The sequence below is a fragment of the Bacillus sp. AFS098217 genome (genome assembly GCF_002551815.1).
Taxonomy (GTDB): Bacteria; Bacillota; Bacilli; order Bacillales; family Bacillaceae_G; genus Bacillus_A.
The window spans coordinates 1-42,060 of sequence record NZ_NVPR01000028.1 but is presented as its reverse complement, the minus strand read 5'-3'; the positions used below and the strand labels follow the sequence as shown (position 1 = coordinate 42,060).

General features: G+C 36.0%; 46 protein-coding genes. 41 read left to right on the top strand and 5 right to left on the bottom strand.

Annotation, left to right across the window (positions count from 1 at the left end):
• Positions 1 to 207: 207 nt before the first annotated feature.
• Positions 208 to 810 (bottom strand): HD domain-containing protein, encoded by a 603-nt coding sequence (locus COO03_RS06980; RefSeq protein ID WP_097896284.1) that lies wholly within the window; start codon positions 808 to 810, stop codon positions 208 to 210.
• Positions 811 to 991: 181 nt separating this feature from the next.
• On the opposite strand from COO03_RS06980, the gene COO03_RS06975 reads away from it, so the two are divergent.
• The 7 genes from COO03_RS06975 to COO03_RS06945 all read left to right on the top strand — a co-directional run bounded on the left by COO03_RS06975 (position 992) and on the right by COO03_RS06945 (position 9,002).
• Complete coding sequence (locus COO03_RS06975) at positions 992 to 1,825, top strand: MotA/TolQ/ExbB proton channel family protein (protein WP_097896282.1); 834 nt, start codon at positions 992 to 994, stop codon at positions 1,823 to 1,825.
• Positions 1,826 to 1,844: 19 nt separating this feature from the next.
• Positions 1,845 to 2,522: an OmpA family protein gene (locus COO03_RS06970; RefSeq protein WP_097896280.1), complete on the top strand. Its 678-nt coding sequence runs from the start codon at positions 1,845 to 1,847 to the stop codon at positions 2,520 to 2,522.
• A 149-nt stretch (positions 2,523 to 2,671) separates the two neighbouring features.
• Entirely contained in the window at positions 2,672 to 3,040 is a 369-nt protein-coding gene (locus COO03_RS06965; protein WP_097896277.1) for a response regulator, read from the top strand.
• Positions 3,041 to 3,174: 134 nt separating this feature from the next.
• Positions 3,175 to 5,151: a chemotaxis protein CheA gene (locus tag COO03_RS06960; protein ID WP_097896275.1), complete on the top strand. Its 1,977-nt coding sequence runs from the start codon at positions 3,175 to 3,177 to the stop codon at positions 5,149 to 5,151.
• A 175-nt stretch (positions 5,152 to 5,326) separates the two neighbouring features.
• Positions 5,327 to 6,973: a flagellar motor switch protein gene (locus COO03_RS06955; RefSeq protein ID WP_097896273.1), complete on the top strand. Its 1,647-nt coding sequence runs from the start codon at positions 5,327 to 5,329 to the stop codon at positions 6,971 to 6,973.
• A gap of 29 nt (positions 6,974 to 7,002) precedes the next feature.
• The gene (locus COO03_RS06950; RefSeq protein WP_097896271.1) at positions 7,003 to 8,244 is read left to right on the top strand and encodes a transglycosylase; all 1,242 of its coding nucleotides are present in this window, start codon (positions 7,003 to 7,005) and stop codon (positions 8,242 to 8,244) included.
• Between the two features lie 44 nt (positions 8,245 to 8,288).
• Positions 8,289 to 9,002, top strand: a complete 714-nt coding sequence (locus COO03_RS06945) for a hypothetical protein (protein WP_097896270.1) — start codon at positions 8,289 to 8,291, stop codon at positions 9,000 to 9,002.
• Positions 9,003 to 9,063: 61 nt separating this feature from the next.
• Here the strand turns inward: COO03_RS06945 and COO03_RS06940 are convergent, their stop codons facing one another.
• Both COO03_RS06940 and COO03_RS06935 read right to left on the bottom strand, forming a co-directional pair.
• On the bottom strand, positions 9,064 to 9,846 hold the full coding sequence (locus tag COO03_RS06940) for a CheR family methyltransferase (protein ID WP_097896268.1): 783 nt from the start codon (positions 9,844 to 9,846) through the stop codon (positions 9,064 to 9,066).
• Positions 9,847 to 9,886: 40 nt separating this feature from the next.
• Positions 9,887 to 10,384, bottom strand: a complete 498-nt coding sequence (locus COO03_RS06935; protein WP_097896266.1) for a flagellar motor switch protein FliG — start codon at positions 10,382 to 10,384, stop codon at positions 9,887 to 9,889.
• Between the two features lie 143 nt (positions 10,385 to 10,527).
• Between COO03_RS06935 and COO03_RS06930 the strand changes: the two genes are divergently transcribed.
• The 22 genes from COO03_RS06930 to COO03_RS06825 all read left to right on the top strand — a co-directional run bounded on the left by COO03_RS06930 (position 10,528) and on the right by COO03_RS06825 (position 29,440).
• Positions 10,528 to 10,992, top strand: coding sequence for a YaaR family protein (locus COO03_RS06930; protein ID WP_097896264.1), 465 nt, complete (start codon positions 10,528 to 10,530; stop codon positions 10,990 to 10,992).
• 16 nt (positions 10,993 to 11,008) lie between these two features.
• A complete protein-coding gene (locus COO03_RS06925; protein ID WP_097896263.1) occupies positions 11,009 to 11,461 on the top strand; it encodes a flagellar export chaperone FlgN in 453 nt (150 codons plus the stop codon).
• A 17-nt stretch (positions 11,462 to 11,478) separates the two neighbouring features.
• Positions 11,479 to 12,777, top strand: coding sequence for a flagellar hook-associated protein FlgK (flgK, locus tag COO03_RS06920; protein ID WP_097896260.1), 1,299 nt, complete (start codon positions 11,479 to 11,481; stop codon positions 12,775 to 12,777).
• Positions 12,778 to 12,829: 52 nt separating this feature from the next.
• Positions 12,830 to 13,693 (top strand): flagellar hook-associated protein 3, encoded by an 864-nt coding sequence (locus COO03_RS06915; protein ID WP_097896258.1) that lies wholly within the window; start codon positions 12,830 to 12,832, stop codon positions 13,691 to 13,693.
• Positions 13,694 to 13,715: 22 nt separating this feature from the next.
• Entirely contained in the window at positions 13,716 to 15,059 is a 1,344-nt protein-coding gene (locus COO03_RS06910; RefSeq protein ID WP_097896256.1) for a flagellar hook-associated protein 2, read from the top strand.
• A gap of 22 nt (positions 15,060 to 15,081) precedes the next feature.
• Positions 15,082 to 15,450, top strand: coding sequence for a flagellar export chaperone FliS (locus COO03_RS06905; protein WP_097896253.1), 369 nt, complete (start codon positions 15,082 to 15,084; stop codon positions 15,448 to 15,450).
• Positions 15,440 to 15,712, top strand: a complete 273-nt coding sequence (locus COO03_RS06900; RefSeq protein ID WP_097896251.1) for a flagellar biosynthesis protein FlgG — start codon at positions 15,440 to 15,442, stop codon at positions 15,710 to 15,712. Before COO03_RS06905 ends, COO03_RS06900 begins: the two co-directional genes overlap by 11 nt.
• A 600-nt stretch (positions 15,713 to 16,312) precedes the next feature.
• Positions 16,313 to 16,720 carry a flagellar basal body rod protein FlgB gene (flgB, locus tag COO03_RS06895; RefSeq protein ID WP_097896249.1) on the top strand — a complete coding sequence of 136 codons (408 nt, stop codon included), beginning with the start codon at positions 16,313 to 16,315 and terminating at the stop codon, positions 16,718 to 16,720.
• Between the two features lie 19 nt (positions 16,721 to 16,739).
• Positions 16,740 to 17,153, top strand: coding sequence for a flagellar basal body rod protein FlgC (flgC, locus tag COO03_RS06890; protein WP_097896247.1), 414 nt, complete (start codon positions 16,740 to 16,742; stop codon positions 17,151 to 17,153).
• A gap of 17 nt (positions 17,154 to 17,170) precedes the next feature.
• Positions 17,171 to 17,470 carry a flagellar hook-basal body complex protein FliE gene (gene fliE, locus COO03_RS06885; RefSeq protein WP_097896245.1) on the top strand — a complete coding sequence of 100 codons (300 nt, stop codon included), beginning with the start codon at positions 17,171 to 17,173 and terminating at the stop codon, positions 17,468 to 17,470.
• 22 nt (positions 17,471 to 17,492) lie between these two features.
• Entirely contained in the window at positions 17,493 to 19,052 is a 1,560-nt protein-coding gene (fliF, locus tag COO03_RS06880) for a flagellar basal-body MS-ring/collar protein FliF (protein ID WP_097896243.1), read from the top strand.
• A gap of 13 nt (positions 19,053 to 19,065) precedes the next feature.
• Positions 19,066 to 20,070 carry a flagellar motor switch protein FliG gene (locus COO03_RS06875; RefSeq protein ID WP_097896241.1) on the top strand — a complete coding sequence of 335 codons (1,005 nt, stop codon included), beginning with the start codon at positions 19,066 to 19,068 and terminating at the stop codon, positions 20,068 to 20,070.
• Positions 20,057 to 20,749, top strand: a complete 693-nt coding sequence (locus COO03_RS06870; protein ID WP_097896239.1) for a FliH/SctL family protein — start codon at positions 20,057 to 20,059, stop codon at positions 20,747 to 20,749. The genes COO03_RS06875 and COO03_RS06870 overlap by 14 nt, the downstream gene beginning before the upstream one ends.
• Positions 20,746 to 22,050 (top strand): flagellar protein export ATPase FliI, encoded by a 1,305-nt coding sequence (fliI, locus tag COO03_RS06865; protein ID WP_097896237.1) that lies wholly within the window; start codon positions 20,746 to 20,748, stop codon positions 22,048 to 22,050. Before COO03_RS06870 ends, fliI begins: the two co-directional genes overlap by 4 nt.
• A 114-nt stretch (positions 22,051 to 22,164) precedes the next feature.
• The gene (locus tag COO03_RS06860) at positions 22,165 to 22,575 is read left to right on the top strand and encodes a cytoplasmic protein (RefSeq protein WP_097896235.1); all 411 of its coding nucleotides are present in this window, start codon (positions 22,165 to 22,167) and stop codon (positions 22,573 to 22,575) included.
• Positions 22,568 to 23,752 carry a flagellar hook-length control protein FliK gene (gene fliK / locus COO03_RS06855; protein WP_097896233.1) on the top strand — a complete coding sequence of 395 codons (1,185 nt, stop codon included), beginning with the start codon at positions 22,568 to 22,570 and terminating at the stop codon, positions 23,750 to 23,752. The genes COO03_RS06860 and fliK overlap by 8 nt, the downstream gene beginning before the upstream one ends.
• Positions 23,753 to 24,274: a flagellar hook capping FlgD N-terminal domain-containing protein gene (locus tag COO03_RS06850; protein ID WP_097896231.1), complete on the top strand. Its 522-nt coding sequence runs from the start codon at positions 23,753 to 23,755 to the stop codon at positions 24,272 to 24,274.
• 38 nt (positions 24,275 to 24,312) lie between these two features.
• Positions 24,313 to 25,536 carry a flagellar hook protein FlgE gene (flgE, locus tag COO03_RS06845; protein WP_097896229.1) on the top strand — a complete coding sequence of 408 codons (1,224 nt, stop codon included), beginning with the start codon at positions 24,313 to 24,315 and terminating at the stop codon, positions 25,534 to 25,536.
• A 221-nt stretch (positions 25,537 to 25,757) separates the two neighbouring features.
• A complete protein-coding gene (locus COO03_RS06840) occupies positions 25,758 to 26,093 on the top strand; it encodes a DUF3964 family protein (protein WP_097896227.1) in 336 nt (111 codons plus the stop codon).
• A 38-nt stretch (positions 26,094 to 26,131) separates the two neighbouring features.
• Positions 26,132 to 26,617 (top strand): LysR family transcriptional regulator, encoded by a 486-nt coding sequence (locus tag COO03_RS06835; RefSeq protein WP_097896226.1) that lies wholly within the window; start codon positions 26,132 to 26,134, stop codon positions 26,615 to 26,617.
• 273 nt (positions 26,618 to 26,890) lie between these two features.
• Positions 26,891 to 27,799 (top strand): chemotaxis protein, encoded by a 909-nt coding sequence (locus COO03_RS06830; RefSeq protein WP_097896224.1) that lies wholly within the window; start codon positions 26,891 to 26,893, stop codon positions 27,797 to 27,799.
• Positions 27,800 to 28,492: 693 nt separating this feature from the next.
• Positions 28,493 to 29,440 (top strand): DNA-binding domain-containing protein, encoded by a 948-nt coding sequence (locus COO03_RS06825; protein ID WP_097896223.1) that lies wholly within the window; start codon positions 28,493 to 28,495, stop codon positions 29,438 to 29,440.
• Between the two features lie 98 nt (positions 29,441 to 29,538).
• Here COO03_RS06825 and COO03_RS06820 read toward each other — a convergent pair whose 3' ends face one another.
• Positions 29,539 to 30,348 (bottom strand): flagellin N-terminal helical domain-containing protein, encoded by an 810-nt coding sequence (locus COO03_RS06820; protein WP_097896221.1) that lies wholly within the window; start codon positions 30,346 to 30,348, stop codon positions 29,539 to 29,541.
• Between the two features lie 328 nt (positions 30,349 to 30,676).
• Complete coding sequence (locus COO03_RS06815; protein WP_097896219.1) at positions 30,677 to 31,762, bottom strand: flagellin N-terminal helical domain-containing protein; 1,086 nt, start codon at positions 31,760 to 31,762, stop codon at positions 30,677 to 30,679.
• Between the two features lie 357 nt (positions 31,763 to 32,119).
• Here COO03_RS06815 and COO03_RS06810 point away from each other — a divergent pair, with 357 nt between their 5' ends.
• The 12 genes from COO03_RS06810 (at position 32,120) to COO03_RS06755 (ending at position 41,950) form a co-directional block, all read left to right on the top strand.
• Positions 32,120 to 32,827 (top strand): lytic transglycosylase domain-containing protein, encoded by a 708-nt coding sequence (locus tag COO03_RS06810; RefSeq protein ID WP_097896217.1) that lies wholly within the window; start codon positions 32,120 to 32,122, stop codon positions 32,825 to 32,827.
• 64 nt (positions 32,828 to 32,891) lie between these two features.
• Positions 32,892 to 33,116 carry a flagellar motor switch protein FliN gene (locus tag COO03_RS06805; RefSeq protein ID WP_097896215.1) on the top strand — a complete coding sequence of 75 codons (225 nt, stop codon included), beginning with the start codon at positions 32,892 to 32,894 and terminating at the stop codon, positions 33,114 to 33,116.
• Between the two features lie 14 nt (positions 33,117 to 33,130).
• Entirely contained in the window at positions 33,131 to 34,117 is a 987-nt protein-coding gene (fliM, locus tag COO03_RS06800) for a flagellar motor switch protein FliM (protein ID WP_097896213.1), read from the top strand.
• A gap of 10 nt (positions 34,118 to 34,127) precedes the next feature.
• Entirely contained in the window at positions 34,128 to 34,487 is a 360-nt protein-coding gene (locus tag COO03_RS06795; protein ID WP_097896211.1) for a flagellar motor switch protein FliN, read from the top strand.
• Between the two features lie 12 nt (positions 34,488 to 34,499).
• Positions 34,500 to 34,814 carry a flagellar motor switch protein FliN gene (locus COO03_RS06790; RefSeq protein WP_097896209.1) on the top strand — a complete coding sequence of 105 codons (315 nt, stop codon included), beginning with the start codon at positions 34,500 to 34,502 and terminating at the stop codon, positions 34,812 to 34,814.
• On the top strand, positions 34,811 to 35,569 hold the full coding sequence (locus COO03_RS06785; protein ID WP_097896208.1) for a flagellar type III secretion system pore protein FliP: 759 nt from the start codon (positions 34,811 to 34,813) through the stop codon (positions 35,567 to 35,569). The genes COO03_RS06790 and COO03_RS06785 overlap by 4 nt, the downstream gene beginning before the upstream one ends.
• Before the next feature lie 38 nt (positions 35,570 to 35,607).
• Entirely contained in the window at positions 35,608 to 35,883 is a 276-nt protein-coding gene (locus tag COO03_RS06780; protein ID WP_097896206.1) for a flagellar biosynthetic protein FliQ, read from the top strand.
• Between the two features lie 15 nt (positions 35,884 to 35,898).
• Positions 35,899 to 36,660: a flagellar biosynthetic protein FliR gene (locus COO03_RS06775; protein WP_097896205.1), complete on the top strand. Its 762-nt coding sequence runs from the start codon at positions 35,899 to 35,901 to the stop codon at positions 36,658 to 36,660.
• Positions 36,661 to 36,670: 10 nt separating this feature from the next.
• On the top strand, positions 36,671 to 37,717 hold the full coding sequence (gene flhB, locus COO03_RS06770; protein WP_097896204.1) for a flagellar type III secretion system protein FlhB: 1,047 nt from the start codon (positions 36,671 to 36,673) through the stop codon (positions 37,715 to 37,717).
• 23 nt (positions 37,718 to 37,740) lie between these two features.
• The gene (gene flhA, locus COO03_RS06765; RefSeq protein ID WP_097896202.1) at positions 37,741 to 39,807 is read left to right on the top strand and encodes a flagellar biosynthesis protein FlhA; all 2,067 of its coding nucleotides are present in this window, start codon (positions 37,741 to 37,743) and stop codon (positions 39,805 to 39,807) included.
• A 15-nt stretch (positions 39,808 to 39,822) separates the two neighbouring features.
• A complete protein-coding gene (locus COO03_RS06760) occupies positions 39,823 to 41,133 on the top strand; it encodes an ATP-binding cassette domain-containing protein (RefSeq protein WP_097896200.1) in 1,311 nt (436 codons plus the stop codon).
• Positions 41,134 to 41,176: 43 nt separating this feature from the next.
• A complete protein-coding gene (locus tag COO03_RS06755; RefSeq protein WP_097896198.1) occupies positions 41,177 to 41,950 on the top strand; it encodes a flagellar hook-basal body complex protein in 774 nt (257 codons plus the stop codon).
• The last annotated feature ends 110 nt before the right edge of the window (positions 41,951 to 42,060 follow it).

Below are 42,060 nucleotides of genomic sequence, written 5' to 3'. Positions count from 1 at the left end.
TTTGGCATCTAACTCCCTGCTATGCAGAAGTAAAAGTAACCTACACTCGTTTGCTCGTTCTGTTTTTACTTTGTATGTGGCAGAAAAAGGCCCTGACCGCTTCTATGCATGGCTAGATGCTCTCTCCCACTTAAAAAAGATGGGTTTTATGTCGGTTTGTTAATTGATGTATATATAAAGTTATCGTAGTTTCTCCTAGAGAAGTTGTTATTGTTTACAAGCCTCGACATCAATGCCTGCAGCAATTAATTTCTTTTCACCTTCTTGTTCAATGATTTTTTGTAATTTTGATAAGAAGGAATCAAAGTCTGTATGCTTAGCAACTTGAAATGTCATTTTATGTTCAATTGGAAGCCAAGTATCGATATCTGCTTCGTTATGCTGAATCTTTACCTCTAGCTTATCGAGAGCATTTGCAACTTTGGCTTCATATGTTTCTTTCGCTTCAAATTCCATCCATAAATCGTACAATTCTTCACCAAGAGGACCTTCTAGTGTCTGTTTAATGTGTAAAATTGCTTGTTGTTCATTTTCTTGTTTTTTTAATTGTAATTCATGACTATTCATTGTATCAAAAGCAGGGATATCCCCAGCTTCAGCTTCCACAAGATCATGAATAATAACCATTTTAAGTAGCTTTTCCATGTTTACTTCTTTATCTAAATAAGGCTGAACCAAGACAGCCATTAGTGACATACGCCATGTATGTTCGGCAACGCTTTCTTGACGACCGTTAGAAAGCCAGCTATGTCTCATTTCATATTTCAGTTTTTCTGCTAGTGCAATGACTTGCAAAATATTATGTTCCATATGGATCCTCCTCATATTGCTATATTGTAATTTTAATATAAAAACGAAATGTGTCAATATGTGTCAATTTCATGAGAATATTGCGATAAACGGATAAGGGAAGTATAATGATAAGGGAATGCGAAAACGTATTATTAAAATAAAAAAATATTTCCAAAAAACAAAAAGGAAGGGCAGGAATATGGGAGACGAAAATCAATTGTTAGCTAGACCAAATAAGAAAAAAAGAAAGTTTGATATTTCTAGCCCGTTTGGCATTGTAGTAGGATTCGTCATTGTAATTGCAGCAATCATGCTTGGCGGCGGTGGAATAAAAGGTTTTAAAAATTTCTTGGATATTTCATCTATTTTAATTGTTATAGGAGGAACAGCAGCTACAGTTGTTGTTGCTTATAGATTTGGTGAAATAAAAAAATACACGAAGAGTATTTTTTCTGTATTGAATAGACAAGAAGAAGACTTAGAACAACTAACGGAATTATTTGTAGATTTCTCCAGAAAATCAAAAAAACATGGCCTATTATCGTTAGAGGCGGATGGAGAACAGGTAGATAATCCTTTTATTCAAAAAGGAATTCGCTTAATGCTAAGTGGGTACGATGAAGAGGAATTAAAAGAAATACTAACGAGGGATATTGAAACAGAAGTATATGAGTTGAAAAAAGGTGCGACATTACTAGATAAAATTGGTGATTTTGCACCAGCTTGGGGAATGATCGGGACATTAATTGGTCTAATCATTATGCTTCAAAATTTACAGGATACTTCACAAATTGGTACTGGTATGGCAGTAGCGATGTTAACGACGCTGTATGGATCGGTGATTGCTAATATGATTGCGATTCCGCTTGCTGAAAAAGTATATCGCGGTATTGAAGATATGTATACAGAGAAGAAGTTTATTATAGAGGCGATTTCAGAGCTGTATAGTGGACAAATTCCTTCTAAATTAAAATTAAAGCTGGATACGTATGTATATGAAACGAAAATAAAAAAAGAAAAACGAGCAGCCTAGTTTTTTAGGGGGGGGTATGATGATAAAACGACCGCAAAAAGGATCACCGCGCTGGATGACGACCTTTACCGATTTAACGATGTTATTGCTTACTTTTTTTGTATTATTAGTTGCTACGTCAAAACAAGATACAGCGAAATTTTCAAAGATGCTTGAGAAGTTTAGTGATGCAGGGCAAGTGGATGCACAAGTAATGGAAAATACAATACCTGATATTTCTCATGAAAAAAATAGTGAAAAGGTAGCTTCCAAAAAAAGAATGGATGAATTATATAAAAAGTTAAAAAATTATGTAACAGATAATGGAATTGAAGAGGTAAAAGTTTACCGTGAAGATACAGGTGTTAGTATTGTTATTGTAGATAATTTAATATTTGATACAGGAGATGCGAACATTAAACCTGAAGCGAAAGATATTATAAGTGGATTAGCAGGATTTTTTCAATCTGTTCCAAATCCAATCGTCGTAGAAGGTCACACGGATAGTAGACCAATTCATAATGAGAAATTCCCATCAAACTGGGAATTATCTTCAGCCCGTGCTGCAAATATGATTCACCATCTTGTTGAGGTGTATCATATAGATGATAAAAGGCTAGCAGCAGTAGGATATGCGGATACAAAGCCAGTAGCACCAAACGATTCACCAGAGAATTGGGCAAAGAATCGTCGTGTTGTTATATATGTAAAAGAATAATATATTTCTATTTTATTAATAAAATAATAAAAATGTAGAAATTCTTAAAAAAAAATGTTAAATTTTCTCGTGTTATTTTGTATAATGGGTGAGAATGACAAGATTAAATATTAAGATATGGTTATACATAGAAGGAGAGAATTAAAAGAATGGCACATAAAATTTTAGTTGTAGATGATGCGATGTTTATGAGAACAATGATTAAAAACTTATTGAAAAACAGCACTGAATTTGAAATTATCGGTGAAGCAGAAAATGGATTAGAAGCAATTCAAAAATTTAAAGAGCTTCAGCCTGATATTGTAACACTAGATATTACAATGCCAGAAATGGATGGATTAGAAGCATTAAAGGAAATTATAAAAATTGATGCGAATGCAAGAGTGGTTATTTGCTCTGCGATGGGACAACAAAGCATGGTACTGGATGCAATTAAGCTTGGTGCGAAAGACTTTATTGTTAAGCCTTTCCAAGCTGATCGTGTTATTGAAGCATTAACAAAAGTAGTAACGAGCTAATTCATATAAAGGGGTGCCACAAAGAATCGAACAATGATATGTATAGAAGTGTGGTACCTCTTTTTCTATTGTTTTTAAAACATTAAATTGTTATACATAAATGAAATGTTTGTGGAGACAGGTAGGGGATTAAAATGCAAACAGATCTATTGAATATATTTTTTGAAGAGGCAGAAGAGCATTTACAATCATTAAATGAAAATGTGCTGAATTTAGAACAGAACCCTGAAGACATGGATGTCGTAGGAGAAATCTTCCGTTCAGCACATACATTTAAAGGTATGTCTGCAAGTATGGAATTTAGTGAAATGGCGGATTTAACGCATAAGATGGAAAATGTTCTTGATGAAATTCGTCATGGTAATATGGCAGTAAATGCCGATATTATAGATGTTGTTTTTGAGTGTATTGACAATTTGGAGAAAATGGTTGCAGATGTGCAGCAAGGCGGTATGGGAAATATAGATGTTACTGCTACAAAACAAAAACTAGAAGCATTATTAAATGGTGATGCAGTAAGTGCTGTGGAAAACCAAGCTCAAGTTGAGTTGGAGAACGATGAAACAGCTTCTTGCGAAATTCATGTTACTGTGGAACAACAAGCAATCTTAAAAGCAGTGCGAGCAATTATGTGTATTGAAGCATTGCAAAAATTGGGAAGTATAGAAAAAACGGTCCCAAGTATGGAAGAAATTGAGGCGGATACCTTTGGATTTGAATTTACAATTTATATGAATACAGATCAAAGTGAGGAAGAGCTAAAACAAGCTGCACTTCATGTTTCTGAAATTGAAAAAGTAGAAGTAAAGCAAATCCAAAAAGAAAAAACAGCCGTACAAAAGAAGAAAGAAGCTGTTCAGCCTGTAATTAAGCAGAACGTAACGCCTGCTCAATCGACTTCTAAAGAGGCGCCTTCAAAAGGGAGCGCAAAAGGTAAAAATGCAAAAGTAGAAAACCGCTCTATTCGTGTGCAATTAGAAAAAATCGAGCGATTGATGAACATGTTTGAAGAAAGTGTAATTGAACGTGGTCGCATCGATGAATTAGCAGAGACGATTCAAAATAAAGAATTAATTGAGCATTTAAATCGATTAGGTGATATTTCTAAGGATATTCAAAATGTACTATTAAATATGCGCATGGTGCCGATTGAAACGGTCTTTAATCGCTTCCCACGTATGGTACGCATGCTTGCAAAAGATTTAGGGAAAAAAATTGATTTACAAATTACAGGTGAAGATACCGAAGTTGATAAAATCGTTATCGATGAAATTGGAGATCCGCTTGTTCATTTAATTCGTAACGCAATCGATCATGGTATTGAAACAGTTGAAAAGCGTCGTGATGCTGGGAAAAATGAAACAGGTACGATGAAATTAGAAGCGTTTCATAGCGGTAATCATGTTGTAATTCAAATTACGGATGATGGAAACGGCATTCATAAAGGGAAAGTATTAGAAAAAGCCATCAAAAATGGTGTTGTAACCGAAGCGGATGCTAATAAATTAACGGATCGTGAAGTGTTTGAACTTATTTTACAACCTGGTTTTAGTACGGCTGAAGTTGTTTCAGATCTTTCTGGACGCGGTGTTGGATTAGATGTTGTAAAGCATACGATTCATAGTTTAGGCGGACATTTAATTGTTGATTCAGAAGAAGGAAAAGGTAGTACGTTCCGTATTGAGCTTCCTTTAACACTTTCTATTATTCAATCTATGCTTGTGCAAACGAATGAAACGCGTTATGCTTTCCCGCTTGGCAATATTGTAGAGGCGATTCGAATTAAGAAAGAGGACATACAAGCATTAAATGGGAAAGACGTTCTTAATTATCGTGATCAAATTATTGAAGTGAAACATTTAAGTGTTGTTTTTGGTGAGAAAACAGCAGCTGAGGTGTTTGAATCATATGAAGGTCAAATGGTTCCGGTTTTAATCGTTCGTAATACGCATCGAAGCTATGGACTTATTGTAAATACAATTATTGGTCAAAGAGAAATTGTCTTAAAGTCGTTAGGTGACTTTTTTGCAGAGAATGCAAATCATTTCTCTGGTGCGACAATTCTTGGTGACGGACGGGTAGTCCTCATTTTAAACCCAGAAGGTTTATAATATGAATGAAACTCCCCAGTAGATAGAATTGGGGAGTTTTTAGTTACTAGAATAATAAAGTGTATATTTGTTCATCTATGTTTACAATTTTTATAATAAGTTTGTTAAAATATAACGAGTGTAATAGATAGTCTATATGATTTTAAGAAAAAACAGAAATGAGGGGGCGGGGAAAATGCCTGAACAACATACAAAAGGAGACACGGGCACAATTGTGCTAGAAAAAGAAAATCAGCCACTTACGTCTCAAGAGTGTGACATTCTTGGAGAGATTGCAAATATATCATTTGGTTCAGCTTCAACTGTATTATCAACCATTTTAAATAGGCAAGTAAGTATTACTGCTCCTCATGTAGAGATGGTAGATTTATATGATGCGAGAGAAATTGAAATCCCACATGTCGTATTAAATATTTATTTTACAAAAGGACTAGATATGGAGAATCTTCTTGTCCTTAAGCAAGATGTTGCCTTGGCCATCGCGGATTTAATGATGATGGGAACAGGTGAGGTTGAAGAAGGAAAAGAACCTGGAGAATTAGAACTAAGTGCGGTACAAGAAGCGATGAATCAGATGATGGGATTTGCGGCAACATCTATGTCAGAGTTCTTCCGAGATACGGTTGATATGTCTCCGCCAACGATTAAGGTCGTAAAGCTAGCGGAAGAGATGGAGAAAATCTCTGGTATTGATGGAAACGGTACGATTATTAAAGTGTCATTTGACTTAAAAATAGATGATCTCGTAAACTCTAAACTTGTACAAATCGTGTCAGTTGAAAATGCGAAACAAATGATAAATAAATTGTTGCAGTTATCTGGCGGTGCAGCACCAGCAGAAGTACAAGACGTAGAAGAGACGCAGGAGCTAGAAAAAACGGAAGAACAGCCTGTAAAAGAGTACTTAACACAAGAGGAAAAGGATGTACTTGGAGAAATTGCTAATATTTCTATAGGTTCGGCTTCAACGGTATTGTCGACAGTGTTAAATCAACCAGTAAGTATTAGTACACCGAATGTGGAAACGATTAATGTTCGTCATTATGATGATGTGCCGATGCCGTTTGTTATTTTAAACGTTGACTTTGTTGAAGGTTTGAAAAATGAAAATGTGTTCGTATTTACGAAAGATGTTGCTTTAACGATGGTAGACCTTATGATGATGGGGACGGGAGAAATTGATCCAGAGCAAGAACTTACAGAGCTAGAGTTAAGCGGTATTAAAGAAATTATGAACCAAATGATGGGGCATGCGGCAACTGCAATGTCAGAAATGTTTATGGAGAAAATGGACATTACTCCGCCGGCGGTGAAATTTGTTACATTAAAAGAAGAAATGGAATATTTAGGAGAAGGAACAGATTGCGACGAATTTGTTCAAATTACATTTAATATTGACATTGGGGATCTTGTTCACTCAAAAATGTATCAAATTTTGCCGATTCCAGAGGCGAAGGAAATGGCAAGACGTCTTCTTTATCCAGTTGTCGAAGAAGCAGCTGAAGAGGAAGAAGTTGTAGTAGAGGAAGAAATTCAAGTTCCAGTAGTGCAGCCGATTGCGTTTCAAGAAATCAAAGCGAATAATCCATCGTATATGGATACATCCATTCTGCAAAATGTGGAAGTCGATGTAAAATTTGTATTTGGAAGCACGGTCAAAACGATTCAAGATATACTCAGCTTACATGAAAATGACGCAGTTGTGTTGGATGAAGATATTGATGAACCGATTCGAATTTATGTAAATGATGTATTAGTCGCTTACGGTGAACTTGTAAATGTTGATGGCTTTTTCGGTGTGAAAGTTACAAAATCGTTATAAGACATCAAAATAGGAGTTTGAACAAATAGATGAAAAGTATGAGACGTTTTCTCATTGGCTGGATGGTATTACATCTACTTATATTGTTCCCTATGCAAAGTAAAGCGGAAGAAGATGTAGTGCAAAATAATGATATAGGTAAAATGGATCAACAAGATGAGCGAGATATAGACCAAAAAGAAGAGAAAGACCAAAAAATAGAAACAGAAACTGAACAGCAGCATGAGCAAAAGATCGAAACGGAGCTAGGTGTAGTTACGGTTAGTAAACAACAGGCTATACCTGGAGAAAAGGTTCGAATTGCAGTAGAGCCGAAAGAACAAAATATTCAAAGTATAAAAGGCTCATTGCAATTGCAAAAAAATGATAGCCAGTACGATCAAAAAAGACTGCTATCTTTTGCGTACGAAGATGAAACGAAGCAATGGGTTACATACTATACGGTTGGACCATACGACTTAGAAGGTGATTGGCATCTTCAGCTCATGCAAAGTCGTAAAGAAGATGGAAAAGAAGAGTTAGAAGAGCGAGAAGAAAAGGTTCCACTTGTTCATATTAAAAATGAAACACCGACTTTGGATAAAGAACCACCGAAGCTTGAGCAAATAATCATTGATGGAGCGAAAGATGGAGTGGTAGAGCGAAAGATTGGTGATTCGTTCAATATTCGTGTGAAAGCATCAGATGCAGAATCAGCGGTGAAAGAAGTACGCGTTGTATTAAAAGGGAAAGAGAACAGCAGCGAGATTACTTTTTCACTAGATTACAATAAGCGAGAAATGGATTGGCGCAAAATGTGTGAAGTAACAGAGGCGTTGCAAGCGGGTACATATCGCCTTAGTATTGAGATCGTTGATGCTGCGGGGAATCAATTCGTCCAAGAAAGTGAATATGTGATATCGGTGAGAGGACAACAGGCAAAAGAAAATGAACAGCAAGAAGGATTGATTCAAGCAAATAAACAAGAAGAGCAGCATATAAAGCAAGAGCAAGTGACGGGGAAAGAAGAAAAGATGGCTCAGGTCGTCGATGTACCTAAGAAGCAAGAGGAACCAACTCATCCTCAACAAGAAGCGACGAAAGTACATAAGAAGACAACGGATGAAAAGGACGATAAAGCCGCTTCAAAAAAACAAGAGCAAGTTGAGAGTCAAAAAGAGAAAAAGCAGCCGAAAAATGAACAAGGTATTGAGGCCTCAGATGTATTTGCCGTTATATCTGGATTGTTCGTATTATTCTTTGTCTTAAAAAATAATAAAGAGTGGGGCTAAAAAGAACGATATTATACTGTGGTATTTGAAAAGGGAGGCGTAAAATGGACATCAAACGCATTGCGATTGAAAATAAGACGTTAGAGCCATTAAAACAGCCTGCTGCTAGTTTTGAACAAGAAGTGCAGGAAGAACAAAAGCAAAGTAATGTTACGTTTACGACTCAATCTCAAATCATTACAAAAAATAATGAAATCGGAATTTTACTTGCTAGCCTTGCTGACGGGAAAGCGCTAAAAGAAGTTCTCACAAAGGAAATGGACACAGTATTGCAGTTGTTTTCGAAGCTTCATACCCTTACAAAAGAAGGGCGACAATCAGAACCCATCTATGAACAAATTGTGAGAAGTATAGAGGGTCTTATTAAACAAGCACATGTGAAAGGGATTCCTTTACTAGATGGAACATATGACTTCGCTGAAGTACCGATGTCGTTTGGGAGAAAAGTGTTGATCCCATTACTGGATGTAAGAGGGCTTGTTTCTAGAGCGGAACAGGATTCTTCACAAGGAAATATAAACATGCTTGTTGGCGTGATTACAACCTATATTACAAAGCTGTCGAGTGAAGTTATTTTGATGAATGGCGCGTATATCGTTCCGAAAGACCGCGATGCAAGTGTATGGCGAGCGCTAGCTGAAATGAATATAACGCAGTTATCTCATCAATTGAAAGAAGTCGTGCAGGAGCATAAGTGGTCTATGACCATGTGCTTTTTACTCATATGGATCATTTGTATCGTTCTGATTCGATGGTAATAGCAATGCTATAAGAAAAGGGTCGCCGTTCTATACAAGAAGGCGACCCTTTTCTTATAGGTTATATTTTCTCATAAAAGAATGTATCGAAGCGCTGAAGATTATAGCGTTCAGGAGTTAAGATTTGCTCGGTGCTGCCGACAAATAATACGCCGCCTTTTCGTAAAGAACGGCTGAATTTTTCATAAAGCTTACTTCTTGCTTCTTCTGTAAAATAAATCATGACGTTACGACAAAGAATTAAATCGTAATTTGTATCAAAGGATTGTGTTAACAAATCATGCTGTTTAAATGTTACTTGCTGTTTAATACTTCGGTTTAGTGTATATGTATCGTTTTCTTTTGTAAAATGACGCGTTTTAATGGTGTCAGGTAATTCTTTTAGTGATCGTTCCGCATATTGTCCTTGCTTTGCTTTTTCTAAAATATGAAAATCAAGATCTGTTGCCTGAATTTCAAAGCGAAACGCTGGTAATCGATCTGATAAGATTAATGAAAGGGTATATGGTTCCTCTCCAGCTGCGCATGCAGCACTCCATGCTTTTAGTTTACCATTATTTTGTTCTAATAGTTTTGGGAGAACTTTTGTTTCTAACGTTTGCCAGCGTTCTTTATTACGGAAAAATTCCGATACATTGATCGTAATGTAATCAATAAAGCTTGTAAATAATTCCTGGTTATTTCGTAAAGTATTCAGGAAGTTGGCGTAATTTTCAAAACCTTTTCGGGAAATGAAAGAATCAATTCTTCTACGCATCCTATCTTGTTTATATGAAGAAATATCCATATTAAATTGCTGTTTAAAACTCGCTATAAAATAATCATAGTTCGGTTCAGTTGTCATAGTTATATAGGCACAATATTTTGTATTGTGCCTCCCCCTTTTACATCGTGCGAATTTTTTGTTCAAAGCTTTTTTGCATTTGTTCTACATGTGAGCCCGGTAAATCATAAATAACGGCATCAATGCCAGCGTCTTTGGCGATATCGACAGGAATAACAGAAGTATGCTTATCGCCGTTATAAAAACAGAGAACTAAATTGCTGTTTTCGACAATTTGTTTGACAAAAAACATATATTCTGATCGATAAATTGAATCGTATGGGTGATCGAAAGCGATATACTGAGCCCCATGCGCTTGTAAATAATCGATAGCCTCTTGAAACTCGTCTGTTAGCAAATGCAATGGTTGTAATGTATACAGGCATAAATTTTGTGCAAGTCTTTCATTTTCAACAAAGAAACGAAGGACTTCATTTTCAATAGATTTGTAACATAATATGTAAATTTTATGTTTGTTAGCATAGTCTGATAAAAAATTTTTGATTTCTTCTCGATCTAATGCTGTTAATTGATTTGAACCACAAAGAAAGATATTCATAGATTTGTGCCACCTCATGATAAATTGTAACATATCTTCTGCAAAAAATAACTGCAAAATATCGTGATACAGAGTATAATTATAAATAACTGGATTTTACGATTAAGTGAAGAAAGAAATAAAAAAATAAATAGGTGATATGTATGCTACGTTCTATCTCGCATAATCCAATTTTATCGCATATACCGCCTGCTACGCAAACACCGAAAGAAGCGAATTCAAGAAGTGGTCTTGTTTTTTCGGATAATTTGCATGCAGAGGATAAGAATGATAAATTGCTAGAACAAATGGAGACATTTGTTGATAATATTGGAGAAATTAAAGAAAAAATTGAATTAGAGTTAACGCTGGACAATGTGATGGAATACAAAAATACAGTAAAATCATTTTTGAATTTCTATGTTGATCATGTACTGCAGTACAAAGATGTAATGTCGCGTCATCCGAGGTATGGATACTCGCAAAAAATGACAATTGTGAAACAAGCTGAAATGGGTTTAAATGATTTAGAAGATGTTATGAATTTAATTAATACAAAAACAGGTCATTTAGAAATGTTAAATCAAATCGGCGAAATTCACGGTTTAATAGTTAACCTAGTATTGTAAAAAGGAGGGAAGTTATATGTACATACAATTATATGAGAAACTTGTTCTCATCCAAAAGGCATATGAAAATATTAGTGTGCTTGGAGAACAAATGTATGAGAATTTACAACAAAAAAATGTGAGTGAAGTACAAAAGTTACAAGTAGAGCAAATGCAGTATATAGACGGTGTCAAACAGCTGACAACTGCTTTTCAAGAAATGATTGAGCAGTTTTGTAAGGAAAATGGCATCGAACCATATCGTATGCAATCATTATTTTCGTATTTTTCGGAAGAAGAAATTGAAAAAATAAAAGAATTACAAAAAACATTAACAACGCTAGAAGAAAATGTAAAAATGATACTTTCGAAAAATCAATATTACTTAAACGTACTATTAAAAATTACAGAAGGTATTGTGGATTCTGTTTCTGAATACAATCTGGAAAGGAATCATAATTCGCAAATCTTTATAAATGAGTTATTGTAAAGGAGAAGTGAAAAATCATGAGGTTATCTGACTATAATAGACCGCTATCTGGTTTGTTAGCAGCACAACTAGGTTTGAAAACAACGCAACAAAACCTTTCTAACATTCATACACCAGGATATGTGCGCCAAATGGTGAATTACGGATCGATTGGATCAAGTAGAGGTGATACACCAGAGCAAAGAATTGGCAACGGTGTTCAAACATTGAGCATAGACCGTGTTACGGATGAAGTGAAAACAAAGCAATATAATGAGCAATTCTCTCAGCTTTCTTATTATTCTTATATGAATTCTACTTTAGGACGAGTAGAGTCAATGGTAGGAACAACTGGGCCCAACTCGTTATCGAGTTTAATGGATGGTTTCTTTAATTCATTTCGTGAAGTAGCCAAAAATCCAGAACAACCGAATTACTATGATACGTTAATTGCTGGAACAAATAAATTTACGAATCAAGTAAATCGCCTCGCAAAAAACTTAGATACGGCAGAAACACAAACAGCAGAAGATATTGAAGGTCATGTAAATGAGTTTAACCGCCTTGCTACTAATTTAGCAGAAGCGAATAAAAAGATTGGACAGGCAGGCTCGCCCGTACCGAATCAGCTCTTAGATGAGCGGGATCGTATTATCACGGACATGTCTCAATATGCCAACATAGAAGTTTCTTACGAATCAATGAATCCTAATATTGCGAGTGTTAGAATAAGTGGCTCGTTAACAGTGAGTGGACAAGATACATACCCACTTCAGCTGAAAAAGGATCAGGAACCATATAAAGTCCAAATCTCTGGAAAAGATATTTCGTTAAACGGCGGTTCCATTTCTGCTGCAATTGATACGAAAGCAAAGATTGCTGACTATAAGAAAGACTTCCAGGAATTAATGATTGCTGTTAAGGACCAAGTGAACACTGTTATGAAGAAAGACTTCTTTATCGGAGATCATGCACGAAATATTCAATTAAATCCTGACTTCATAAAAGACGTTTCAAAAATGAAAATTTCTGCCGATACTGCAAACCAACTTGCAAGAGTTACAGATCAACCATATAAGAACGGACTTTCTTATAAGCAAACATTAGATAAATTCCTTGTTGGGATAGCATCTGATAAAAACGCCGCTAGCGCATTTAAAGACATTCATGGAGACTTATTACAAGGTATTGAACAAGAAAAAATGAGTATAGAAGGCGTCAATATGGAAGAAGAAATGGTCAATTTAATGGCATTCCAAAAGTATTTTGTAGCGAATTCAAAGGCAATTACGACGATTAATGAAGTATTTGATAGCCTATTTTCAATTATTCGATAAAGTGAAGTTAGTTAATTCATAAAGAATTAAAATATATAAAGAGGGTGATTTTATGAGAGTATCCACATTTCAAAATGCAAACTGGGCTAAAAACCAAATGATGGGCTTAAATGTTCAACAGCAATATCATCGTAATCAAGTAACTTCGGGTAAGAAAAATCTTCTCATGAGTGAGGATCCGCTTGCAGCAAGTAAATCGTTTGCAATAGCGCACTCATTAGAGGATATTACACAAATGCAAAAAGATATAACAGATTCGAAAAATATATTAACGCAAACAGAAACTGCATTACAAGGCATTTCTACATCCTTAAAAAGAGCGAACCAATTAACACTTCAAGCGTTAAATGAGACGAATGGTCCAAACGAACTGCGAGCAATTGGAGCAGAAGTTGATCAAATCTTAAAACAAGTCGTGTACTTAGCAAATACAAAAGAACAAGGGCGTTACATTTTTGGCGGAGATAGTGTTGCGCAGTCTCCATTTCAAGAAAATGGAACGTACCAAGGCGGGCAAAATGATGTAATTTGGCAATTAAACGACGGTTATGAATTTAAGGCATTCCGCAACGGAAAAGAGGTATTATCTCCGGCCATTGAAACATTGATGAAGATGAGAGATGCGTTGCAGAACGGTGATCAACAAGCGTTACGACCATTATCAGATGAAAATAAACAAAATCTAGATAAGGTGCTGGATCGTATAACAGAAGTTGGTTCAACAATGAACACAATGGATACATTTAAAACAATCTTAAGTGAACAGAATTTAGCACTGCAAGAAAACCGCAAAGAAATTGAAGATGTCGATTTAGCGGTAGCTATTTCTGATTTAGCTTATATAAATGCCACGTATGAAGCAACATTAAAGGCTGTTAGTACGATGAGCAAAACGAGTATTTTAGATTATATGTAAATAGAATAAGGAGTGGAAAAAAATGACAGGAACATCAATTTCTAATATTGGGGATAGACAACAGATTTGGAATCTTGGTAATACTCTTATTGATACGAAAAATTTTGTGGATTTAGAGCTATCAGCGTTAGAGATGAGAAAAACACCTTATAATAACGAGAAGAATAAACTTTCACAAGATAAATTATTATATACAAGTTTAAAATCAGAATTTAGTTCATTTACACAAACATTTAAAAACTTAGCTGCTTTTAAAGGAAATGAGAAGAAGGTAACGACGTCACAAGACGGTTATATCAATGTAAAAGCAGATGGTGGTGCAATTGCGGGGACGTTTAACATGACAATTACGCAATTGGCTCAGCGTCATCAAATTGCTTCGAATCCAATTAATCTAGAGGATAAATTAAATGTAAATGATACGCTCAAAATTGGTAAGGATAAGGAACTAAAAGTAACAGCTGATATGACTTATAAAGATTTAATTAATCGGATTAATGATGGAAACTATGGTGTATCTGCGTATACGCTTGGCGGAAAAATCTTTATGTCTTCCACAAAAGAAGGGGAAGAAAACAAAATTGATTTACATGATGGGACATCAGATTTATTTAAAAGGATGTTTTACAAAGATGAGAATGGTACAAGCGTCTTAAACACAATCAATGAAGCAAGGGATGCAAAATATACCATTAATGGTATTGGAGGAACGAGCGCTAGTAACACAGTCGAGGCACTTCCAGGTATGAAAATTGAGTTACTGAAAGTGACAGCTGCAGAAACGAATCCAGTAGAGCTAAAATTTACAGTAGATGATTCAAACGTAACAGATGCAGCTAACCTCATCAAAAAAATGGTAGCGGATTATAATAAAGCTGTTTCAACAGTAGATGTCTTTGCTGGGAAAGGCGGAGCTTTTCAAGGGCAATCGATTATGCAAAGTATTCGTCAAGTGATGAATAATGTTGCAACATTTTCGCAAGATGGAAACTATTTATTTACGTACGGTATTCAAATGAAATCAGATGGAACAATGGAAGTAAATGATGAGAAATTAACGAAAGCGTTGAAAGAAAATCCAGACGCAGCGAAACAATTCTTTTTTAGTTCTAAAGGTTTAGGAAAAATGATGGAAGAGCCGCTTGATAAAATTTTCGGTGATAAAGGTATAATTGGAAACCAAGTGGGAAATATTGACAAACGCGTAAGTGATCTGGATAGAAAAATCAATGATATTGATATGCAAAATCAACAAAAACAAGCTGACATTGTTAAGAAATATCAACAGTTAGAGACTACATTAGCAGCACTTGATAGCCAGTTAAAAACAATTAAAGCAATGACAAAACAAAAAAGTGATGATTAATGAAGGTTGAGGAAGTGAAAGTATGCAAGCATGGCAACGTTATATGCAAAATGATATTATGACGAGTAATCCGATAAAAAATACAATCTTTATTTATGAAAGATGTATCGTTGAGTTTCGTAAATTAGAAGAATTACTGACTACTTTTCAGTTGCAAGAAGGAGATGCGCTTCTTGAAAAGCTAGATCGTATTTTTGAAGAGCTAAAACTACAATTAAATCCAGAAATTACGAAAGATTTATATGATAGCTTGTTTGGCTTATACGATTGGATTAGTGTGCAAATTCAATCGATGAAACTAACACGCCAAGCAACAGCTATTGATGCAATTGAAAAAGTATTACAAGATTTAATAGATGGTTACCGCGGAGTGTTGGAAAATGAACAATGATATCTATCAAGCATTTGTCAGCTGTTTTAATGAAATAGGTGAGCTTGCGGCATCTGAGAAAGAATTTGCGGAAAAGAGTGAAATGTTGAATCGCTGGATGATGACATTAGATGATGAAGAGCGGGCAAAAGTTGCAGAAAAAATCAGTCCATTCATTATAAAAGCTGCGCGGCATATTCGAGATAAACAAAAGATATTAGAAGAAATGATTATATCGAACGATGGGCGTATGAAAGCAAATTCATTTTACGGTAAATATTAATCTATTATAATAACTCGTTGGGTGGTTATTGTAAGTATATGAAGAAGTGATTTTGTATAAGCTGAAAGCAGGGATTTACCTATTCAACTTGTAAGGGAATCTCCTGCTTTCAAACTATATATACATCAATTGAAAAAACGACAGAAAACCCCTCTTTTTAGATGGGAGAGAGCATCTGGCCATGCATAGAAGCGGTCAGAGCCTTTTTCTGCCACATGCGAAGTAAAAACAGAAAGAGCANNTTCTGCGTAGCAGGGATTTAGATGTCGAAAGATTAAAATGGATGTATATAAAATTACTAAGTAAAACAGTTCGTTGATAGAGGTGTCACTTTATGGATATAGGCAGAAGCGAAGCGGTTTTGTTCGTAGAATTGAATCGTTGTTCCTTCTTCTTATATTGTTTTTTGTATTCTTTTTTATATTTTTTTATTTTTTCTAAAGACAATATTGGAAAAATGACATAAAATATTGTAGGATACATAATAGTTATTATTTTAATAAATAGATACATATATGAAAATGGATCATGAAGTGAAACTTCCATCAGCGGATCATTGTGCTCATAAAAGAGAATGATGGAAAAGAAAGGGTGTGGAATATGCCAGATTTGATTAGTGACGTAGGTCACTATATGAACTATTTAGTAACAAAACGAAATACAGTTTCTAGTAATATTGCAAATGCAAATACACCAGGATATAAAGCACAGGATGTTACATTTGCTGAACAGATGCATATGAGCAATAAATTGTACAAAAAAAACAAAGCTGATTTGCAGACAAATCCTGATTTATATCAAACAAGTAATATGCATTTGCCGACAGCAAATGCGAAAAATACATACGCAAAGATTCAGACGAAATCGATGCAAACAAATAAAGATGGAAACAGTGTCGATGCAACAACAGAAATGATAGATTTACTGAAAACAAATCAGTTATATGGTATTTCAATCAATTCAATTAATACGCAGTATGCAATCGATCAAGCGGCACGAGGACGTTAAGGAAAAAGGAGTGACAACTATGTTTCAGGCAATTAATGCAAGTGGATCAGGATTAACAGCTGCGCGAAAGTGGATGGAAGTTACTTCTGATAATATTGTTAACGTTAATACAACAGGAGCGCCAGATGGAGAGCCATATCGTCGCCGCAGCGTTGTATTAGAGGAAAATAATAATTTTGCAAGTATGTTGAACCAAACTCCGAATAATGGAGTTAAAATCAGAAGTATTGAATCAGATCCAAAGGAAAATCTTGTTTACGATCCGTCACATCCACATGCGAATGCAGAAGGATATGTTCGCTATCCAAATGTTGATATGACAGCTGAAATGACGAATGTAATGGTCGCACAAAAAATGTATGAGGCGAATACAAGTGTACTAAATGCAAATAAAAAAATGCTCGATAAAGATTTAGAAATCGGCCGAGGATAATAGGGAAGAGGGAAAGTATGAAAATCGAATCAGTGATGAATACACAACCATTTGGGACAATCCAACCAATTGGCGCGCCGAAAACTTCACAAACATCTACGGTTGAAGGTAAGAAGTTTATTGATTTATTGGAAGATATGAATCAAACGCAAAACAATGCTCAAACAGCAGTATATGATTTGCTTACAAAAGGTGTGGGAGAGACACATGATGTCCTCATTCAACAAAAGAAAGCTGAATCACAAATGAAAACAGCGGCTGTTGTACGTGATAATCTGGTCGAAAACTATAAACAGCTACTTAATATGCAAATTTAGGAAAATGGACGGGTGTGTTTAAATGGAAAAGATAAAGAATGTTTTCCGATCGTTAAAAACGTGGCATAAGATGGTCATTGGCGCTGCGCTTTTAGCGATTGCAACAGGAGTACTTTTATATTTCACCTTGCCAGATAAATACGTTGTTGTATATCAAAATTTAAATGATGCAGATAAACAAGAGATTACAGCAGAATTATCAAAGCTAGGTGTCGATTATCAGCTAGCAAGCGATGGAGCGATTCGGGTTCAAAAGAAAGATGCTCAGTGGATTCGAAAAGAAATGAATGGAATGGGTTTACCATTTAACTCTAAAAGCGGAGAAGAGATTTTATTAGAAAGCTCACTTGGATCAAGTGAACAAGACAAGAAGATGAAACAGCTTGTCGGTACGAAGAAACAATTGGAGCAAGATATTATTAGAAACTTTGCGACAGTGGAAAGCGCAAACGTTCAAATTACCTTGCCAGAAAAAGAAACGATTTTCGATGAAGAAAAAGCAAAAGGAACGGCTGCGATTACAGTTGGTGTAAAACGCGGGCAAACGTTGACAGAGGATCAAGTTGCAGGAATTCAGCAGATGATTAGTGCAGCAGTTCCAGGTGTGAAACCAGAAGAAGTCAGCGTTATCGATAGTAAAAAAGGCATCGTGTCAAAAGGAGCAGAAGCATCTCATAATGCAGGCTCATCTTCATATGAGAAAGAAGTAGAGATGCAGCAGCAAATTGAAAGTAAGCTGAAACAAGATATTGATGCAACATTATCAACGATGTTTAAACAAAATGAGTTTAAGGTCAATACGAAGGTAAATGTAAATTATGATGAAGTAACACGCCAGTCAGAAAAATATGGTGATAAAGGTGTGCTTCGTAGTAAACAAGATCAGCAGGAGCGTTCCACAGCGCAAGAAGGTGCGGATGCGAAGCAGGCTGCTGGTATTACCGCAAATGGCCAAGTGCCAAACTACGGTACAAGCAATAATCAAAATGGAAAAGTCGTGTATGACAACAACAGCGGTAACAAAATCGAAAACTACGAAATTGATAAAACGGTTGAAACGATTAAAAAGCATCCAGAATTAACAAAGACAAACGTTGTTGTTTGGGTGGATAATGATACGTTAGTAAAACGAAAAATTGATATGACAACTTTTAAAGAAGCCATTGGAACAGCAGCTGGTTTACAAGTAGATCCAAATGGACAATTTACAAACGGTCAAGTAAATGTTGTTACGGTTCAATTTGATCAACCGAAAGCAGAAAAAACAAAAGAACCAGAACCAAGTGGTTTCAACTGGTGGTTAATTGGTGGAATAACTGGAGGGCTTCTCGCACTAGGTGGTTTATTATGGTACTTCTTAGCGAAACGTAAGAAAGAGGATGAAGAAGAACTAGAAGAATATGAGCCATTTGCGGAAGAAGAAGTGGCTGCTACTGAGGAAGTCATTATGGAAATTCCAGAGGAAGAGCCAGAACCAGCAGAACCAGCGGAACCAACGCTAGATGAACAAGTGCAGGAAGCTACAAAAGAGCATGTAGAAGGTACTGCGAAAGTTATTAAAAAATGGTTAAACGGACAGTGAGGGAGGAAAAACGATGTTAGATGAAATCTCCTCCAAAGAAAAAGCTGCCATTATCATTCGTACATTAGACGAAGGAGTGGCAGCGAAAGTCATTGAATATATGACAGCTGAGGAAAAAGAAGTATTGCTTCGCGAGATTGCTAAGTTTCGTGCGTATAAACCTGAAACATTAGAAAATGTAATGGGACAATTTTTATATGAATTAAATGTGAAAGAGCTCAACTTAGTTACACCAGATAAAGAATATATTCGCCGTATATTTAAAAATATGCCGGAAGATGAACTGGAAAAACTATTAGAAGATCTTTGGTATAACAAAGATAATCCGTTTGAGTTCCTGAATTCACTTACTGACTTAGAACCGCTTCTGACTGTATTAAATGATGAATCACCACAAACAATTGCCATTATTGCATCTTACATTAAGCCGCAGCTTGCTTCTCAATTAATTGAGAAATTACCAGATCATAAGCGTGTGGAAACAGTAATGGGGATTGCCAAACTAGAGCAAGTAGATAGCGATCTAATTGGTCAAATCGGTGAGCTATTAAAATCGAAATTAAATATGATGGCATTTAGTGCGATTAATAAAACAGATGGTCTGAAAACGATTGTTAATATTTTAAACAACGTTTCACGTGGTGTGGAAAAAACAGTCTTTCAAAAACTTGATGAAGTGGATTATGAACTATCCGAAAAAATTAAAGAAAATATGTTTGTCTTTGAAGACTTACTTGGCCTTGATTCTCTTGCGCTTCGCCGTGTATTAGAAGAAATTACAGATAACGGCGTTCTTGCGAAAGCATTGAAAATTGCGAAAGAAGAAATTAAAGAGAAATTATTTACATGTATGTCTGCAAACCGTAAAGATATGATCCTTGAAGAATTAGATGGCTTAGGACCGATTAAGATGACGGAGGCTGAAAAAGCACAGCAAACGATTACAGGTACGGTGAAAAAGCTAGAGAAAGAAGGAAGAATTGTCATTCAAAGAGGTGAAGATGATGTCCTTATTTAAAAACAGAATTCCCAAGAATTCTGTTTCTTTTTCTGAAGAAACGTATGAATTACAATTTCCGAAGCCTCCAGTTCACGTAGAACAGGAAGAAATCGAAGTAGAAATCGAAGTCGATTATGCAGAATTAATTGCGCAGCAAGAAGCGCTGCACGCTGAAATGTGCCAGTTAAGAAAAGACCAGCAAATGTTACAGGCGGAACGAAAACAACTCCTAGAGGAAAAAGAACAGTTCAAAATGCATGTTCATGAGCAAATTGAACAGCTGGAAGCAGCGCGTCTGCAGTTTCAGCAGAAGCAAAAAGAAACTGCATATGAGTGGGCAGAGTTACTATGGGATCAATCGCTTCAGCTTGCCGAAAAAGTTGTTAATCAAGCAATTGATACACATGGGTTAGATATTCTTCCTATTTTAAAAGGAATTGTTGAAACGCTCCCGACTTCATTTGAAAAGTTAATTATTACGGTGCATCCAGAAACATTTGAACGGATTGAAGCGGAAAAGGAAAATACGAAAGAATATTGGCTCCTGCAACTTGTAGAATGGAAATATGATTTTTCCATGGAATTTGGCGAGTTTGTCATTGAAGAAGAAAAAGAGTTTTTCGAATTTAAGTTTGCACCTATATTTGAGAAGCTTCGTCAAAGATGGGAAGAACAAAAGGTATTCGAGGAGGTATGAGCGGTATGTTGATGAATGAACATAACAAATGGAATGCATTTATCAATGCGCCGTTTTATACGAAAACAGGAAAAGTTCATAGTGTACAGGAACAGTTCTTTACTTCGAAAGGGCCGAAAGCAAAGATTGGTGATGTTTGTCTTGTTGGTGAACATCGTGTGTTATGTGAAGTCATTGCAATTGAAAAAGAAAACAATATGCTGCTTCCATTTGAACAGACTGAAAAAGTATGCTATGGCGATTCTGTAACGTTAATTGCTGAAGATGTTGCCGTACCTCGTGGGAATCATTTACTAGGAAAAGTGTTAAGTGCGAATGGGGAGATTTTAAACGAATCAAGTGAGAGTGTACCGCTTCAAAAAGTAAAATTAGACGCGCCTCCTATTCATGCATTTGAAAGGGAAGAGATTACCGAAGTATTTGAAACGGGTATTAAATCCATTGATTCCATGCTAACCATTGGCATCGGGCAAAAGATTGGTATTTTTGCTGGTTCGGGTGTTGGGAAATCAACACTGCTTGGCATGATTGCGAAAAATGCGAAGGCGGATATTAATGTCATTAGTTTAGTAGGGGAACGCGGTCGTGAAGTAAAAGACTTTATTCGAAAAGAACTGGGCGAAGAAGGTATGAAAAAAAGCGTTGTTGTGGTAGCAACTTCCGATGAAAGTCATCTTATGCAGCTGCGTGCTGCAAAGCTAGCAACGTCAATCGCTGAATATTTCCGCGATCAAGGAAATAATGTACTGCTTATGATGGACTCTGTTACCCGTTTTGCGGATGCAAGACGAAGTGTTGATATTGCGGTGAAGGAATTACCGATTGGCGGGAAAACACTTCTTATGGAAAGTTATATGAAGAAATTACTCGAACGCTCCGGTAAGACGCAAAAAGGATCGATAACAGGTATTTATACTGTACTTGTTGATGGTGACGATTTAAATGGTCCTGTACCAGACTTAGCCCGCGGTATTTTAGATGGACATATTGTATTAAAGAGGGACCTTGCAACACTCAATCATTATCCAGCCATTTCAGTGCTAGATTCTGTGAGCCGGATTATGGAAGAAATCGTATCAGAAGAGCATTGGCAACTGGCAAATGAAATAAGAAAGACGTTATCAATCTATAAAGAAAATGAATTGTATTTCAAATTAGGAACGATTCAAGAAAATGAAGAAAATGCTTACATCTTTGCATGCAAAAATAAAATAGATAGTATAAATACATTCTTAAAACAAGGTCGAACCGATAGTTATCATTTTAGTGATATCGTTCAAGCGATGCATCATATTGTATAGAGACCTCGCTTTTTGAGGTCTTATTTTTGTTTTTTAATATTTCACAGATTTTTTTGTGAAAAAACTATATAATAGGATAAGAGAACGTTATAATAGAAGGGGGTTATAAAACAGGTGAATAAGCAGCAGTATGATACGATAAAATGGCAAATCAATCAAGAAAAAGAACATGTTTTAAAAGAAGTGTACGAATTAACAGCTGAAAAAAGAAAAATAGAACAAAAAAAAGAATATGATTTACATGTTTTTCAATCGCGCAGTAAAATTGTTCAGGCTGGGGAACAGATTATGGTTGGCATGCTTTCTTCTCATACATTTTCACCTGAAAGAATAGAAGAATGGAATCGAAAAATACAAAAAATAACGGGGTTTATTCAAAAAAATGAAAATCTTTTAGAACAAATCAAAGAAAAAGAACGTGTGATTGATGAAATGTATCAAGCAGATTGTAAAAAGTTTGCGAAAGTACAAGAAAAACGAGAAGAGAAGATGCTTCTTGATTTGAAAATGTGTATGAATGGATGAGGTGAATACGGTGATAGAACCTATATTTCCGGTGCAACCGAGTTTACCTCCGCAAAAAGGTAAAGGGCTAGAATTACAGTCGAAAGATGTGAAATCTTCATTTCTAAAAAAAATGAATGAACAAGACAAGAAACAGCCAAAAACGGAGGGAACGGGACAAAAGGAAGCACCACAGGAAGAACAGCAAGAATATCTTCTCGCAAGAAAATCTTTAAAACAAGAAGAAACATCTGGAAATGAGAAGAAAGAAGAAAAGAAAACGACAGAAGAATTGCTATTAGCAGTGTCAGAACAAATGATGGCAATTGAGCATTTACGTGCGCAACCAGAATTGCTATATCAATACATACAAAAAATACAAGAATTGTATAAAACATATGGAAATATAAAAATAAATGAATTACCTGCAGGAGAGATCCAGCAACTGCAAGCCTTTTTTAAAGAGTTTAATATTGAAAATGCTATATGTTCAGAAGATACAATTCAAATGATTTTAGAAAAAGTAACTTCTTCAGAAAAGCTGGCTGAGCTCTCTAAATCTATTCAAATAGAATCATGTGATTTAACGAAAAAAGGTGCTTCAGATCCATTATTAAACAAGGAAGTAGTTGCTAATGCAGAAAATAAAATGAAGACACTGGCCGGGGAACAACTGCAAAAAGAAACTTTTGTTGGTCTAGAAGAAAAGTCGGAAAAACAAGTAGATTCTGAAGGAGAACAAGGTATAAATCCAATTTTTGTTGGAAATGACCAGGTCTTGAAAAAAGACGGTGAACAGCTCCAAGCACAAAAAGTTTCCCTTCCGGACTTAGGAAATAAAATGGAAGCGAAAGTGGAGGCTTTACAAAAACTGATTGTAAAGCAAGAACGAGTGTTATTTCAATTAAATCCTGAAAAGCTTGGAACGTTAACCGTATATATGAAAAAACAAGGTGATTCCATTCAAGTTCATGTTGAAATGGAAAAACACGATGCGAAAAAAAGAGTTGAAATGATTTTTGATGAATTAAAATTTAAATTAAAAGAAAAAGAGATTCATATTGAATTAAGTTATACGAATAAAGATCAGCAACGTCAACAACAAGAGCGAGAACAAGCGCAAAAACAACAGCGAGTGATGGTTAAAAAAGAAAAAGCGTCAGAACAAGATTTTGCTGGGTTATTGGAGGAAGACTAAATGCCGGGTGTTGAAATGAATGCAACAAATACAAATCATATGCAAGCGTCCCAAACACAAGCGCAAAATAAAACAGCAGCTACAAAAGCGGGTGATCAAAAAACACCTGGTGTTATGGGGAAAGATGATTTCTTGAAACTCTTTTTAACGAGCTTACAATATCAAGATCCATTTAATGCGATGGATATGGACCAAATGATGAATCAAATGTCGCAAATGTCACTTATGGAGCAAGTACAAAACATGACTAAAGCTGTCGATGCTTTAAAAGAGACAGTGAATACAACAGCATTAGATGGCGGTATGAAGTTCCTAGGCAAGCATATAACAGGGGCTTCAACTGATGGGGCGAAGATTTCTGGTAAGGTAGATGCAGTACGATTGGCTTCTAACAATGAAGTACAACTTGTTGTAGGAGATAAAATTGTATTAATGAAATTTGTAACGAGTGTATCAGATCAAGCGATAGAATCAGCAGAGAAACCAGAACAAAAACCAGCAGTAAATACAGAGGTAAAATAATAATCTAAAAATAAAAGATCATAAGGAGTGTAAATAAAATGATTAAATCATTATATACAAGTATTTCAGGTATGAATGCGATGCAAAGTGCATTAAGTGTTACTTCTAATAATATTGCCAATGCACAAACGGTTGGATATAAAAAACAAAAAGCGATGTTTGACGATTTATTATATAACAATACAGTAGGTTCTAGAGGAGACGGCACGTATGCTGGAACGAATCCAAAAAGTATTGGTAATGGTGTGAAATTAAGTGGAACGAATACAGATTATAGCACTGGTACAATAAACCCAACAGGTGTCAAAGGAAATGTAGCAATAGACGGAAATGGTTTCTTTGTAGTGGGCGACTCTCAAGGAGGAAATACCCAATATACACGAAAAGGAACGTTTAATAAATCTGATGATAATTATATTGTCAATACAGAAGGTCAGTATGTATTAGGATATGGTGTGGATCCAAAGACAGGTAAGGTTGATTATTTAAGCGGGGTAAAACCAATTTCAGTTCCATTAGACTCAGCAATTGCAGGGGTTCAAACGGATGCGGCGAAAATTTCTGGGAATATTCCAAGAGATGTGCCGAAAATAGCAAAAGAGTTTGATGCGTATGACAGTGCAGGAAAGAAAGTAAAGGTACGCATAGAAATTAGTCAAACAACACAACCAAATGAGTATAAATATGATGTATTAGTCCAACAAAGGGATGGGCAGTTTACTAATGTAGCTCCAAATAACACTCTTACATTTGATAATACAGGGAAGCTTCAAAACGGTGGACCAGTAAACATTCCATTTAATGTTAACGGAAGTACAGGTACAATCAAGTTAGACGTAAGTGGCTTAAGTAATATGCCTACAGAAGACACCCTTACATCGAAAGCTACAACTGGTCGTGAAGCTGCAGTGGCGAAGGACTATGAAATATCTGATGGTGGTGATGTATTGGTAAGATATTCGGATGGTAGCTCGAGAGTTGCTGGACAGCTAGCAGTTGCTACGTTTCCAAATGACAACGGGCTAATGAAAGTAGGGAATGGAAATTACGAACCAACTGCGGCGGCAGGTGTTGTAAGGATCGGTGCTGCCAATCAAGGTGGCGCAGGTAAAATAAAAGGGAATTCACAAGAAAGTTCTAACGTTGACTTAGCTGTTGAATTCGTTGATTTAATGTTGTATCAACGTGGATTCCAAGGAAATACAAAAGTAATTAAAGTATCGGATGATATATTAAACGAAGTTGTAAACTTAATTCGATAGTATATAGATGAATGTAGCATCTTTCATAGGTGCTACATGTTTATCCCGTTATTTGCGGGCAGTATACTCCCACCTCAAAATTCGGCGAAGGCAAAGAAGATAGGTGGGAGATAAACTGCCCGTAAAAGCCCGATTGGTGAGGGCTAATAATGAGTGGGGGATGAAGAAAACCCCCACTCATTAAAGTTTCACTTTATTTGATATATAGAAAGGGTCTCGGTATGACAAGACAAGAACGGATTTTACAGTTGCCTTTTTTTCAGGATAAGCCTGAATTAGCAAGACAAATTATTAAAATAGAACAAGAAGAACACCGATATTTGCCAGATCAATTTGAGATAAAGAAAGTTCCTCCGTATACATTTGGGGAAAGGCAAGTTGTTATTGGTAGAATCCATGAATTTTATTTTGTCGGCATTTATAGTGGGGATAATTGGAAGTATCAAGCGTTTGCTGATGTAATGAAATGCCGAGAGTTTTTTATTAATTTGTCAAGTATTACAGAGAAACAGCTAGCATTTTGGTTTAACAATATTGAATTACTAGCTGCTTCTTAAAATGATAAAAAATGAAACGGAAGGGAGCAAAACATAATATGGTACAAAATAAATATCGAGTTACATTCATTTCCCCCAGTGAGATAGAACAACGTACCATTATGTCAGCAAATAGCTTACCTGATTTAATTCGAAAAGTAGAGAATATTATTGTTGATCCGAATGGGTACTTTGTAAATGACAAAAAGAATAACTGTTATTTTAAAGTGATAAAGGAAAATATAACTTTCATTCAATATGAGCTATTATTCTCAGATAAAGAAATTCATGTTGAAAAATTAAAGCATGTCGCACCTGCTATATTGCAGCAGCTGTTCCAAAAAGTAAATGATTCGGAACTGTATGCACTTTCTCTTCTTGATGTAGATGTAGCAACGAAAGAATATGTGCTAGCACATATGGATTCTAGCCTGCGAATCAAGGTGGAAACAGAGCTTGCAAAAAAATGGGAAGCAATGCCAGCAGAGATTGCTGAGGCACAAGAAGTATTATTAGAGGCACTCGCTTCGTTTATACAAGAATAGTTTTTTTATATAAATAAGTCATCTATATAAGTACAAATTGAAAAATCGACATAAAACCTTTCTTTTTAGATGGGAGAGAGTATCCGGACATGCATAGAAGCGGTCAGGGCCTTTTTCTGCCACATGCGAAGTGAAAACAGAAAGAGCAAGCGAGTATAGGTTACTTTTTATTCTGCATAGCAGGGATTTATTCAATTCAGATAGATGACTTATATACCTAATAAAGCTTGATAAATATATATACGGAATTATAGGAAGGGGAGCGACACCTATATGTCACAAGCGCAAAGCATTTTATTAGAAAGTGGAACAAATGAACTAGAGATCGTCACATATACTGTTGGTGAAAATTTATTTAGCATTAACGTAATGAAAGTGCGCGAAATTATTAATCCATTCCCTGTTACAACTGTGCCGGAATCCCATCACGCAGTGGAAGGTGTTGTCCAAGTTCGAGGTGAAATTTTACCAGTTATTAACCTTGCAACAGCGCTTAATTTAAAATCAGCAAAGCCGCTTGATCAAACGAAATTTATCATTTCAGAATTAAATCAAATGAAAGTCATTTTCCGGGTAGATGAAGTACATCGCATTCAGCGTATTTCTTGGGAGCAAATTGATGAACCCGCTTCACTATCGATGGGATTAGAAGAAACAACATCTGGTATTGTAAAATTAGACGGCAAAATCATTTTACTATTAGATTATGAAAAAATCGTTTGCGAAATTAGTAACACTGGTTATGAAACACAAAAACTTCCAGGACTAGAACAAAAAACAGATCGTGCAGAAAAAGTAATTTATATCGCTGAAGATTCAGCAATGCTTCGTCAAGTATTAGAAGAAACATTGTCAACAGCTGGTTATGCGAAAATGAACTTCTTCAGCAACGGTGCGGAAGCGCTAGCGCAAATTGAAAAACTAGCAAAAGAACAAGGTGAAAAAATGTTCGAGCATATTCACCTATTGATTACAGATATTGAAATGCCGAAAATGGATGGTCACCATTTAACAAAGGTAATTAAAGATCATGAAATAATTACCAAACTACCAGTCATTATTTTCTCTTCTTTAATTACAAATGAACTGTATCATAAAGGTGAATCCGTTGGAGCAAATGCCCAAGTAAGTAAGCCGGATATTCAAGAATTAATTGGTCTTGTTGATAAGCTTGTCTTATAAAATGAAACTTCTATAAGAGAGGGGCTGTATGCCGTTCTTATGGTTAACCCTCACCTCAATATTCTTTGAATATTGAGGTGAGGGTTTTACTGCCTGTAATAGGAGGATTCAATCTTTATTTTTGAATTTAGGAGAAAAAAGGTTTAAAATAGAAAAATAGTGGATTCTATATATACATCAACTAAAAAATCGACATAAAACCCCTCTTTTTGGGTGGGAGAGAGCATCTGGCCATGCATAGAAGCGGTCAGGTCCTTTTTCTGCCACATGCGAAGTGAAAACAGAAAGAGTAAACGAGTGTAGGTTACTTTTTGTTCTGCGTAGCGTGGATTTAGATGTCGAAAAATTAAAATGGATGTATATAGTAGTAAAAGTATGTATTATTTCGCAAAACTGTAAAGATTTTTCGGTGAAACAGTTCTAGGAGTACTATATAATTTAATTATGCAATGTCTTCATGCATACTTAGAGATACCCTATCACACTAGATTATTCAGGATATCAAAAATGAAATACCATTTTACTATATTTCGATACTTTTTATACATTTTTGTATGTTAATTATTGTATGCTGATTGTTTGACAGACAATTCTGAACTGCTATAATATGGATATGGAAATTTTTCCATTAAAAAAAAGAGACATGGGAGTAGTATGAGAATTGTGAAAGGATGAGGAGGCGTGACACAGATTATGTATCACCACAAAGCAATTAATGTATTAAATCTTTTACAAAACATGTCAAATAATAAAAAAAATGATATACAATTAGAAGCGGAATTTAAAAAAATAGAGAAGCAATTCCGAATCGGGTATGAAGAGTTAGTCGATCTATATAATAAAATGGTATTATTTCAAATTGATATTGAAAAAAATGGTGGCATATTTGCATGTGAGAAATCAAATATTACATGGTTAAAATCTGAATTAGAACTGCTATATACTGTCTACCAATTTTGTCAGCGTCACGGTTTAAACATTGCTAACATTTCAAAGTATGTGAGTAAGAAAGAACTAAACCTGTTTCCGAAAACAGAAAGTCAATTACAAAATACGTATTATAAATTAAAAAATGAAGAAATTCCATTTGATAATATAAAGAAACAAAAACCAGGACGTAAGCGAAAATATGTATCTGAAAAAGAAATGATAGTAGGGCCGAAACAAGAACAAAGTCAACAAATAAGCAAAACAATTCCTAATGTAGAAGTAGAAAAGAATCTTGTTACAGTCCTATCAGGTATTGTTGATAACTTTGAAACAATTAGCGAACATAGTGAAAAAAAAGAACGTGAACTGCACCAATTTATGGATGGGATTTATAAGCTTTCTAGCATGGCCGCAGAGCGTATGAAAGAAGAACATGACACAAATACGCTAGAAGGTGAATTGCAGAAGCTACGTGCCGAAAATGAACGGTTGCAGCGTGAAAAACAAGAGCTTGTTACGGATGTTAAAGAAATGACACATCATCTGATTCATTTCATTACGAGTTCTGACATTGACCAAATTCGTACATTACCGTATTTCGTCAGGGAATGTAAACAAGATTTGCATAAGCTAGGATTATATAACGCACAAGATGGGGCAATGAAAATCATGGTTGATCGCAGTGGGCAAGTGATGGCGATGACACGTTAAAGAAGAATGGGGTACAAAATAAAAGGGAAATACATNNATGTATTTCCCTTTTATTTTATATAAAACATTGCCAAGTAGGATAATAGATTCCCTACTTTTTACGATTGGAGTAACTTTGATATCATTTGTGGAACTTGATTTGCTTGTGAAACCATACTTAAGGCAACCTCTGTTAATAGTTTATATTTAATAAAATCGCTCATTTCTTGCGCCATATCGGCATCTTCTATTCTTGATGCGGCATCTGTTAGCGCTGTACTTTGGCTATTTAAATTTTCAATATTAAATTGCAGACGATTCATCATTGCGCCAAGGTCTGCACGGTGAAGTGATACATGTTGCAGAGCATCGTCAATTTTGTCAATAGTCGCTTTTGCTTCTTGTTCTGTTGAAATCTTGATGTCATTCTTTGTAGGGGAGAGGGGGATGTTTGTTTCTTGATGCGATATATCTAACGTATGACCGAGGTCATCTAGTGTAATGTTACGGCTTTGTCCATCAAATACGGGTAAGTCATTAAACTCTGTCGTTTCATTAATATAGCCAACTTGTTTTGTTAATTGTTGAAATTCTTTATCGAGCGAATTACGGTTGTTATCTGAGTTCGTTCCGTTTGCAGATTGAACTGCTAAATCACGCATTCGCTGCAAAATGTTTGTAACTGCTTGCAAAGCGGCCTCCGCTGTTCGCAGCATGGAAATGGCATCTTCATTATTTCTTATCGCAACGCGCATACCACTTGCTCTTGCATGCATACGAGTTACAATGGCAATATTAGCCGGGTTATCAGAAGCAGTATTTAACTTCTTACCGGTTGCTAAATGTTCCATTGCTAGATTCATTCGGTTTTCATTTTCGTATAACGACTGCCTTGCGTGCATGCTCAAAATGTTCGTTCTAATTCGCATAGTAGACACTCCTTATAGGTTCATATATATTTTGATTTTTCAACATATAAGTCGCTAGTATGAAAACAAAAGCTAACATGCTCGCGTTTTTTCCCTTCGTTTTCACGTGGCATGGGGCAGGAAGAGGGTTTGATCGCTTCTATGCATGGCTAGATGCTCTCTCCAACTTAAAAAGAGGAGGTTTTATGTCGGTTTTTTTAGTGATGTATATATAGATGCGCTCTCCTATCTAAAAAAGAAAGGTTTTATGTCTTTTTCATTTGTATTGATATAGAAAAATAAACCTCTCTGCTTGCAGAGAGGTTTATTTACATACTCACAAAATGGATTATTGTAATAATTTACTTACCATTTGTGGAGTTTGGTTAGCTTGAGAAAGCATGCTGATACCAGCTTCGTTCAAGATTTTGAACTTAGTCATTTCAGACATTTCTTTCGCCATGTCAGCGTCTTCGATTTGAGAAGCAGCTGAAGCCATGCTTGTTTGTTGGCTCTTAAGGTTGTTTACGTTAAAGTCAAGACGGTTTAATGTAGCACCTAAAGTTGCACGGTTAGAAGCGATTGTTTCTAGTGCAGAATCGATTGAAGCGATTGCAGCATTAGGTTCTGCAGCAGTAACAGTTACTTTAGTTTTATCGAATGCAGCACCTAGAGCTTTAGCAGCAGCATCTGTACCAGTACCAGCTGTAACTGCAGCATTGAATGCATCAAATTTATCAGTTACTGCTTTAGCATCTGCTGGAGCCATACCTGATTTTACTTTATCGAAATCTTTCATAGCAGCGCTAACTTCAGCTTTTAAAGCATTCACGTCAGTAGTAGCTGTATTTGAAAGCTTAGTAAATGTATCTGCAACAGCATCAATTGTTTTTTGTGTTACGCCACCAATGTCTAGTTTATCAATATTTAATGTTTGAGTAGACACGTTAGCTAATTGAATATCAATTTTCTTAGTTACATCAGCGTTATCTAATGTTTGAATTGCGATAGTTGAGTTTGAACCATCTAATAATTTTTTATCGTTGAATTCTGTGTTTTTAGAAATGTAATCGATTTGCTCTTTTAATGCGCTGAATTCTTTGTGTAGAGCTGCTTGGTTATCACTTGTATTTGTACCATTTGCAGATTGGTTTGCAAGGTCACGCATACGAAGTAAGATGTTAGATACTGAGTTCATTGCTGAGTCAGCTGTACGGATTAATGAAATACCATCTTGTGTGTTGTTAGTAGCTACTCCTAAGCCACTTTCACGAGCACGCATACGAGTTGCGATTGCAAGACCTGCTGCATCGTCAGAAGCGTTGTTGATACGTTTACCGCTTGATAAACGGTCCATTGCAGTACTCATTTTTGCTTGTGTTTGGCGCATATACTCTTGTGTGCGCATGCTGTTGATGTTTGTGTTAATTCTCATTATAAGAACCCCCAATTTTTTTATTTATTTTTCTGTAAATCCCTAAAGGGTAATATACAAAAAAATCAATTTCGATTCGAGATTTATTGTAATATTTATTTCGGCAACTGTCAACTTAAAATTTGAATTAATAAATATAGAAAAATATAATTTTAACAATGTATCTATTTTTTTATTACAAACTTCCTTAATATATTTATTTTTTTATTACAAACTTCCTTAATATGTTTATTTTTTTATTACAAATTTCTTTAATATATTTATTTCTTTATTACAAATTTCTTTAAAAGGCTTATTGCAAACTTTTTTAAAAAACTCTAATATTAGATTATCTTTGTTTACCGAAAAGGTGATATTATGATGATTGAGAATGTAGTAAAAGAAGTTCTTTCATATAAGAAAGGACAGATTCAGCAAAAGTTAAGTAGTCCACGGGCTTTTGTGAGCAGTCGTTTTCAAGAAACGTTGCAAAGTACGCCGGTGAAAGAGACGGGAGCTACAGTACAACCTATGAAAGTAGAAGAAGTCAGTAAGCCGGCTGCGCCATCTGAAACAAAAGAAGTAGAACAAGTTCAAGTGGCGCAAAAAGAGTTTGCAAGGCGTTTCCCAGAAACGAATAATAAGAGCGCAGACACGTGGGGATTAACGAAGAAGTATAATATTCAAAATATACGTTCTGAAAATGAAGGGAAGTATATGGATATTATTGATCGCGTAAGTCGTACATATGGAGTTCCGAAAGCATTAATTCAAAAAATGATTGAAGTAGAGTCTGACTTTAATCCAAAAACGGTGTCTTCTGCTGGGGCAATGGGATTAATGCAACTTATGCCAGAAAATGTGAAAGAACTTGGTGTGAAAAATCCATTTTCACCAGAGGAAAGTATTGAAGCCGGGGTGAAAGAGCTCAGTGGTTATTTGAAACAGAATAACGGAGATCTTGTCTTGGCACTTGCATCATATAATGCGGGACCTGGCAATGTGAGAAAGTATGGAGGTGTACCACCGTTTAAAGAAACGCAAGGATATATTAAAAAAATATTAAATATCGACGTTTCAAACTAAAATTTCATTATACATATAAGAAAAAATGAAATTTTAGTGAACACGACATGGGAGTTGGCTAGATTTGAAATTACAAGATGAGATTCCATTAACAATTTATTTTGAAATTGGAAAAACAAGAAAAAAAATTGAGGATCTGCTTCATATTACGAAAGGAACATTGTATCGTCTTGAAAATTCGACAAAAAATACGGTGCGTCTTATGTTGGAAAATGAAGAGATTGGAACCGGAATCATTTTGACGAAAAACGGAAAAATGTACGTTGAAATTGTTGAATTGAAAGGATAGGGAAGGGGATTTTCATGAGTGGCGATAAATTAAGCCAAGAGCAAATCGATGCGCTGCTGAAGGCGATGAATGATGGTTCAGAGATGCCCGCTTTCGCACAAGAAGCAGACAAAAAAGAGAAATTACAAGAGTATGATTTTAATAGACCGGAAAAGTTCGGTGTAGAGCATTTACGTAGCTTGCAGGCAGTTGCAGCGAGTTTTGGAAAGGAAACGTCGCAGGCACTGGCAGCGCGCATGCGTATTCCAATTGAGTTAGAACCGTCAACGGTTGAGCAAGTTCCATTTACAAGTGAGTATGTGGAGAAGATGCCGAAAGATTATTATTTATATTGCGTCATTGATCTTGGGTTACCAGAGCTTGGAGAAATTGTTGTTGAAATGGACCTAGCATTTATTATCTATATTCATGAATGCTGGCTCGGAGGAGATAGTAAGCGAAGCTTTGCACTGCGTAGACCGCTGACAGCGTTTGAGTTTATAACACTTGATAATATTTTCTCTATTCTTTGTAATAATTTAGAACAAGCATTTGAAAGTGTTGTTGCGATTGAACCGAAGTTTGTGACGACAGAGACAGACCCGAATGCATTAAAGATTACGACAGCGAGCGATATTATTTCGCTATTAAACGTCAATATGAAAACAGAGTATTGGAATACGACAGTTCGTATTGGAATTCCGTTTTTATCTGTTGAAGATATTATGGACAAGTTAACATCTGAAAATATTGTCGAACATTCTTCTGATAAGCGGAAGAAATACACTTCTGAAGTAGAAGTGAAAGTTAATCAAGTGTATAAGCCTGTTCATGTAGCTGTTAGTGAGCAGAAGATGAAAATTGGTGAGCTTAAGCAAATTGAAGAAGGCGATATTATTCCGCTTCATACGAAAGTAACCGATCAGCTCCGTGGTTATGTAGATGGAAAACATAAGTTTAATTGTTTTATTGGAAAAGACAGGACGCGTAAGGCGCTCTTATTTAAAAATTTTATAGAATAGGAGGATCTATATGAAGCATGAAGTATCACCTGTATCGTTAATGAGTTTAGAAGAATATGCAGCGCAGCGAAAGGAAGCGGCAAAAGCACATATTGAAACCGTTTCGGATATTTCGCTTGAACTTGGCGTGAAGCTTGGAAAAACGTCGATTCAGCTTGGGGATGTTAAGAGTTTAAAAGTCGGTGATGTTCTTGAGGTTGAGAAAAATCTTGGGCATAAAGTGGATGTATATTTAAGTAATATGAAAGTTGGTATAGGCGAAGCGATTGTCATGGACGAGAAGTTCGGTATTATTATTTCTGAAATCGAGGCCGATAAGAAAAGGGCTGCGCTTATGATGGCACAGCAGCAAGTACTGGAAAAAGAGTAGAGGAGGAGTCATATGTCGTATATGACGACCTTATTTCAAGTCATCTTACTGTTTGGCGTACTCGGCTATGGTGCGTATTATATGACGAAGAAGACGCGCAAACAACAGTTCTTCAAGCAAGGTGAGAACGGTCATATTCAAGTGAAAGATGGCGTGTATTTAAACCATCAAACGAGCGCCTTTTTATTTGAAGTAGACGGAAAACAAGTGTTCACTGTTGTGAGTAATAACGGTGTGCAATCTGTACAATTAACAGGAAATCAGTTTCAACAAGCGCTAGAAGACGCGGTAAAGAATGAAACGAAAAAAGTAGAGGATCCATCATGAGAATAAAGAAACATATATCGTTAGTTGCGGTTATTTTTGTATTTTCAATTATTTTTTCAATTATTTTTGTAAATCCAGCGTATGCGGCATCAAACGGTTTTATTAATTTCGAAAATGGGAAAGAGTTTACGAGTAATTCAAGTGTACAGTTATTTGCGCTTGTGACACTTCTATCGTTATCTTCTTCTATTGTTCTCTTATTCACGCATTTTACTTATTTTATGATTGTTCTTGGGATTACCCGTCAAGGACTTGGGGTAATGAACTTACCGCCAAACCAAGTGCTTGTCGGTCTAGCGCTGTTCTTATCGTTATTTACGATGCAGCCCGTACTTGGACAATTAAAGGGTGATGTGTGGGATCCAATGACGAAAGAGAAAATAACGGTAAGCCAGGCAGCAGAGAAGACTGCGCCCATTATGAAAGAGTATATGGCAAAGCATACGTATAAGCATGATTTAAAAATGATGCTGAAAGTGCGTGGGGAAGAGGTACCGAAAAACACGAAAGACATTTCGTTATTTACACTTGTGCCATCCTTTACATTAACCCAAATTCAAAAAGGTTTGCTGACAGGGATGTTCATCTATTTATCGTTTGTATTTATCGATTTAATCATTAGTACCCTTTTAATGTACCTTGGGATGATGATGGTACCGCCTATGATTTTAAGTTTACCGTTTAAAATACTTGTTTTTGTATATTTAGGTGGATATACAAAAATCGTTGATATTATGTTTAAAACGGTCGCCTGAAGTACTTTATCTGATGTTATGTGATAGGAGTCATACAAATGAATACATCACCAATTATAGATATTTTCCAATCCTTTTTTTATAAAGGGGCTATGATTTTAATGCCGGTTGCCGGCGTGAGTTTGGTTGTTGTAATTATCATCGCCGTGATTATGGCGATGATGCAAATTCAGGAACAAACGCTGACATTTTTACCGAAGATGGCAAGTATTGTGCTTGTTATTATTATTTTAGGTCCGTGGATGTTCCAAGAATTAACGACACTTATTTTAGATTTGTTTGACAAAATTCCATCGCTATTGCGCTCGTACTAAAGATAGGTGAATGAAATGAATATGGAATTATGGGCGGCAACGTTTTTTGCGTTTTGCCGCATCACTTCATTTTTATATTTTTTACCGTTTTTTTCAGGACGATCGATTCCAGCGATGGCCAAGGTGACATTTGGATTAGGGCTTTCCATTACAATCGCTGACAAAGTGGATGTGTCTCATATTCAAACGGTGTGGGATGTAGTAGCTTTCGCTGGAACGCAAATTGTGATTGGATTAGCACTTTCAAAAATCGTGGAAATGCTGTGGAACATTCCGAAAATGGCAGGCCATATTTTAGACTTTGATATCGGTTTGTCACAGGCCAGTTTATTTGATGTAAACGCAGGTTCCCAATCGACTTTATTAGCAACGATTTTTGATATTTTTTTCCTTGTTATTTTTATTTCACTTGGCGGCATTGATTATTTTGTTGCCACGATTTTAAAGTCGTTTCAATATACAGAGGCGATTTCAAAATTATTGACAACAAACTTCTTAGATAGTTTATTAGCGACGTTATTATTTGCGATTACGTCAGCGGTTGAAATTGCACTTCCGCTTATGGGGAGCTTATTCATCATTAACTTTGTCCTCATTTTGATCGCAAAAAATGCTCCGCAATTAAACGTGTTTATGAATGCTTTCGTAATTAAAATTACATGCGGTATTTTGTTTATTGCGATGAGTGTGCCGATGCTTGGCTATGTGTTTAAAAATATGACGGATGTGTTACTTGAGGAATATACAAAACTATTTAACTTTTTCTTAACGAAATAGGGGGGCGCGTATGGCAAAGGATAATAAAACAGAAAAGGCCACCCCGCAGAAGCGTAGGAAATCACGTGAAGAAGGGAATATCGCCCGGAGTAAAGATTTAAATAATTTATTTTCGATTCTTGTACTAGCAGTGGTTGTTTATTTTTTCGGAGATTGGCTCGGATATGAAATTGCGAATTCTGTCGCGGCACTGTTCGATCAAATTGGAAAGAATACGGATGTGACGGAGTATTTTTATTTAATGGGGATGCTGCTTTTAAAAATATCAGCTCCCGTTTTAATACTCGTCTATATATTTCATTTGTTCAATTATATGATTCAAGTCGGTTTCTTATTTTCTTCTAAAGTGATTAAACCAAAGGCATCGCGTATTAATCCGAAAAACTATTTTACGAGATTGTTTAGCCGAAAAAGTTTAGTGGATATTTTAAAGTCACTGTTTTATATGGGCTTAATCGGCTATGTTGCGTATGTTCTCTTTAAAAGGAATTTAGAGAAAATCGTCAGCATGATTGGATTTAACTGGACAGCATCGCTGACAGAAATTATAAGAGAAATTAAATTTATCTTTTTATCGATTTTAATTATTTTAATTGTACTTTCTATTATTGATTTCATTTATCAAAAATGGGAATACGAGCAAGATATCAAAATGAAAAAAGAAGAAGTAAAACAAGAGCATAAAGATAATGAAGGGGACCCGCAAGTAAAGGGGAAACGAAAAAACTTTATGCATGCCATTTTGCAAGGGACAATTGCAAAGAAAATGGATGGCGCCACGTTTATTGTCAATAACCCAACGCACATTTCGGTTGCGCTTCGTTACAATAAACACGTTGACGCTGCGCCGATTGTGGTGGCAAAAGGGGAAGATGAGCTTGCATTATATATGCGTACACTTGCCCGTGAACAAGAAATACCAATGGTGGAAAATCGTCCGCTTGCTCGGTCTTTATATTACCAAGTTGAGGAAGAGGAGACGATTCCAGAAGATTTATATGTAGCTGTCATTGAAGTTATGCGCTATTTAATTCAAACGAAACAAATTGAAGTATAAAAGCGCGTTTGGAGGAGATCTCTTTGTTTAAGATAGATTCTGCAAGAACCTATTTTTCTATCTTTTTAGCAGCGTCATTCGTTGTGGCGCTCTTAATTCCACTTCCGCCATTTATACTTGATATTATCATCGTCTTTTTATTAAGCATGTCAGTGCTTATTTATATGCGAGCAACAAGTATTAAAGAGTGGGACGAACTAAAGGCATTTCCGACTATGCTGTTATTAATCGGGATTTTCCGCGTATCGATTAACGTTTCGACAACGCGGGCGATTTTAACAAACGGGAATGCTGGTCATGTTATTGAAGAGTTTGGTCAGTTCGTAATTGGCGGGAATTTATTAATTGGTATCGTTATTTTTACTGTGCTAATTATTTTCCAGTTTATCGTAGCGAACGGTGCATCTCGTACTGCCGAGGTTGCGGCACGTTTTACACTTGATTCCTTACCAGGGAAACAAATGTCCATCGATGCTGATTTAAACCAGCGTATTATTACAGACAAAGATGCACAGGTCAAACGAAAAAAATTAAATATGGAAACAGAGTTTTACGGAGCGATGGATGGTGCCGGAAAGTTCATTAAAGGGGACGTTATTTTCGGGATTGTCATTTTATTCGTTAACATTATTTTCGGCTTAATTGTCGGGATGATGCAGCAAGGTATGAGCTTTTCAGAGGCTGCTCTTCATTATACGCAGCTAACTGTCGGTGATGGAATCGTCAACCAAATTGGTTCGTTACTGCTGGCAATTTCAACAGGTATTATCGTAACGCGTGTATTTGATGGTTCACCTGATACAGTGACTGAAGGTATCTTTAAAGAGTTAATGGCGCATGAAGTCGTTGTTTACGCGCTTGGCGGTTTATTTATCGCAATGGGTGTCTTTACGCCACTACCATTCTTACCATTTGCACTTGTTGGCGGTACGATTATGTTCTTAGGTTTCCGCAATAAAAAACGGATACAAAGGGAGAAAGATGCTGAGTTGCAGAAAGAAATAGAAATGATTCAAAACGATGAAGATCAACTGCAACAAGTAGAAGATTCGTTTGGGGTATTTACAGATAAATATCCAATTATCGTGGAGCTAGGGTTAGACTTAGCGGCGCTTGTGAAACAAAAGATTAACGGTGAAACGGCCCGCGACAAAGTGGTTCTTATGAGGAAATCCATTATTACCGATCTTGGTATTAACGTTCCAGGAATTAACTTTAAAGATAATACGAGCTTTAGGCCACGTGGGCGCTATATGATCCGGATTAAAGGGGCAAAAGCCGCAGAAGGTGTTTTAAAATCAGGCTATTTATTAGCGCTGAAAACGCCAAATGTGATGGCTGATTTAGATGCAGAACCAGCAAAAGATCCAATTTTCGGTGAAGAAGGATACTGGATTTTAGAGCATATGGTTCAAGATGCGCAGATGAAAGGCTATCAAGTATTAGAACCGCTTAGTATATTAATTACGCATTTAGATGTAATTATTCGTCGTAATCTTCATGAGCTTATCCAGCGTCAACATGTGAAAGATTTAATTCAATCGCTTGAAAATGATCACGGCGTTTTATTGGAAGAGATTAAGAAGAAAGAAATCGATCTATCACTTGTTCAAAATGTTGTGAAACAGCTTCTAAAAGAAGGAATTTCAATTAGGGACTTACCAACAATTATTGAAGGAATTATCGATGGGAAAGAAATTTATCAAAGTCATGTCGATGGTGTGACTGCATTTGTTCGCGAATGTATTTCCAAAGTCATTTGTGAGCATGCGAAAAATCCTGACGGGAAAATTTACGCGGCACTTTTCGCTGATTCTCTTGAACTGGATGCGGATGTTGTCAATAACTCGTACCAAGGTTATTTATTGAACTGGGATTTAGAATTAGAAACACGTGTTATAGAGCAAGTGCAGCATATTTTCAAACAAGCGCGCTTAATGGGAAGAGATCCAGTTTTATTAACACGCAGAAAAGATTTCAGATTCGGAATTGTAAGGCTTCTTGATCGTTATCAAATAGAGGCAAAAGTGTTATGTATTAGCGAACTTGCACCAGAAATTGTTGTGGACCAAATTGCTTATATCGAATAGTAGGGAGGTGAGATTGTGGAAAGCACAGAAAAGAAGGAAGCGTTAAAACGAATTAAAGCTGCTTCGAAAAACGAATTGTATCGTAAATTGTTTGAGCAGTATGGTACGGATTATTACTACGTTGTCGGTGAAAGCGTGAAGCGAAACATCCCGTTCTTTTGGAAAAAGAAATATGAAATGTTAGTTGCCTTTCCAGAAGATAAGAAAAGCGAAGAGAGTATGGAAACGCCAGAATTTCATGCACAATTGATGGGTATGGTCAATGAACCTTCAGAAGAAATCGTCAGAGCGAATCACATTCAATCGGTGCTACATAACCTAGAACATACAACGAGTTCCATTCCTGTGGCTATTCAAACAGGAAATAGTGAGGAATGGGCACAGAAAAAACAGGAATTATTACAGCTGTTTCAGCAAGGAATTACAGTTGTGAAACAGACGGAGAGAACAGCGCCTCTGAAAGAGAGAAAGCTTGGTTCTATGCAAGTAGTCGCTGAAAGTAAGAAAGAAGTTCCAGTACAACAAGAAGAACAACAATCTGTACCATTTATCATCCAAAAAGTCATTCGGATGTTAGAACAAAGTGATGTGGAACAGTATTTTATTCGTGCGTATGCTGAAAAACTGAAAGTGAAGTTTGAGAACGCGACGATGATTACTGAAGAAGAAGTAATCGAGTTCATATTAGAAGATATGAGAACGCATTTCCATACAGAGAATGTATTTGAAAAAGATGTACAGACCATCGCATTAATCGGCCCAACTGGTGTTGGAAAAACGACAACACTTGCGAAAATAGCATGGCAGCTTCACGGTCAGAAGAAAACGGTTGGTTTTATTACAACGGATCATTCTCGCATCGGAACGGTGCAGCAGCTTCAAGATAACGTGAAGACAATTGGAGCGGAAGTCATTGCGGTGCAGGGTGAAGCAGCGATGACAAGAGCGCTCACTTACTTTAAAGAAGAAGCCCGTGTAGATTATATCTTAATTGATACAGCTGGAAAAAATTATCGTACATCAGAAACGGTTGAAGAGATGATCGAAACGATGAAACAAGTAGAGCCAGACTATATTTGTTTAACGTTATCAGCTTCTATGAAAAGTAAAGATATGATTGAAATTATTACGAACTTTAAAGATATTCATATCGATGGGATTGTGTTTACAAAATTTGATGAAACAGCAAGCAGTGGTGAGTTATTGAAAATTCCAGCAGTCTCATCCGCTCCTATCGTCTTCATGACAGATGGGCAAGATGTGAAGCAACATATACATATCGCTACAGCGGAACATTTAGCAAAACAAATGTTACAAACATCATAAGAAGAGAGGTGAGGAATAAGGCGGTTGTCTTATTCAAATTAATATGAATGGTATTTATATAGGCTCTATGGGTATGATGAACTACATGCAGCACGTAAATGTACATGCGAATAACGTAGCAAATGCGCAAACAACGGGCTTTAAAGCAGAGAATATGACTTCGAAAGTGTTTGATACACAAAATACGTATCGCCTTGGTAATGGAGAGAAAACAGCAATTGGTACGGCTGATTATGCAGTTGTACCAGCTGCGACCCATGTAAATTTAGTGCCAGGCAATACGCAAATTACAAACAGCGATACAGACTTCTTTTTAGATGACGGAACAGCAGGTACTTCATCGTTTTTCGTTACTTCTAACAAAGGGGAAACGTTTTTAACGCGAGATGGTCATTTCACAGTAAATAGTGATCGTTACTTACAAACGACATCTGGTGCTTTCGTACTTGGAAGTAATAATGAACGTATTCGTATTCCAGAAGGTGCAAAAATTGCTGTAGGAGCGGATGGTACGCTATATGATGAAACTACAAAAAATAATATTGCTCGTTTACAAACGAAAACAGTAGATGCTGAAGCGCATGCACGCCTCGTTCAGCGTGAGAATAAATGCTTTACGCTAGCAGATAGAAACATTGCTGATTTACCTAATGGAACAGCAACTGTTCGAAATTATATGCTAGAAAATTCAAATGTGGATATGGCGAAAGAAATGGCGGATATTATGACCAATCAAAAAATGGTCCAAGCATCGCAGCGCGTCATGACAACATTTGATAAAATTTATGAAAAAGAAGCGAATGAAATACTAAGATAAAGGATGTTCCCCTGTGGGAGTCCTTTTTCTTTTGGAATTCTATTGTACTCTTAGTAAAGAGATTATATATAAGTACAAATTGAAAAACCGGCATAAAACCTTTCTTTTTA

What these genes read in the sequence shown, in the direction of transcription:
- COO03_RS06980 (WP_097896284.1), bottom strand. Translation starts at nt 810, where the DNA reads ATGGAACATAATATTTTGCAAGTCATTGCACTAGCAGAAAAACTGAAA.
- COO03_RS06975 (WP_097896282.1), top strand. Translation starts at nt 992, where the DNA reads ATGGGAGACGAAAATCAATTGTTAGCTAGACCAAATAAGAAAAAAAGA.
- COO03_RS06970 (WP_097896280.1), top strand. Translation starts at nt 1,845, where the DNA reads ATGATAAAACGACCGCAAAAAGGATCACCGCGCTGGATGACGACCTTT.
- COO03_RS06965 (WP_097896277.1), top strand. Translation starts at nt 2,672, where the DNA reads ATGGCACATAAAATTTTAGTTGTAGATGATGCGATGTTTATGAGAACA.
- COO03_RS06960 (WP_097896275.1), top strand. Translation starts at nt 3,175, where the DNA reads ATGCAAACAGATCTATTGAATATATTTTTTGAAGAGGCAGAAGAGCAT.
- COO03_RS06955 (WP_097896273.1), top strand. Translation starts at nt 5,327, where the DNA reads ATGCCTGAACAACATACAAAAGGAGACACGGGCACAATTGTGCTAGAA.
- COO03_RS06950 (WP_097896271.1), top strand. Translation starts at nt 7,003, where the DNA reads ATGAAAAGTATGAGACGTTTTCTCATTGGCTGGATGGTATTACATCTA.
- COO03_RS06945 (WP_097896270.1), top strand. Translation starts at nt 8,289, where the DNA reads ATGGACATCAAACGCATTGCGATTGAAAATAAGACGTTAGAGCCATTA.
- COO03_RS06940 (WP_097896268.1), bottom strand. Translation starts at nt 9,846, where the DNA reads ATGACAACTGAACCGAACTATGATTATTTTATAGCGAGTTTTAAACAG.
- COO03_RS06935 (WP_097896266.1), bottom strand. Translation starts at nt 10,384, where the DNA reads ATGAATATCTTTCTTTGTGGTTCAAATCAATTAACAGCATTAGATCGA.
- COO03_RS06930 (WP_097896264.1), top strand. Translation starts at nt 10,528, where the DNA reads ATGCTACGTTCTATCTCGCATAATCCAATTTTATCGCATATACCGCCT.
- COO03_RS06925 (WP_097896263.1), top strand. Translation starts at nt 11,009, where the DNA reads ATGTACATACAATTATATGAGAAACTTGTTCTCATCCAAAAGGCATAT.
- flgK (WP_097896260.1), top strand. Translation starts at nt 11,479, where the DNA reads ATGAGGTTATCTGACTATAATAGACCGCTATCTGGTTTGTTAGCAGCA.
- COO03_RS06915 (WP_097896258.1), top strand. Translation starts at nt 12,830, where the DNA reads ATGAGAGTATCCACATTTCAAAATGCAAACTGGGCTAAAAACCAAATG.
- COO03_RS06910 (WP_097896256.1), top strand. Translation starts at nt 13,716, where the DNA reads ATGACAGGAACATCAATTTCTAATATTGGGGATAGACAACAGATTTGG.
- COO03_RS06905 (WP_097896253.1), top strand. Translation starts at nt 15,082, where the DNA reads ATGCAAGCATGGCAACGTTATATGCAAAATGATATTATGACGAGTAAT.
- COO03_RS06900 (WP_097896251.1), top strand. Translation starts at nt 15,440, where the DNA reads ATGAACAATGATATCTATCAAGCATTTGTCAGCTGTTTTAATGAAATA.
- flgB (WP_097896249.1), top strand. Translation starts at nt 16,313, where the DNA reads ATGCCAGATTTGATTAGTGACGTAGGTCACTATATGAACTATTTAGTA.
- flgC (WP_097896247.1), top strand. Translation starts at nt 16,740, where the DNA reads ATGTTTCAGGCAATTAATGCAAGTGGATCAGGATTAACAGCTGCGCGA.
- fliE (WP_097896245.1), top strand. Translation starts at nt 17,171, where the DNA reads ATGAAAATCGAATCAGTGATGAATACACAACCATTTGGGACAATCCAA.
- fliF (WP_097896243.1), top strand. Translation starts at nt 17,493, where the DNA reads ATGGAAAAGATAAAGAATGTTTTCCGATCGTTAAAAACGTGGCATAAG.
- COO03_RS06875 (WP_097896241.1), top strand. Translation starts at nt 19,066, where the DNA reads ATGTTAGATGAAATCTCCTCCAAAGAAAAAGCTGCCATTATCATTCGT.
- COO03_RS06870 (WP_097896239.1), top strand. Translation starts at nt 20,057, where the DNA reads ATGTCCTTATTTAAAAACAGAATTCCCAAGAATTCTGTTTCTTTTTCT.
- fliI (WP_097896237.1), top strand. Translation starts at nt 20,746, where the DNA reads ATGAGCGGTATGTTGATGAATGAACATAACAAATGGAATGCATTTATC.
- fliK (WP_097896233.1), top strand. Translation starts at nt 22,568, where the DNA reads ATGGATGAGGTGAATACGGTGATAGAACCTATATTTCCGGTGCAACCG.
- COO03_RS06850 (WP_097896231.1), top strand. Translation starts at nt 23,753, where the DNA reads ATGCCGGGTGTTGAAATGAATGCAACAAATACAAATCATATGCAAGCG.
- flgE (WP_097896229.1), top strand. Translation starts at nt 24,313, where the DNA reads ATGATTAAATCATTATATACAAGTATTTCAGGTATGAATGCGATGCAA.
- COO03_RS06840 (WP_097896227.1), top strand. Translation starts at nt 25,758, where the DNA reads ATGACAAGACAAGAACGGATTTTACAGTTGCCTTTTTTTCAGGATAAG.
- COO03_RS06835 (WP_097896226.1), top strand. Translation starts at nt 26,132, where the DNA reads ATGGTACAAAATAAATATCGAGTTACATTCATTTCCCCCAGTGAGATA.
- COO03_RS06830 (WP_097896224.1), top strand. Translation starts at nt 26,891, where the DNA reads ATGTCACAAGCGCAAAGCATTTTATTAGAAAGTGGAACAAATGAACTA.
- COO03_RS06825 (WP_097896223.1), top strand. Translation starts at nt 28,493, where the DNA reads ATGTATCACCACAAAGCAATTAATGTATTAAATCTTTTACAAAACATG.
- COO03_RS06820 (WP_097896221.1), bottom strand. Translation starts at nt 30,348, where the DNA reads ATGCGAATTAGAACGAACATTTTGAGCATGCACGCAAGGCAGTCGTTA.
- COO03_RS06815 (WP_097896219.1), bottom strand. Translation starts at nt 31,762, where the DNA reads ATGAGAATTAACACAAACATCAACAGCATGCGCACACAAGAGTATATG.
- COO03_RS06810 (WP_097896217.1), top strand. Translation starts at nt 32,120, where the DNA reads ATGATGATTGAGAATGTAGTAAAAGAAGTTCTTTCATATAAGAAAGGA.
- fliM (WP_097896213.1), top strand. Translation starts at nt 33,131, where the DNA reads ATGAGTGGCGATAAATTAAGCCAAGAGCAAATCGATGCGCTGCTGAAG.
- COO03_RS06795 (WP_097896211.1), top strand. Translation starts at nt 34,128, where the DNA reads ATGAAGCATGAAGTATCACCTGTATCGTTAATGAGTTTAGAAGAATAT.
- COO03_RS06790 (WP_097896209.1), top strand. Translation starts at nt 34,500, where the DNA reads ATGTCGTATATGACGACCTTATTTCAAGTCATCTTACTGTTTGGCGTA.
- COO03_RS06785 (WP_097896208.1), top strand. Translation starts at nt 34,811, where the DNA reads ATGAGAATAAAGAAACATATATCGTTAGTTGCGGTTATTTTTGTATTT.
- COO03_RS06780 (WP_097896206.1), top strand. Translation starts at nt 35,608, where the DNA reads ATGAATACATCACCAATTATAGATATTTTCCAATCCTTTTTTTATAAA.
- COO03_RS06775 (WP_097896205.1), top strand. Translation starts at nt 35,899, where the DNA reads ATGAATATGGAATTATGGGCGGCAACGTTTTTTGCGTTTTGCCGCATC.
- flhB (WP_097896204.1), top strand. Translation starts at nt 36,671, where the DNA reads ATGGCAAAGGATAATAAAACAGAAAAGGCCACCCCGCAGAAGCGTAGG.
- COO03_RS06755 (WP_097896198.1), top strand. Translation starts at nt 41,177, where the DNA reads ATGAATGGTATTTATATAGGCTCTATGGGTATGATGAACTACATGCAG.